This is a genomic window from Undibacterium parvum (assembly GCF_003955735.1).
GTDB lineage: Bacteria > Pseudomonadota > Gammaproteobacteria > Burkholderiales > Burkholderiaceae_D > Undibacterium > Undibacterium parvum.
In genome coordinates this window covers 288223-345893 of record NZ_CP034464.1, presented here as the reverse complement: position 1 = coordinate 345893, position 57671 = coordinate 288223, and the positions used below count along the sequence as shown (strand labels likewise).

Genomic DNA, 57671 nt, shown 5'->3' with positions numbered 1-57671 from the left:
GTGGTGTGGTGCCAGCTCATTTTTATGTTTATTCGCGGCAAAATGCTGACACGTCACACAGGCGCGAATCTCTGGGAAACGCTCGCTTTGCTGAAGTTTTCCTATGTAGGCCAGCAGAGCTTCAAACATGGCTTGCTGGGACGTCTGCGGTAATTCATTCACCGCATCAAAAGCGAAAGACATCGCGCTATTTATTTTTTTTGCCAGCAGCCGCCCCTCAGCCGTCAGGTAGATCGCAATTGCGCGTCCGTCATCCGAGGCCCGGCCTTTTTCGACCAGTTTTTTTGCCACAAGCGAAGCGACTGAATCGCTGGCGCTGGCCGCAGTGACGCCTAGCTGTTGCGCGATCCAGGATAAGCGCACACCCGCATCACGGCTTAATAGTATTTGCAAGATATCGACCTGCGTCGGATTTAAGCCTTCAGCGGTAGCAAACTGCCAGGCACCCGAGCGTAGTACATTGGCGATGCGAGATATCGCGCTGACTATGCGTACGCTGATCGCTGGTGTGGTATCCCACGGGGATGGCGATTGTGATGGTGATGGTGATGGTGATGGTGATGGTGAGTTCATGCCGAATTGTAGCCTTCGTTTAATTATTTGTAAAGGAGTCCTAACTAAAAATCTTTAGCGCCAAATAGTTAGCCGCGTTCGTAAGCGGTATAGGCGTCGCTTACTAGACATGCCGCAAGCTCATGGCATGGCTAGCAAAACCATCCACATTATCGTCGGGATTTTCTCTGAAACTTACGGATACCACGGGGGAGTATCGGCTTGGCTATTTGGCTTGCGCATATGGGATATGCGCAAGCTGGTAGGGGAGGATGATACTCCCCCTTAAACCCTAGTTTTATCGGCTTAGCTGGGGGAGCTTACTTCTTCGGCATTACGCCCGCTGGCTTGACATCGCCACAATCGGCGGCTAGCCATTTGCCCTTGCTTTCCATGTGCTGCGTCATGGGTTTGCCGTGCGATACGCCTTTGAAGTCATAGCTAGAGCGCATGCTGTCGCTGCCGTTGTAACTGCCTTTTACCATGCCTATGCCTTTGAGCTCGGGGCCGTCGCAGACTAGCTCCATAGAATACTCATTGCCGTTTTGTTTCATATTCTGCGGGGTGCATCCGGAATGCTGTTTCTGCGCCAGCGGTGGCTGTTCTTGCTCGGACATTTCTTTGCTGACACAGACTTTTACCGCCATGCCGCCATCTTGCATGGTGGGCATTTTGACGCCCATTTTTTTCATTTGCTCCATTTGCTCGGGCGAGATTTGCGGCATATTTTTCATCTCATCCGATTGCATGTGCATTTCCCACAGGCCAGGCTTCATTTTGCCCGCGGCGTAGGCATTGCCAAAGGCGAGCGATGCAATGAGTGCCGAGAGAAGAGAGAGAGGAATCATTTTGCGATATAGCGACATGGCAAACTCCATAAAAGAAAGGACGATGGCTTACTATAGGATGTAGCGTAGAAAAGTGTAAGGGAATACAACAGTTTTAAAAAAATAAGCTAAGTATTCAGTCGTCTATGAAGAAAATCAAAACCACTCAACACAGAGGCACAGAGGCACAGAGATTCCCAGGGGAAAGCCGGGAAGTTCTCCGTTTTGTCTCCGTGTCTCCGTGTTTCTGTGCCTCCTTTGAGAGGTTTTTGTTTTTAATGGTTTTCGTAGCAGGCTGCATAACTGCAAAATAAGATAACTGCGCTTACTCTAGCTCACCCAGTGTTTAAACAGTGCTTAACAACTGTTGAGTAGATGTTTTGCAGCTGTTTTGCAAGTACTTATTGCGCGACCCAACCGCCATCCATATTCCAGGCCACGCCACGGATTTGATTGCCGGCTTCGCTGCAAAAAAATACTGCCAGCGCACCGAGTTGTTCAGGGGTCACAAACTCACCAGACGGTTGTTTTTCGGCTAGCAAAGACTTTTTAGCGTCTTCATTGCTGAGTCCCTCTGCAAGTGCGCGTGCATCGACTTGTTTTTGCACCAGGGGTGTCAATACCCAACCCGGGCAGATCGCATTGCAAGTGATGCCAGTGTGGGCAGTCTCGAGTGCGGTCGTTTTGGTGAAGCCGACCAGACCGTGTTTGGCCGCCACATAGGCTGATTTCTGCGCCGAGGCGACCAGGCCATGCACCGAGGCTAAATTGATAATGCGGCCCCAGTTTTTGGCCTTCATGGAGGGCAGCGCCAAACGTGTGGTATGGAAGGCGGAAGTGAGATTGATGGCGATGATGGCATCCCATTTTTCAACTGGGAAATCTTCAATATTGGCCACATGTTGTATCCCCGCATTGTTGACTAGCACATCGACGCCGCCGAACTCTTGCATGGCCACTTCCATCATGGCTGCGATTTGCGCAGCCTGGCTCATATCGGCATTGTGGTAAGCGGTTTTGACTCCAAACTCTTTTTCCAGGTCGGCGCGGATCGCATTGATTTGCTCTAGCTCGCCAAAGCCATTGAGCATGATATTGGCGCCGGCAGCGGCCAGACTGCGGGCTATCCCCAATCCTATTCCTGAAGTAGATCCTGTAACTAATGCAGTTTTGTCTTTTAGTGTGAGAGCGGACATCGTGACTCCTGTAGAATTGTTGAATAAATGAAAAATTTACCGCGTGAAAGCTGTTCTGTGATTTTAAGTCTAACGCCTAGTAAAATGTGGTCTTAATTACAGTTCTAGTAAAACTACTAGCTTCTTTTGATCAATGCGCCGAAAGGTTCCTTATGCAAGCCATCCGCAAATCAGTGCAATGTCTGTCGCCCGCAGGTCTGCACCAGATGTCGTATAAAGAATGGGGCGATCCTGCCAATTCCAAGGTCTTAATCTGCGTGCATGGGATTACCCGTGTAGCGGATGACTTTGATGTGCTGGCGCCCGCCATGGCCGACGAGTATCGCGTGATTTGTCCCGATGTTGTCGGGCGCGGGCAATCAGGCGGCTTGCGTAATCCGCTGCACTATCAAATTCCGCAATACGTCAGCGATATGGTGACGCTGTTGGCGCGCGTCAACGCCGAAACCCTAGATTGGTTTGGTACCTCGATGGGCGGTTTGATAGGCATGGGGCTGGCATCTTTGCCGGATACGCCTATCCGAAAATTGGTCTTGAATGATGTCGGACCCTCGCTCAATGTAGAGGCGATCGCGCGCATCGGTGAGTACATAGGCCAGGATGTGCGCTTTGCCAGCTTTGATGAGGCGGCTGCCTATATCCGTTCAATTTCTCTTTCGTTTGGTCCGCATAGCGAGCAGCAATGGAATAAATTAGCGAGCGACGTGTTAAAGCAAAACGCTCAGGGGCAGTGGATACGCCACTACGATTTAGGTCTGGCGATACCGGTCAAGAACACCACGCCAGAGTTGGCAGCGGCAGCGCAAACCATGCTGTGGCAGGCTTACGATGCAATACGCTGCCCGACCTTGCTGGTGCGCGGTAGTGAATCTGATTTATTAACCGCCGAGGCGGCGCAGCAGATGACCCAGCGCGGTCCGCGCCCGCAATTAATTGAGTTGCCAGGGGTGGGCCATGCACCGACCTTTGTGCAGGACGATCAAATCGCCGTGGCCAGAGAATTTTTACTAAATTAATCTAATTTGCATTTTATTTGTATCGGAACAAAAATGAGTATTCAAAGGTTACATGTAGGGCCGCGTTTGTCTGAGACCGCCATCTTTAATCGCACCGTGTATCTGGCCGGGCAGATACCGGATGATGTCAGCCAAGACATCGTTGGCCAGACCGAGCAAGTGCTGGCGCATGTGGATAGATTATTGGCAGAAGCGGGTAGCGATAAAACGCAGATCTTGATGTGCCAGATTTTTTTGACCGACATCAATGACATAGGCGGCATGAATCAGGCGTGGGACGCCTGGGTCGCTGCTGGTCATACGCCGCCACGTGCCACGGTACAGGCCGCCTTGGCGAATGCCGCATGGCGTATCGAGGTGGTGGTGACTGCCGCGCAAAAATAGTCAGCAATATGCGAACAACAGCCCGGCGTTCGCCATCGCTGTAGCGGAAGATTTGCCATAATCCAGAAGTAGGGAGAGTGGCATTAGTGGGCTTAATTAGGCCTAAGAATAGTTTGAAAAAATAATTATGGTATCGATCTCAGCGACATCCTCAGATTCTCCCTTGTTGGAGGGCTTGTCCGAGTCAGAGTCTGAAAGGGTCATGGCGGCCCTGGAATTTGTCACCCCTTACTACGAAAATTGCAGTGTCATTACTGAGCAAAACGCCTTGCAATTTGTGCAGGGCGTAGTCGCCACTCTGGCCATGCTAAAAACCGATGTCGATACCCGTATCGCTGGCCTGCTGTTTGAATTGCCCGAGCTCAATCCGCACGCTGCCGAGCAGATCGAAGCGCGCTTTGGTCACGAGATCGCTAATTTGGTTTCTAGCATACGTCGCCTGATGCGCCTGCGCGATGCCGCGCTGACTCAGCACGATGTAGGCCGCGGCAAAGACGCTGCCGAAAAAATGGCGACCCAAATGGAAACCCTGCGCAAGATGGTATTGGCGATGGCGACCGATATGCGGGTGGTGCTGGTGCGCCTCGCTTCGCGCGTGACCACGCTGCGCTATTTTGCCGATTGCAAGCGCGAGGATGGTCTGGCCCAGCAATTTGCCAGCGAGACCATGGACTTGTATGCGCCATTGGCGAACCGCCTCGGGGTCTGGCAACTGAAATGGGAGCTGGAGGATTTATCTTTCCGCTTTTTAGAGCCGGTTCAGTACAAACGCATCGCCAAAATGCTGGAAGAAAAACGCCTGGAGCGCGAGAGTTTCGTGGTCACGGCGATTGCCAGACTAGAGAGAGAGTTGGCGGCAGTCGGCGTCAAGGCCGAAGTCTCGGGTCGGCCCAAGCACATCTATAGCATCTGGAAAAAAATGCGCGGCAAGGACGTCAACTTCGACGAGTTGTACGATGTGCGCGCGTTTCGTGTCATCGTCGATGACGTCAAGGATTGCTATACCGTGCTGGGCATCGTGCATAACGCCTGGACCCCGATCACTAAAGAATTTGACGACTATATTTCGCGCCCGAAAGCGAACGGCTACAAATCTCTGCACACCGTGGTGGTGGTCGAAGATGGCCGCCCGCTAGAGGTGCAGATCCGTACGCGCGAGATGCATCAATTTGCCGAATATGGAGTGGCGGCACATTGGCGCTATAAAGAAGCGGGCGGCTCCAACTTCTCGGCGCAAGAATACGATAGTAAGATCGCCTGGCTACGCGAACTTTTGGCCTGGAAATCCGAGGTTGCCGATGTGGTGGTCGGGCAAGAAGAATTACAGCGTGAATGGGTAGAAAAAATCAAGGCGGCCTCGCTGGACGACCGCATCTATGTGCTAACCCCGCAGGCGCGTGTGATCGAGCTACCTAGCGGTGCCACGCCGGTCGATTTTGCCTATCATTTGCATACCGATGTCGGCCATCGTTGCCGTGGTGCGCGCGTCGACAATGTCATGGTGCCCCTGAATACCGCTTTGAAAAACGGTCAAACGGTAGAGATCATCACACTCAAAGTCGGCTCGAATCAAACCGGGCCTTCACGCGATTGGATGGGCGCAGATTATTCGGCCAGTAGCCGCACCCGCAGCAAAATCCGCGCATGGTTTAACCTGATTGATCAGCAAGAGACGCTAGGTAACGGCCGTGCCCTGGTCGAAAAAACCTTGCAGCGTGAGGGCAAGACCGCGGTTAATCTCGATGAATTGGCGCGCAAACTGGCCTTTGCCAATGTCGATGATTTGTTTTTGGCGGTAGGCAAAGAAGAGTTTAGCCTGCGCCAGATAGAAAACGTCTTGCGCGATCAGCCAGAGCCGGTAGTGCTGGATGAAATCAGTATCACCAATAAAAGCAAGGCATCGAGCGTCACGCGCGGCGCTAAATCGGGCGTGTTGGTGGTCGGCACCGATGGCTTGATGACGCAATTGGCGCGCTGCTGTAAACCAGCACCGCCGGACGATATCGTCGGTTTTGTGACGCGCGGCAAGGGTGTCTCTATCCATCGTTTAAATTGCAAAAATTTTGCCGAGATGCGCAATAAGGCACCGGAGCGGGTGATCCACACCACCTGGGGCGAGCATGGCAAAGAGACCGTTTATCCGGTAGATATTTTTGTACTGGCGCAAGACCGGCAGGGGCTGCTCAGAGATATTTCTGAGGTCTTTTCACGCGAAAAAATCAATGTCATCGGGGTCAATACGCAAAGCGCCAAGTCGCAAGCCCGCATGTCATTTACCGCCGAAATCGGCGGCACCGCACAACTGCAAAAAGCGCTGGCAGTGATACGCGAAGTGAGTGGGGTGCAAGAGGTGCGGCGTCAGTGATGGCTAGCTTCTTTTTGCTCTGTGAGCGCAATCAGGAGACCGGACCGGTCGCGTAGGTCCGATTAGCGCAGCGTAATCGGGCGGATTTTTCTTTTTGCGCGAAATCTAAAACCACACCCTGCCAACGCGCATATTCCATGCGCTTCTTCAAGCATGCTGGCCTGCGAGGCGCATGGGATATGCGTGTTGGCGGTGTGCTTGGTTTACTTTTGTGGTGGTTGCTGTGTAAGCGTCCAACGTAACCATCTGGGAATTGAGAACGTTATAAGTGACACTCCACTCTTTCAATGATCTGGAGTTAGCATGAATTTCAATCCTCTCAAAGTGGCGTTTTGGACTAAGCATCAGCAGCACTGGGCTGAGAGCGGCTTATCACTGAGCGCGTATTGTCGACGTGAAGCCATCGGCTACTCCACGTTTTATACCTGGCGCAAACGCCTCGCTTCCATCGTTATTGATCAAAGCGTCACACTTGCCACACCCGCTGTAAAATCGTCAGTAGTTTCTCAAGCTAAGCACACCTCCCTCACGACAATCGCATCGACATCGCCGCGGCCAGCCATGAAGCCTTGCAAGTTGGTGCCGGTGTCGATCAGGGCATCACTTCCCGAGATTGTCTTGTGCAGCCCGGCCGGTTGGCAGGTGACTATTTCTAACCATGTTGACTTACCCGTGTTGGCGCAATTGCTGCGGCAACTACCATGAGCCTGCCACTGACTCCGGCACAGGTGTATCTCGCTGTCGAACCGATCGATATGCGCAGCGGTGTTGACGGACTTTCCCTGCATGTACAAGAAAGTTTGGGTAAGCCACCTTGCGATGGCAGTGCCTATGCATTTCGTAACAAGAATAGCACCCGCATCAAGCTATTGATCTGGGATGGCACCGGTGTTTGGTTATGTATGCGACGCTTGCACAAAGCTCGCTTCGTCTGGCCGCAGAGCCATGATGCGGCGTGTGTCTTGTCGAACGAAGAATGGCAATGGCTCACCACGGGCGTTGACTGGCCCCGACTTAATGCGTCGCCACAATCGAATTGGCGCGTATAAAAAGGGATGCCTCCCCCTGTTAACTTTCGGTCGGGCGAGGTATACTTTCGTGCATGGATATCGCCACCAAACTCGCCCAATTCAACGCTGACCCCGCACTGACTCAATGGGTGATGGCGCAGTTGAATGGGGCCGGACTGGCACAGGCGGAGAAGGCTGCTTTGCAGGATCAATTACGTCGCAAGGAGCACGATCTTCACGTCAAAGAATGCAAAATTCAAGCCTTGACTTTAGAACTGGCGTATCACAAACGTCTCAAATTCAGCGCAAAAGCCGAAGCGTTTACGGTACAACAACGCGACCTGTTTTTAGAGTGCGAACAAAGCGACCTGGCTGCGATGCAGGCCGAGCTTGCCCAATTATCTTCAGCGACAACACCACGTAAGCCAAGCCCTACCGGACGTAGGCCACTGCCAGCGGAACTGCCGCGCATTGAACATCGTCATGAGCCAGAAAGCTGCACCTGCGCTCAATGCGGCAAAGACCTGATCAAGATCGGTGAAGACATCAGTGAACAACTCGACGTCGAACCAGCACGCTTCTTTGTGCATCGGCATATTCGCCCTCAATACGCCTGTCGCGCTTGTGAGACAGTCACCGCAGCAGCCATTCCCCCGGCAGTGATCGATCGTAGTCTGGCGGCACCAGGATTATTGGCATGGGTGGTAATTCAAAAATATCTCGATCACTTACCACTGTATCGGATTGAGCAAATCAGCAGTCGACACGGTGTTGGCATTGCCCGCTCCACACTGGCCGAGTGGGTAGGACGGATTGGCGTCGCCCTGCAACCGCTCAGTGACCGGTTGGCAGAAATACTCAAGCAAGGACGAGTGCTGCATGCCGATGAAACCCCGGTGCCGCTGCTCGACCCCGGCAATGGTAAGACCAAGCGTGCCTATCTATGGGCATATCGCAGCAATGCCTTAGAAGACCAGCCTGCCATCATCGTGTTCGATTTCCAAACCGGACGCAGTGGCAGTCATGCGCGCGCGTTTCTGCGGCATTGGCAAGGCCATCTTATGGTGGATGATTATGCCGGCTACAAAGCCCTGTTCGCGCTGGGCATCACCGAACTGGCCTGCCTGGCGCACGCCCGTCGCAAATTCTTCGACCTGCACGCCGCCAATGGGCATCCGATTGCCAATGAGGCACTTACACGCATTGCAAAGCTGTATCACATTGAGGCCGAGGGTAAAGGCGACAGTATCGAACAACGACAACAACGACGTGCTACACAGGCGCTGCCAGAACTCAAAGCGATGCATGCCTGGCTGATTCACACACGCCAACAGAGCGCCGATGGCAGCAGTCTCGCCAAAGCCATCGACTACAGCCTCAAACGCTGGAGCGCGATTGAACGCTACGCCAATAGCGGTCATCTGCCAATCGACAATAATCCGATTGAAAACGCCATTCGCCCTATTGCCATTGGCAAAAAGAACTGGCTCTTCGCCGGTTCTGAACGAGCAGGCCGACAAGCTGCCGCCATTCAAAGCCTGCTCGCCACCGCGAAAGCCAATGGCATAGAACCTTTGGCATGGCTTAAAGGCACACTCGAAAAATTACCGACGCATCCAAACAGCCGGATTGATGAACTGCTACCGCTGCCTTGTTAATGCGCTTTAGGAATAAATGCTAGACGGATCTGTTGGACGCTTACGTTGCTGTGCCATTGCTGGCAACTGGTAGAGCGGCGGCTACTTACTTAGCACGTACCGCTTTTATGTTGAATCGTCGCAAATCATGATGAAGACCTTGCTCTCTGCTGCGTTGTTCAATACTTTTCAATACTATTGTATTTAAATAATAAATTCGTCTCCAGAATTGCTTCTGCCGCTATCATGGCGGGGGCATATGCAATCAACGACAAGACGATTTTTGTCATTTTCATTTTTTACCGGACTTTTATGCATAAAATAATTTGGATCATGGGACTAGTCGGCCTTTTTTTCGCTAGCCTTGCCACTACTTCTGCCTCTGCGGTTGAGCTGCGTTGTGAGATTAAAGTGTCGGGTACTGTCAATACACTGCAAGTGGCCAAGAGTGCTGATCCTTACGTCTACAAGACGCTTGATTTGGATGGCGGTTATCGCTTTTCTATGCAATATCTTGCGAATGAAAATAAATTCAAAACCTATGTGTATCACGAATCAAAAGAGCGTTATGTGTTGATACATTTAAGCGAAAATATTATTCAAGAGAATGTCTGCGCCAGTCATGCACAGGGCTTTGGGCTCCATCGTATTTACTCGGCAAAATTCGAACGAGAGTTACTATTTCAATGCACACCAGTTTGCGCAGACAAGGAGCAAAAATGAATAAGTCTTATTTTGCGTTCATCGCGGCACTTATTTTTGCCGCTTCCGCGCATGCCCAGCAGACCGCTGTCAAGCTGTTATTTGTCGGCGATCTGATGGTCGATGAGTTGCCAGGGCAGCTCATTAAACAAGGCAAAAACCCTTTTGCGGCGTTTGAGGCCCAGTTTTCGCAAGCTGATCTGCGTTTCGGTAATTTGGAATGCAGCGTCGGTAATACCGGCAAACGCGAAACAAAACCGTTTACCTTTCAGGCGCATCCGCGCGTGTTATCGACCATCAAGCAGCATTTTAATGCGGTGTCCTTGGCGAATAATCACACTGGTGATTATGGTCCTGCTGCCTTTGGCAAGATGATGGATTTGTTAGAGAAAAAAGGGATTCCTTATTTTGGCGGAGGGCGCGATGTCCGTGCTGCGCATGCGCCTTATGTGAGCGAAGTTAAGGGCGTGCGCATTGCTATTTTGGCCTATGATGATTTTTTTCCTCGTAGCTTTGAAGCCTTGGAAGACCGGCCAGGCGTGGCGTGGGCCGATGATGATCAGATCGTGTTTGATATTCGTGCCGCCAAGACTACGCATAAGGCCGATATTGTGATTGTCTATCCGCATTGGGGTTGGGAGCATGAAAAAATGGCCTCACCACGTCAGATTCAATTGGCTCATTTGATGATAGAGGCGGGCGCAGACGCGGTTGTTGGCGGTCACCCGCATGTGACGCAAAATATCGAGATCTACCAAAACAAGCCGATATTTTACAGTCTGGGAAATTTCATATTCAATGGCTTTCACACGGAAGATTCACAGACGGGTTGGGCGCTGGAATTGATGGTGGATAAGGATAAAAAAATGGAGTGGAAGATCCACGTCGCCAAGCTCGATAAAAACGGCATTCCCCAATATGCGGGCGTATTGCCAGCAATCGAGGTCGCGAAGCTAATCTCACAATAGGGGCTTAAGATAGGGACGTGAAATAGGGCCGTGACTCAGTATCGCCCTTGCATTCTCGATACCTGTCCCTTGCATTTTTCTGGCGTGCAGGTGTTTTACTTCCGTCGTTGTTTTTCGATTGCCGGCCGGTGGTAGACCGGCGGCTACTTACTTTTCTTGCTTCGCCAAGAAGAGTAAGCAAAAGAAGGCGACGCAAAGTCGCTGTCCCTGCGGGATACCCAATTGTGCAGGTCGTAAAATGGGAAATGAAGCAAACTCGCTGCGCTCAGACAGCTTCACTTCTAATCCATTTTCCGCCCCGCACAATTGGCAGCGCCACATGCGAATTCGAGTCAAAAGCAAAGTCAAAAACTAATTCAAAAACCAGGTCAAAAGCCAGGTCAAAAGCCAGGTCAAAAGCCAGGTCAAAAGCCAGGTCAAAAGCCAAGTCAAAAGCCAAGTCAAAAGCACCGGATTGCCGTAGCGCGACGTGCCTGGGCAATGCGTGTGTAGAGAAACGGCAGTCGCGCTACGGATGTGTTGACCTTCGCCTTTCGCATGTGGCGCTGCCGCTTGTGCATGGCAGAAAATGGATTAGGAATGAAGCTGTCTGAGCGTAGCGAGTTTGCTTCATTCCCCATTTTTTGACCTGCACAGGCGGGTACCCGCAGGGCAGCGACTTTGCGTCGCCTTCTTTTGCTTACTTTTCTTGGCGAAGCAAGAAAAGGAAGTAGCCGCCGGTCTACCACCGGCCAGCAATCGCACAGCTACGACAGAAGTAAAAACAAGACCAAGCCACAGCAAAGCAAAAAAACGCATGCCGCCAGCGCGCATATCCCATGCGGTCTACAGGCTAGTGTGCTTGCAGAAGCACATGGAATATGCGCGGTGGCAGGGATGCTTATGAAATTTCATGCAAAGCTACGATCGCACCTTGCTGCGTTAAAGTGATGTTTTTGTCGATTTTGTTCAACTGTATAAATAGTCAGTATAACCAGATTTAGTCAATATCCACGCGGGTTTCAAGGTACTTGAAACAAATTGTCTTTTTTAACACGCTCGGTTAATATTGCAAAATGAAAATTAAAACACGTTAAGGCTCATGATGTCACTTGCATGTCCCAAGTGCGGGGTACGTATTAATGCGCTGAAGGTTAGCGAAAATTTTGTTTGTAGTTCCTGCTCCGTTGCTTTGAAATGTAAAACAACTGGTCTATTTATTTGTGCGTTTGTGCTCTCAACTTTCGCAGATTTTATTATTTATCCATTTGTGTATGGCGTTGCTGGTACAGATTGGTGGCCTGGTTTTGTTCTACGCATATCCATCAGTGGAGCTGTATTTTTTGCATTATTATTCTTATTGGTGGACACCTATGGAAGCATTCAGGTTAAAGATGAATCCGAGGACTAGCCTTAACAGGTCAATCGACGGAGAATCGCCAATGACTATTTCGCATAAATTTATGACCGTCGTGGCGATCTCGTCATTTCGGCGTTAGGCCTCAGAAAATGGCTGCCTCAAAAAATCCAACGCTTAGTTCCTTTGAAGCCGTGTTCGCACTTGCTTCCGAAGAGCAACGCCCAATAGTCGAGGCGCTTCATCAGAAAATCCTAAGCGTGCACCCAGGTGCCTACATGCTTGCTTGGCCAAAGCAAGGCATCGTCAGCTACGGCTTTGGTCCTCGAAAGATGCTTGATCACTATGCATATATAGGCATCCAAGCGAAGCACACAAATTTGGGCTTCTACCGCGGAACCTCGCTTTCCGATCCCGCAGTACTCCTTGAAGGAACTGGCAAATCCCTTCGTCACGTCAAAATCAGTACCCTCGCGCAGGTCGCCTCACCTTCAGTTTTGGCTCTGCTAAAAAATGCAATTGCCGCGCAAAGTACTCATGCGAAATCTGAGGCCTAACCCTTCAATCGAGAGGACGTCACCCGGCAAGCCGGGCGCCGCCTCTCATCTCAAACGTTAGGTGCAATTTATGAAATTCTCCGAAATGTCAGTTGAAGAATTAAAAAAAACACCTTGGTTTCATAATGTCGAACCTGAGCAATTAAAATCATTTGATGATTTTGCTGCTTGGCTAGAGGCAATTCTTCATAACCCATGCAATGTATGGGAAGAAAATGGAGAAATGTTTCTAATTGAAATTAAGCAGCTTGTAGCTAAAGTAAATGGACTTAAAATAGAAATTTACCCAGATGAACACCCACCACCGCACTTTCATGTAAAGTCGCCAAACATTGATGCCAGTTTTAATATTGAAAATTGCAATTTGTTAAAGGGTGAAATTGAGGGCAGAGATAAAAAGAAAATAGAGTATTGGCACAAACATGCAAAACCTCTTCTAATTGAAATATGGAATTCAACAAGACCAACAAATTGTTCGGTAGGTGCTTATCAGGGCACCTAACCCATCCATCAAGCGGGACGCCTTGCGGCGCCCATCATGTCAAACGTTAACCCACATGAACATCTGGATTTCTGCAATCGCAGCGGTGGCTGCTCAGCCCATGTTGCTTCTCTTGCGCATGTTGCCCGACTATCTCTCGTCTCCCCAGTCGCATTACGGTATTGGCTTCGTGCTGTTCGCGGTGGTGGCTGTCAGTGCGACGCTAGTACTAGTACTTGGTGTTCCTGCATTTTTGGCGCTGCGAAAACTTCGTCGCGATAGTTGGCGTTCACTTGGCATAGTCGGTTTTGTGCTTGGTGCCTTATCCGCTGCGACCTCTTGGCCTAGTCGTCTTGATGGCTACTCGGCCGGGCAGAACTGGCATGGCAAGTACATCGAAACTTATGTTGATGGTGTGCCGACTGCTTATGCGTGGTTCACCTATGCAGAGGGAGTGGCGCTCTTTGCGCTGCATGGCGTAGTGGGTGCACTGGTTTTCTATGGGGTTTGGCGGTGGCGCCAGTACCCTAAGCAGTCATTGCAGAGGCGCAGTTCCGACGGTGGCTAAATTCAAAGCGCCAACGCAAACCGCCGCCCCGCGCGCTAAGCCACTGGCCTGCGCTGCTCAGTTATACTCCTGCCAGTACCAGAGAATTCATGGTGGTTCGCGCATACCGGATGCGGGCTTCTAAAAATACTCCCTCTATTTGCTTAATCTCAAAGGGCTACTCAGCGACGGTGTATCGTCAGGCCACGCTAAAACTTAGCGCTTTGACGGGAGCTGTCGCATCTGATCGCAGCGTGTTTTATCCGCCCCAGCTGGTTCGCACAATCTGCGCATAGCGGTTTTTTGTTGTTGAACTTGATGAGATGATTGTTAAAGCGAGATAAAGGGAGAAACTTATCTCCTAGTCGTTTCTTTGTCGTTTCTTTGTCTTTTTGCATCAAATCTATCGCGTTATAATGTGCTCTTATCTATTTTTCTTTCTTGCGTGTGGTCCGCAGATCAATCAGGAGCTTCATGAATCAGTCGTTTTTCCGAAACATAGTGTTGGTGCAGGCGATAGAGAATGCGGACGCGGAGCGCCAGATTCTAAGCGAGGATGATAGACGCTACGCCAGTCGTAGTGCGCATGAGTTGGCGCAATGGGCGGCGGCCGAGAAGCAGGTGGCGCTTAGCTCTGAGTTGTTTCTGCAAGCGCGGGCCGAGCAAATTTTAAAAAAACTGATTGAACGTCATGCCGGTCTGGCGCGCTTGGTGGCGGGTAAGAGTCGCTTGGCAGGGCTAGGCTGGGGCTTACCTTTGCTGGCTTTTTTGTGCGGTGGCTTACTCGACCGGATGGGCGACACCCATAGAGTCGATTTGTTAGCGGCGCCTTTGCTGCTGATTATTTTGTGGAATTTAGTGGTCTATCTGTTGTTACTAGTGCAGATGGTTTTTCCTCAGTTGGGGCGTACTCCCTGGGATGCGCTTAAGCGTGGCGCGGTTTTTGCACTGGCCGCATCGCCGCAATTGCCGCGTGCTACGCCTGTGGTTCTGGCTAGCGCCCTGACTAAATTTAATGCGGAGTGGTTAGTGCTGAGCGGCCCGCTGCTGAGCGCCCGCGCCAGTCGCATCATCCATCTCAGCGCCGCCAGTTTTTCGCTGGGCGTGATTGCGTCTTTATATCTGCGTGGCATGCTGTCACAGTATGTGGCCGGATGGGAGAGTACTTTCCTCAATGCGGCGCAGCTACATGCGATTTTGTCGATGTTGTTTATGCCGGTGCAGCAGCTCTTTTCTATGCCGGGGTTTTCGCTGGCGCAAGTGCAGGCGCTGCAACTAGCACCACTGCAAATACCACACACCGACACCAGCGGCTACGGTGCTTTGTGGGTGCATTTATATGCCAGTACGCTCTTATTGCTGGTGATTATTCCAAGAACGCTACTCGCTTTGCTGGGGTATGCGCGGGAACGCTGGTTGGGCAAACATTTCAGTTTGAATCTGGCGCAGCCTTACTTTCAAACACTGACTGCAAAAATTGGCCCTGCGCAGGTGCCGCTGCTAAGAATTTTTCCTTATGGCTTTACCCTCGATGAGGGCCGTGAAAAAATTCTAAGGGCGGTGGCGCACAGCTTGCTCGGTGAGCAGGTGAATGTGATGTTGCGGCCCTCAACCGGCTATGGCGTGCAATTGCATGCTGCCTCGAAACTGGACGTGTCAGATAAAGGCAGCGCAGGATTGACGATCGTTTTATTTAATCTTAGCGCGACGCCAGAGCCAGAGAATCATGCTGAATTTTTAAACTCTTTCTTGCAGGCGGGTCCGCGGCCAGCGTCTGATCAGCTCGCCCGTGTGCTAGTGTTAGTGGACCAATCGGCTTATCTGGAACGGCTAGGTGCGCAAGCCGGAGCTGAGCAACGTCTGCATGAACGTATCGCCCTATGGCGGCAATTTTGTGCCACTCAGCAGGCCGCTTGCATGGTGCTCAATCTACGCGAGCTGCAGAAAAGTAGCGATGATATCGGGCGCGGCTGGCCTGGCGCTGCTGGCTTAGCAGCCTGATCGCGGCACTTTGCGCGCCACTTTGACCTCAGAATAATCTCCTTATGCCGACCACCACGAGTACTCCTTTGCAGATACAAATTGCGCTGATTTCGCACACCAATGCCGGTAAAACCACGCTGGCCAGAACTCTGACCGGGCTCGATGTGGGCGAGGTGCGGGATGCTCCGCACGTAACCAGTTTTTCCGAATCGCATATTTTGTTGCAGAACGCTGGCGGAGATCAATTGCTGCTCTGGGATACGCCAGGTTTTGGTGATACGGTGCGTCTATCTAAGCGTTTGGGCATGGCGGATAATCCTATCGGTTGGTTTTTGCGCGAAGTCCTGGATCGCTATCGCGACCGCACTTTTTGGCTGAGCCAGCAGGCGCTGAGAACTGCGCGCGAAACCGCCGATGTGGTGCTGTATCTGGTCAATTCATCGGAGGATCCGCAGGATGCTGGCTATCTGGCGCCTGAGATGGCGATACTCCAATGGTTAGGTAAGCCGGTCATCGTTTTGCTCAATCAAATGGGGCCGCCGCGGCCGCCGCAGGAAGAATTGGCCGAGTTACAACGCTGGCAGAGCTATCTGGCGGCGTATCCGGTGGTTCAGAAAGTGCTGGCGCTGGATGCTTTTGCGCGCTGCTGGGTGCATGAGCGCGTGTTTTACGATGCCTTAGCCGAGTTGCTACCTGACCATAAAAAATTGGCTTATGCCAGCCTGTTTGCGCTCTGGCAGCGCGATAATGAGCAGCGCTTGCAGGCAGCGATGGAATTGATAGCGCTGCAATTGATCAGGGCTGCGCAAGATGTGGAAGCGCTAGCGCCAGAAGAGACGGCGATGTTAAGCACGGTCTTGAAGGTGATAGGCATGGGTAAGCAGCGCGAGCAAAAACGCCATGATCAAGCGCTGCAGCAACTCATGTTACGGCTTAACGAGAATGTGCTCGCCAGCACCGCTGATTTGCTCAAACTGCATAGGCTAGATGCTGGTGCCGCGCATAAAATTAATCAGCGCGTGCATCAGCAGTATGTGGTGCGCGCGCCCTTGGATGCTAAACAGGCGGGCTTACTCGGCGCTATGTTATCCGGTGCTGCCACTGGGGTGTCTGCTGATTTGATGGCGGGCGGCTTAAGTTTTGGTGCTGGGGCCTTAGTTGGTGGTATTCTCGGTGCGCTCAGTTTTGCCGGTGCGGCCTGGGCCTTTAATGCCAGTACCGATAGAAAGCATCCACAGCTGCGCTTTTCAGATGAGTTTTTACATTCGCTGTTAGTCGCAGCGCTACTGCGCTATCTGGCGGTGGCGCATTTCGGCCGTGGGCGTGGTAATTTCGCCGAGGGTGAAGCACCCTCGTTTTGGCAAGCCGAGGTAGAGGCGGTGCTGAACGAAAACAAGCCGGACTTTGTGGCGCTCTGGCAGTCGGCGCGCAGTGCGCCTGAGCAGCTTGAGCGTAGTCAACTGCAACAGCGCTTGGCTGCGCAGCTGCTGAGCAGTATGTCGCAGATCTTGCGCAGGCTTTATCCTTAAGACATATACAAAGCAGCTTCAGTATTGGTGTCTAGACCTCGCCTTAGTCGCCTTAGCTTACAAGTGCAGGGTTTAAACGCTAGAAAATTGACAGAATTTATTAGGTAGAGAGTATGCGTCTTCGTCGTAGTTCGCGATCCTTTGTGGTTTTAATTGCCGTGTTTAGTTTGGCCTGTGTGCTGGGCTATCTGGTGGTGCGCCAGGCAGTTAATCGCACCATAGAACATCAGGCCTTAACTATCGCAAAAATTGTGGCAAGTCAGGCCACCACGGCACGCTCGGTGTATGCCCACGAGATCGTCGGTAAACTTCTTCAGGATGGTTTTGGTCCTAGCGTTGATTCGGCAAATAAGCCTGGTCATGTGCCTATCCCCGCCCAGTTTTTAAAATTGGTGGGGCAGGCTTCCTCGACCAATGCCGATAAGCTCTACGAATACAAACCCGTCAGTAAGTGGAACCTGGAAGTGAGCCAGGGCTTAGCCGATGATTTCTTGCGTTGGGCCTGGCCGCAACTAGAGTCGCAGGATCAGGCGCAACCAAAGGCAGCAATTGATTGGCAAGCGGTGTCGCGCTTTGAGATACAAAATGGACGCCGGGTATTGCGTTACTTGTCGGCCGATCCGGCCTCGCAAATGTCGTGCGCCAGTTGCCATAACGCGTATGAAAAAACTCCGGAAATTTTAAAGTTACGCGGTGCCCAAGGAATACAGATAGGCAAGCAGTGGCAGCAACATCAATTGCTCGGTGCCTTGTCGATCACGATTCCCCTTGATAAAACCGAGCTATTGGCAGGTAGCCAGATTAATCGCACCAGTATTTTTATTTTTGCGATTTTATTTGGCAGTTTTGCAGCCATATTTTGGTTCAACTGGCGCTTCGTTCGGCAAGCTAAATATTTGCAGAATGCCCAAACTCAGCTAGAGAAATCCGAGCTGGAAGCGCTCACCGCCAATACCCTGCTGTTTGCCAAGCAAGGGGTAGAGCAGGCGTTCTCTGAGCTATCGACCTACATGCAGGCAATCGATCAGCATGCCATCGTTTCAGTGGCAGATAGCGCCGGGCGCATACTCAAAGTTAACCCCAAGTTTGTCGCGATCAGTGGCTTTGAAACGAACGAGTTGATCGGTCAGGATCACCGTATTCTTAACTCGGGTCTGCATCCAGCTAGTTTTTTTTCGGACATGTGGAAAACTATCGCGCAGGGTGAAATCTGGCGTGGCGTGATTTGTAATCGCAGTAAGTTGGGGCTATTGTATTGGGTAGACTCTGCCATCGTGCCTATGAAAGATGCGCATGGCGTGGTGGTCAGTTATATCTCGATACGCATCGATATCACGGAGCGTAAAAAAGTTGAGCAAGAGATGCTGCACATGGCGACCCACGATGCTTTGACTGACTTAGCCAATCGCAGTCTATTGCGTGAACGTATGCAGGAGGCTCTGGACCTGGCCCGCGTTAAACAGAACATGACCGCAGTATTGTTTATCGACTTAGATCAGTTTAAGGCAATCAATGATTCTATCGGTCACGACGTCGGCGATCTTTTATTAATCGAAGTGGCGGATCGCCTGCGCTCCTGTGTGCGTGCCGATGATGTGTTGGCGCGCCAGGGCGGCGATGAATTCATCGTCTTTATGCCGAAAATTGAGGACCCTAGTAATGCCGCGACCTTGGCGAGCAAACTGCAATTAATTCTATCTACGCCTTTTAAGATAGGCGAACGTGAGCTCTACATTGGTTCTAGCATCGGTATCGCAGTGTCGCCGCAGGATGGGGGCGAGGTCGATGTTTTACTCAAAAATAGCGATACTGCGATGTACCAGGTGAAGGCGGCTGGGCGCAATCATTTTATGTTCTTCCATGCCGACATGAGTCGCTTAGCGGTTAGCCACTATGCCATGACGGCAGACTTGCGGCATGCCATAGCGCGTGATGAATTTTTCTTGAATTTCCAGCCCATCGTCGGGGTTCAGAGCGGCCAGATAGAATCTATGGAAGTTTTATTGCGCTGGCAGCATCCGGTCTTGGGCTTGGTCAGTCCGGTGGAGTTTATCCCGCTGGCGGAGAGTTCGGGCTTGATCGTGGCGATCGGTGAGTGGGTATTGCGCACTGCCTGTACCCAGCTACAAGAGTGGCGCTCGCTCGGTTACCGCTTGCCGCATTTAGCGATTAATCTCTCGGCGATACAGATACACCATAGCTCGATTTTGCAGACAGTCACGCGCATCCTGGCCGAGACCGGCCTGACTGCCAGCGCGCTAGAGTTGGAGATTACCGAGGGCAGTCTGATGAATAATACCGATGAGGTGGTCGCCACCTTGAGCGCATTGAGCCAACTTGGTGTGCAGATTTCTATCGACGATTTCGGAACCGGCTATTCGAGCTTGAGTTATTTGAAGCGCCTGCCTATCGATACCTTGAAGATAGATCGCTCGTTCGTCATGGATATTGGTGACGCTCAGGATGGTACTGCGATCGTTGCTGCCATCATCGCGATGGCGCGCAGTTTGAATCTGAAAGTGATCGCAGAAGGAGTAGAAAGCGCGCAACAACTGGCGTTCTTGCAAGCACAAGAGTGTGATCAATTTCAGGGCTATTTGTACAGTAAACCCTTGTCGGCCGCCGAGATGAGGCAGCGCTTGCTGAGAGCCTAAATGAGTCTGCGCAAGGACGAATTTAGATTTTAAATTGGCATAGGCTGAGGCGCATATTCCATGCGGCTTGCCAGCCTATCTGCCCGCAAACCCGCATGGGATATGCGCAAGCGGGCAGGTGCTTTAAATTTTTGCTAGTCATGGTGTCTATTTAGCTCGCTATACTAAGCCCTTCCCCCGCTCGCGGGAGAAGGGTTGGGATGAGGGTGGTTCAAATTGAGCACAATGTTTGATACTTCACAGTGCTAAGCGCATCAGTAATTTGAAAGCAAGTGTTGCTCAATCACCCTCACCCCGGCCCTCTCCCGCCAGCGGGCGAGGGAGTTCTCATCGTTGGCGGAACAGTTACCTGGCTTTTAATATAGAAAATAGAAATCAATAGTATGGAAAGTGCAGACACCAAATATTTTGAAATTAGCCCAGGCATTGCGATACACCTCAGTGAAATCGCTTTTAATGCGATACGGGCGCAGGGTCCAGGTGGGCAAAACGTGAATAAGGTCTCATGCGCGATTCATCTGCGTTTCGATATCGCCGCTTCTTCCTTGCCGCTGGAGTATCAACAGCGTTTGCTGGCTTGTTCGGACCAGCGTATTAGCAATGCCGGGGTGTTGGTGATCAAGGCTCAGAGTTCGCGCAGTCTGGAGAAAAACAAGGCCGAAGCTTTGCAGCGTCTGCGCGAGATTATCTTGCAAGCGAGCTTCGTCCCTGTGCTGCGTAAAGCCACTAAGCCGACCCGCGGTTCGCAGTTGCGCCGACTAGAAAGCAAGCTCAAACGTGGCGTCCACAAGGCCATGCGTGGACGAGTCAATGAGCACTAATGCAATCGCACATACGCCCCAGTCTTGTAGTATCCGACTGGAGCTATTGAAGTACGGCCATAGTCTTTAGACCCAGCGACAGCAATTTTTCCTAAGCCCTAATTGAGTAGTTTTGCCTAGAGTTGGAGAGAATATTTAGCGCTGGCTGCGTCATAAATTGATGCATATCAATAGCTAATTGGCTTGATTGTGGATCATGAACGAAACTTAAGCTAACTTAACTTAACTTAACTTAACTTAACACAAGGCAGTTGGCTAAATTACCGGCTATCCAATTCGCAAACGGCAAGGATGATGATGAAAAAAAAGCCCTATGCCCAGTCGCTCAGTGCTGGCGGCATTTACCCTAAGACCCAGCAATTTTTTGCCTGGCTGACGCGCCCCGTCCTGTTGCTTGCGCTGCTGCTGAGTATACCGGCTTTCTATTTACTGCTTGATGGTGAAAAAGACGCTAGCCGTTTGGCCGGGCATGTGTTGTATGCCAGTGCTGCCGTCTTGATCTTGCTAGACACGGTGTGGCAGTGGTTGCAGCATAGGAAGCAGCAGCGCCGCAGCGGTAAGCTGATGCTCGATGTCGCGATTATTCTCGGCTGCGCCCTGAGCGCCTTGCCCTCGCATTTTCAGTGGGGAATTATGGAGTGGATGCTGCGACTAGCTTTGTGCACGCTGATCCTGGTGCGCATTGCTACCCTGGTGTTGCGCCACATGAAACCGAGTTATTTGATTAAGCTGATCTTGCTGGCGCTGCTGATGTTGACTAGTGCCGGGGCTGGCTTCTACTGGTTGGAACCAACTGTCCTTAATTACGCCGACGGTGTCTGGTTAGCTTTCTCTACGGTGGCAACCGTAGGCTATGGCGACTTTGTGCCATCCACGCCAGCCTCAAAAATATTTGCCGTTTTTATTGTCTTGCTGGGCTACGCCATGTTCTCCATCGTGACGGCGAATATTGCCGCGCTGTTTGTCGGTGAAGAGGAAGCCAAGTTTGAGCGTGAATTGCATGGCGATATCCGCGCCCTCCATCAGGAAGTTGCCGCACTGAGGCGCGAACTGCGCGCCCAGGAAGCTCAGATTAAGACCGCAATGCAGACCAAATCCTCAATGGGCGATGACGCTTGAGCACGCATCTCAATTTATCGGGGTGTGTATTTTTGCGCGACAGATAAGGTAAAATTGCGGGATGTCATATCAAGTCCTCGCCCGCAAATACCGTCCCAAGAGCTTTGAAACGCTCGTGGGGCAAGAGCACGTGGTTCGTGCCTTATCCCACGCTCTGGAGCAGCAGCGGCTGCATCACGCCTATCTGTTCACAGGAACACGCGGGGTCGGCAAGACCACGCTGTCGCGCATTCTGGCCAAGGCTTTCAATTGCGAAACCGGCATTACGGCCCACCCTTGCGGTGTGTGCGGCGCCTGTACTGCGATTGATGCCGGGCGCTTCGTCGATTACATAGAGATGGATGCGGCCTCGAATCGCGGTGTCGATGAGATGGCGTCCTTGTTGGAACAAGCGATCTACGCCCCCTCGAATGCACGCTTTAAAGTGTATATGATCGATGAGGTTCATATGCTGACCAACCATGCCTTCAACTCGATGTTGAAGACACTGGAAGAGCCGCCCGAGCATGTGAAATTTATTCTGGCCACCACCGATCCGCAGAAAATCCCGGTCACGGTCTTGTCGCGCTGTTTGCAATTTAATCTCAAGCAGATGCCGCCCGGCCACATCGTTAGCCATCTGGATAATATCCTCGGTCAAGAACACATAGAATTTGAAGTGCCCGCCTTGCGTCTGCTGGCGCAGGGCGCGCATGGCTCTATGCGCGATGCCTTGTCGCTGACCGATCAGGCGATCGCCTACGCGGCCGGCAAGGTCACGCTGGACGCAGTGCAAAGCATGCTGGGCTCACTCGATCAATCGTATTTGCTACGCTTGCTCGATGCCCTGGCGCTGCAAGACGGCAAAGGCTTATTAGCGGTCGCCGACGAAATGGCGGCGCGCAGTCTGTCGTATAAGGCTGCCTTGCAAGATTTGGGTACTTTGCTGCACCAGATCGCGATTGCACAAATGGTGCCAGCGGCGATAGCCGAAGATCTGCCCGAACGTGCCGAGCTGATGCGTCTGGCGCAGCTGTTCGGTAAGGAAGAAATTCAACTGTATTATCAAATTGCGGTGCATGGTCGTAACGAGTTGGGCTTGGCGCCGGATGAATACGCCGGCTTTAGCATGAGCTTGCTGCGTATGCTGGCTTTCCGTCCGGCTGACGGCGCTGGCGATCAAGTGCAATCTGGCAGTGCACCGATGGCGCGTGCTCCGGCCGCCCGGGTTGCCAGTGCGCCGTTGGCGGTGACTCCGGTCAATTCGGTGCGTAGCAGTAGCGCTTTGCCATTGGCTTCGCCTGCGGTACCTGCAACTCCTGCATTTACAGCTCCAATTGCTCCGCACAATGCCGTCAGCGTGATGCCCTTGCCAGTCGCGGTATCAGCGCCAACCTCTACACCCGCATCCACGCCCGCATCCACGCCCGCATCTACAACAGCTCCGGCTGTTGCCGCCGTAGATGCGTCAGTCAAGCCCGCGCTTAGTCCTGCCATGGCAGCATTGGCTGCTGCCCGCGCCGGCAGTAATAAAGCCTTGGGCGGCAGTTCTGGCACACGTGCAGCGGCAGCAGTTGTTGAGCCGGTAGTGCCACCTGTGCTTGCCGTGGCTCCAGTGCCGGCCGCTATTGTGCCGCCAGCCGCCGTAGTCGCCGCACCTGCGGTCGCAGCTATGCCGGTAGTTGCGGCTATCGCTACGCCAGTCGCAGCAGTCTCAGCAGTCCAGGAAATCCAGTTTGAGCCAGCCGGTATGGATGATATGCCTCCGCCTTGGGATGACGATGTGATGTTTTCGTCCTCTCCAGCACCGGCTGCCAGACCATCCGCAAATCCTTCCATCGTGGCGCTGGTTGCGGTTCGTGCCCCTACGCCAGTTCCGGCTAGCACGTCTGTTGCAGCACGCGTAGATACTCCGGTGGTAGCTGTGGTTGTGAATGTGGCTGAGACCGAAGTCCCGCCTGCGATGACTGCCAGAGCGTTGATCGTGGTTCCAGTCACTGAATTGAACTGGGATGGCCATTGGCCGAATTTGGCAGCATCCTTACCGGTGCGCGCCGTTGCTCAGCAACTGGCGCAACAAAGTGAGTTGATTAAGTGCGAGATGAATGGCAATGCCGCGGTATTTCATTTGCGCGTGCCTTTGCCAACCTTATTGTCGTCGGGTAGCGTAGATAAACTAATCGCCGCCTTGTCTGAGCGTTTTGGGCGTGATGTGCGCATAGAGACGCAAATCGGTGCGGTAGAGCAAACCGCCAATGCGCAAGCGGTGGCGGAGCGCGCCGCACGTCAGGTGCAAGCAGAAAAATCGATACGCAGCGATACCTTCGTGCAGACTTTAATGAGAGAATTCGGCGCAACTATTGCCAGCGGCAGCGTTCGACCTATTTAAATTAAATCAGTTAAGTTAGTTAGTTAAATTAGTTTCAGGAGAAAATTATGATGAAGAACCAACTCGCAGGCTTGATGAAGCAAGCGCAAGCAATGCAAGACAATATGAAAAAAGCCCAGGACCAATTGGCTCTGGTTGAAGTTGAAGGACAATCCGGTGCTGGTCTGGTGAAGGTCGTCATGACGTGCAAAAATAACGTCAAACGCGTCACCATCGATCCATCCCTGTTTGGTGACGACAAAGATATGCTGGAAGACTTGGTGGCAGCGGCCTTCAATGATGCGGTACGCAAGGCAGAAGCCACCAGCGCCGAGAAAATGTCGGGACTGACTGCCGGCATGCCTATGCCTCCAGGCTTTAAAATGCCGTTTTAATTCATCTTGGGACTTACGTAAAAACGCCTTGACGTCGTTGTACTCGCCTCACAGTACTAAGGTACTCAAGTAAGTCTTCGGCGGTACGCCTGGCCGGAACAAGTTTGCGTCAGTCCTATATTTTTTGCTGCATGTGGTGCGCTTTCTGTCGATGCACCACAATATCTTTTTTTAAGATCTCCTCGTGAAATCCCTCAGCAGTCTTGAATTACTCAGCGAAGCCTTGCGTCGCTTGCCCGGAGTCGGGCCAAAATCTGCACAGCGTATGGCTTACCATTTGCTGCAGCATGATCGCGAAGGGGCCGCTATGATAGGGCGCGCCATGAACAATGCGGTAGAGAAGATCAAGAACTGCATTTCCTGTAATACCTTCACCGAAAATCAGCAATGCGAGACTTGCCTCGATACTGAGCGCGATGCGAGCAAACTGTGCGTGGTAGAGACGCCTACCGATCAATTGATGATAGAGCAGACCTTGACGTATAAGGGCCTGTACTTTGTTCTGATGGGACGTTTATCACCACTCGATGGGGTAGGGCCTAAAGATATCCATCTGGATAGACTGATTACCCGCGCCACCGATGGCGTGGTGAAAGAAGTCGTGTTGGCGACCAATTTTACCAATGAAGGCGAAGCCACCGCCCACTACATAGGTGAAACTTTAAAAGCGCGCGGCCTGGGCGTAACACGCTTAGCGCGCGGTGTGCCAGTCGGCGGTGAGTTGGAGTATGTCGATGCCGGTACGATCGCACGCGCCATGCTCGATAGGCGCGCAACTTAAATTTTCCAGGCTGCTTCTTTTACCATCTCTAACATCATTAGGAATGCGATTCTGATGACAAATCTGACTGCAAAAAACGCTGGACCCCTAGCCGGGATCAAGGTGCTGGAATTAGGTACCCTGATTGCCGGGCCGTTTTGCTCACGCATGCTGGGCGAATTTGGTGCTGAGGTGATCAAGGTCGAGTCGCCCGATGGCGGTGATCCGCTACGTCAATGGCGGGTCTTGAAAGACGGCACCTCCTTGTGGTGGAGCGTGCAGGCAAGAAATAAAAAATGCATCACTCTGAATATGAAGTCGCCCCAAGGGCAAGCGATCGCGCGCCAACTGGCGCTGGACGCTGACATCATCATCGAGAATTATCGTCCTGGCGTGCTGGAAAAATGGCAGCTAGGCTATGACGATCTGAAGGCGATTAATCCGGCTGCGATCATGGTGCGCTTGTCAGGCTATGGCCAGACTGGGCCTATGAAAGATATGCCTGGCTTTGGTGCGATTGCCGAATCCATGGGCGGCTTGCGTTATGTCTCCGGTCATCCGGATCGGCCGCCGGTGCGCGTCGGTATTTCTATCGGTGATTCGGTGGCTGCCATGCACGGCGTGATCGGTGCCATGATGGCCTTGCGCCACAGAGATGTGACAGGCGGGCGCTGGAATGGCAAGCCTAGCGCAGAGTGTGTTGCCGGGCAGGGCCAGATGGTCGACGTGGCTCTGTACGAGTCGGTGTTTAATTTAATGGAATCCCTGGTGCCTGAGTTTGATCACGCTGGCGTGGTGCGTGAGCGTACTGGTGGTGCTTTACCTGGCATCGTGCCCTCGAATACCTATACCACCGGCGACGGCGAGAATATTGTCATTGCCGGCAATGGTGATGCGATTTTTCACCGATTGATGCTGGCGATAGGGCGTGCGGATATGGCGAATGATCAACAGCTAGCACGGAATGACGGGCGGGTGCCACGCACTGCCGAGATCGATGCCGCAATTCAGACATGGTGTTCGACCCAGAACATCGATACTGCATTGCAAATACTCGCGCTGGCGGATGTGCCGGTCGGTAAAATTTACTCGGTGCGCGACATGATGGATGATCCGCAATTCGTCGCGCGTGACATGTTTGAACAGCATGCCTTTGCCGATGGCACGCCGGTGAAGTTGCCAGCGATTAGCCCCAAGTTGTCGCTCACGCCAGGGCAAACCCTGTGGTTGGGGCCAAAGCTGGGACAGCATAATGCCGAGGTCTTGCAGAGTCTGGGGTATAGTCAGGCCGAGATAGCGCAAATGCAGCTAGAAAAAATCATTTAATTCAATGGGAAGATCTTCATGAACAAGCAATTTTTCAAGCAGTTTGCCATCGCATTGATACTGTTTTTGCTGGGCTATTTTACTTTTAACAGTAAGTTGTTTGCCGCTGAGATGCCTATACAAAGTACATCTCAGCTTACTGTCCTTAGTGCCGCCTTTAGCCCAAGGTTTTCAGATAATCTCTGATACCGGCCAGTAGCATTTCGACTGACATGGCAGTCAGTATCAAACCCATCAAACGTTCAAACGCCGTCATAGCGCGGATACCCAGCACGCGCTGCAGGCGTTCGGCACTCAATAAGACGATTAGCCAGACCACAGCTACTGCGGTCAGTGCCGCTACGTGTATCACTACGTCCATTCGGCTATCGGATGAAAATAGCAATACTGTGGCCAGTGCCGAAGGACCGGCCAGTAAAGGGATGGCCAGCGGCACGATGAAGGGCTCATGGTCGCCTTCGGCATCGCCAAAAATCCCGCCTTCTTGAGGGAAAACCATACGCAAGGCGATCAGAAATAGGATGACGCCACCACCTATGCGCAGCGAGACTTCGGATAATTGCAGCGCCACCAAAAAGTGTTTGCCGAAAAACATAAACAACAATAACAAAGCAAATGCGATCGCGCATTCACGCACTACCACGCGCCAGCGTCGCTCAGGTGCAACGTTCTTGAGCGCGCTGACAAAGATAGGCACACTACCAAATGGGTCGGTGACCAGGATCAATAGGATGAAGGATTGGAAAAAATTTTGAGTCATTTTGTTCTTTTTAGAGTGAAAGATTTATCTGTCGCCAGGCTAGTAATGCGGGGGAGTTTGCCTTGCGCTGCCTATGCTTAAATCAGAATGAGCGGTCTGGAAAATTCAAATTTTTAACAAGACACTAGCCGCTTGCGCAATCCCCATGCGGGTTTCCAGCCTATCGGCTCTGTCAGGCGCATGGGGATTGCGTCTCCAGAGGGGCACTGTTTAAAAACAAAAATGTTTGAAATGTGACGTCGATGCAGCGTAGATGGCAGCTCAGATTGCAGCAATAAAGAGCCTGCGTAGGCCAGATTGTCCTACTGCAGGCACTAAGCTGTCAATCTTCGATGCCGATTTACTATGCTTTCGGTAGACTCAAAATCATGATTTAGTAGGGACTGTGCAAACCCAGTCTCTGCGGTTAACGTTACTATGAGAGTTGATAGATTGAAACTGAACTTGTATGACTGAAAATAAACTGCAAAACTCGATACTGGGCGACAGCGCAGAACGCCCTGATACGCCGTGTGTGGCGGTCTGCTCGACTACCTTTGATGACGTCTGTCGTGGTTGCGGGCGCACAGTCTCAGAGGTAGCCGATTGGGTGTTTATGTCGCAAGAGAGTAAAGAGCTGGTCTGGACCAGAATTCTTGCGCAGGGGTATCCGCGCCGAAATCGTTAAAGCAATGGCCTTAAATTTTTATCTTCAATGTCTGTGTAATTTAAACTTAATTAAAAAATAGGGCTTACACAAAATTGGTCGAGCTAAGTGTGCTGCCTCACATGACGTTAGTACTGTGAGGTGAGTGCAACCACGCTGGGGCGATTTTGTGTAAGTCCCTGAAAACTCGAATAATGGAGACAGCATAATGACAGCAGCAAAAAACAGCTCGCGCCGCCGTTTTATCTTAGGTGGTTTAAGTGTCGCCGGTGCCTTGGTAGTTGGTTGGGGCGTGATGCCGCCACGCCAGCGTTTGCAAGGCGCTAGTCCCTTGCAAATTACTGAGGGCGAGGTGGCCTTGAATGGCTGGATTAAGATCGCTAAGGATGGCACGGTCACGGTCGCCATGCATAGAAGTGAGATGGGGCAGGGCATACATACGGCTTTACAGATGTTGGTGGCCGAGGAGCTTGATGTGTCTATGCTTAAGGTCAAAGCAATGCATGCCCCTATCGATAAAATTTACGGCAATGTCTCCATGATGGCCGATGGCCTGCCGTTTCATAGCGACGATCAAGGTAGTTTGAAAAAGACCGCGCAATGGTTGACTTCAAAATTGGCGCGTGAATTAGGTTTGCAGATCACCGGTGGTTCTTCTAGCGTCAAGGATGCCTGGATACCACTGCGCGAAGCTGGTGCCACCGCGCGCGCCATGTTGGTCAATACCGCCGCCAAAGAATGGGGCGTACCGGCTGCCGAATGTCGTGTCAGCGAAGGCGTGGTCTCGCACCCCTCGGGTAAAAGCGCCAATTATGGCGATCTGGCAGCCAAGGCGGCAGGCAGCGAGCCGCGCGAAATTCGCTTGAAGCAAGCTAAGGATTTTAAGCTGATAGGTACTGCGCAAGCGCGTACCGACATTGCCGGCAAGGTGAATGGCACAGCCCAATTTGGGATCGATGCGCGTGTGCCTGGCATGCTGTATGCGGCCATAAAAATGAGCCCTAGCATAGGCGGGAAAATCAAAAAAATCGATGCCGATGCAATTAAAAATATGCGCGATGTGGTGCAGGTCGTCGATTTTTCGCAAGCGGTAGGCGAGGTTGGTGTGGTCGGAGTCGCCGTGGTCGCCAAATCGTATTGGTCGGCTAAGCAGGCTTTGGCGGCATTGCCCATCACTTGGGATGCCGGTGCTAACGCGACGCTCTCGAGTGAGGCTATTTATAAAGAACTCAGAGAGAAGCTCGATAGCGAATCTGGCTTTACCTATTATCAGCTAGGCGATCCGGCGGCGGCTTTGGCGGCCAATTCTGGCAAACTACTCAAAGCCGAATACCGCGCACCGTTTCTGGCACATGCCGCTATGGAACCTATTAATTGCACTGCGCAATTTAAGGACGGTAAGTTAGATCTCTGGGTGTCGACGCAGGTGCCTAGTGTTGCCGTGGGTGTGGCTGCCAAAGTAGCCAACATCAAGACTGAAGATGTGAATTTGCACATGAGCTATCTAGGCGGTGGTTTTGGACGTAGGCTGGAGGTCGATATGGTGCTGCAAGCGGTGGCTATCGCAATGCAGACTAAAGGCGCGGCTGTTCAAATAATCTGGAGCCGGGAAGAAGACATGTCGCATGATATGTATAGACCCGCCGCTGTGGCGCGTTTTAGCGCAGCGCTGGATGCGAGTGGCAAGGTGACCGGCTATGAGAATAAATCGGCAAGTGGATCGATTACCCACCAAGTGTTGAAACGCACTTTTGGCTTGATGGGGGCGGGGCCGGATAAGACTACGGCCGAGGGCGAGTTCGATATGCCTTATGAGTTTGAGCATCAGAAAATTTCTCATGTGATTGTGCCTACCCCGGTGCCGCTTGGCTTCTGGCGCTCAGTCGGTCATTCACATAATGCTTTTTTCAAAGAGAGTTTCATTGATGAATTGGCGCACGCTGCCGGTAAAGATGCGGTGCTGTTTCGCCGTGAATTATTAACTAAGCACCCGCGTCATCTGGCGGTGCTCGATGCTGCGGTGGCGCGAGCTGGGCAGCCGCCAGTTGGGCGCGCATTAGGTGTGGCCTTACACCAGTCCTTCGGCACGATAGTTGCCGAAGTAGCCGAGGTCTCGATTCAAGATAATCAAATTCGGGTGCATAAAGTGACTTGCGCGGTCGACTGCGGGATTGCCGTTAATCCAAATATCATCGCCCAGCAAATCGAATCTGCCGTTATTTTTGGACTTACCGCCGCTTTATACGGTGAGATCACCATTAAAAACGGGCAAGTGGAACAAAGCAATTACCATGATTACCCAGCCTTGCGCATGAACGAAACACCTGTCATCGAGACTGTCATCATAAAAAGTGCCGAATCGCCAGAAGGGATAGGTGAGCCCGGCGTGCCACCAATTGCACCAGCGGTGGCAAATGCTATCTTTAAGCTAACAGGAAAACGTTTGCGTAGCTTGCCATTGCGCTTGGTTTGAAGCTTAATTTAACACCAGTTGTAAAAAAGTGTAAGTAATTGTTTTTATTTTCACTCTGCAGCAATGCGATTTTTAAAAAAACATCCAATACCAGTTAATAATTGAAGTTAAATATTTATGTATTTTAATAAAAACTGAGTTTACTTTTTTCGGTGTAATAGAATTTTTTCACCAGCTCAATTGTTAATTGGTCTTGTTTTTTTGTCTTTTCGTATTTTCTACAGAATTTTCTATTGTTTAGAAATTTTCCGCTATTTTTCCGCATTGTGGGAAAACAACGCCTGTATTTCCATTTGATTTGATGTCTGCTTTACTAGTCCTTAGCTATTTAGGGAATAGCGATGGCTGTTACAAATTCGATTTGGAATACGTCATGTCCGATACAGCGTTGTTGCTGGGAGTTAGATGATTGCCCTATGCCTACTCCAATCCAGCTGTTTATAAATCGGCTGATGTTCGTGTTACCCACATGAATGGATGCCTTTATCCAAGGGAAACAATTCCCACACAATTAGAATAAAGGAAACAAAATGGAAAAAACTATCAAACTTCATCAGGTGTCACGCCCTTTGTTGTTAGTGACTCTCGTGGCAGCGGCATGCAATGTTATGGCGGCAGATCGCGTCAATCTTGATAATGCTCCCCTGCCAGCAGCGCGATCGGCATTAACTCAGGCTAAGACACATGAGTTGCTAGGTTTAGCCGCAACAGATATTCGTGAATTGCGCAGCGTTAAATACGCTAATGGCAAAGTGGTGACACGTTTTGAGCAATTGCACCAAGGTGTCCCAGTGTGGGGTGAGGGTATCGTTCAGCACGCCGCAGCAAATCAGCCGCAAGCCTCTTTTTCTGGCTCTATGGTGAACAATATCGCCAATGATATTGCCAGCGTCAAGCCACTGTATTCGGCCGCTCAGGCTTTGAGCCGTGCCAAGACACAGGCAGGCGTCACTCGCACTGAAAACGATCAAGCAAAACTATATGTAAAACTTGACGCAAATAACAAGGCGCAGTTGATCTACGTGGTTTCCTTTATCAGCACGGGTAAAGCTAGTCGTCCACATTTCATTCTCGATGCCAACACGGGCGCGGTGATCCAGCATTGGGAGGGTATGACGCATGCCGAGGCCGGTGGCCCTGGCGGTAATGGCAGAATTGGGCAATACACTTATGGATCGGCTGGTAGCGGTTCTACCTATGGTCCTTTGCAAGTGACCAGTACGTGCTCCATGGATAGTACCAATGTCATTACCTATAATTATTTGAATGGCACAACTAAGCCTAGTGCTGCGTATAAATTCGCCTGCCCTACCAATACCTACAAAGTTACCAATGGTGCCTATTCTCCTCTGAATGATGGTCATTTCTTTGGTAACGTGGTTTTTAATATGTACACCGATTGGCTGGGGCAACGTCCTATCACGGGCAAGCTAGAGATGCGGATACATTACGACGTCGCTGGTTGGGAAAACGCCTTCTGGGATGGTGTAGGGATGAGTTATGGTGATGGCGGCTCAACTTTCTATCCTTTGGTTTCTCTGGGTGTGACAGCGCATGAGGTGAGCCATGGTTATACCGAGCAAAATTCTGGTTTGGTGTATTCACAAATGTCGGGTGGTATGAATGAGGCGTTCTCGGATATGGCTGGTGAAGCTGCATCCTGGTATATGCGTGGCACCGGTACTTTTATGGTGGGTGACGACATCAAAAAAGGCTCAGGCGCGATGCGTTACATGGCCAATCCTGAGCAAGATGGTCGTTCCATAGGACACGCTAGCAAGTACACCAGCAGCATGGATGTGCATAACACTAGTGGCGTCTTCAACAAAGCATTTTATTTGTTGGCAACTAAATCCGGCTGGACCGTACGTAAAGCATTCGAAGTCATGGCAGATGCCAATCGCCTGCATTGGACCGCGAATAGCACCTTTAATCAAGGTGCATGCGGTGTAGAAAAGGCTGCAATTAGCCGTGGCTATGCGGTGGCCGATGTAACCGCTGCTTTTGCTAGTGTGGGTGTGACGGGGGGCTGTGGTGGCGGTGGCGGCGGTGATGCGGTGTTGACTAAGGATGTCTCGGTCGGCTTTGCAGGTGCGACTGGAGCTAGTTCCAAGTACACGTTTGCCGTACCTTCAGGCGCCACCAATCTGAGCTTTAAAATGTCAGGCGGTACCGGTGATGGCGATTTGTATGTGCAGTTGACAACAGATCCAACTAAAACTTCTTATCTGGCAAAATCAGATGGCTCGAGTAATGCGGAAAGTATCTTGATCGCAGCACCCGCGGCAGGCACTTACCATTTGTTGGCGAATGCCTACGCAACAGTGAGTGGTGCTTCTATCGTGGCCACTTACTCGACTGGTGGTTCTGGCGGCTGCACGCCGAGCGCCACCGTGTTGTGTAGCGGTACTGCGGTAAGTAATCTGTCATTGGCATTGAATGCAACGAAGACTTACTCTATCGTGGTTCCAGCAGGCAAAACTAGTCTGACTTTCAAATTGTCGGGCGGCACTGGTGATGGTGATATTTATGCGAAACTTGGCTCTGCACCGACCACCTCTACCTATGACGGTAAATCGGATGGCTCTACCAATACCGAAACGATCACGATTAATGCTCCTGCAGCCGGGACTTACTATGTGATGTTGAAGGCCTATGCTGCAGTTAGTGGCACTAGCCTTGTAGCAACTGTTCAGTAATTTCCTGATCCTTAATTGGTAAGCCTCTCTCTGTTTTTGAGGGAGGCTTTTTTCATTTCGAGGTTTCAATTTTATTTTTGCCCACATGTTTGTGCATGTCTGGGCGGGAGATTTTCATGCAAAAGAAATTAATTACTAGCTTGCTCTTAGGTGTCTTTTCTATGGGCGCTACAAATCTATATGCTGCAGATAAAGTCTGGATCACTCTGGGCGATGCCGCTTATGCAGAGTTGCAGAAGTTAGCGCCAAAGACCATCGCGAAACAGAGCAAAGTGCTGCTGTCCGGTGCTCCAGGCATCCTGGCTCAGGAAAAAGTGCATCTGGTGCAGGTCGACGAGTCGCTAATGTTAAGTCTGTCAGGTGCGATACACCATAAATTGAATCGTTGCGGTGGTTTTATGTCGCATACCAGCGAGGCCAGCGGTCGTGCTGCTTTGATGCAGCCTATGCAGATGATGAGCTTACTTGCTCCCTCGTATGTGATCGATAATCAAGCCACCGTCACTCCGTATTTAACGCAGATGCAAGACAGTAATATAGGGCAAACCATCGTCGATATGTCGGCTTTTCCCAATCGCTATTACACCACCACCAATGGTGTGAATGCCTCCAATTGGCTCAAAACCAAGTGGCAGCAAATGAGTGCTGCGCGCAGTGATATCTTGGTTGAACAATTCACGCATACAGGATGGGCGCAAAAATCTGTCATTTTGACGATACAAGGTACAGATAACGCGTCTGAAGTCGTGGTGCTGGGCGGTCACCTTGATTCTATTAATTTGAATGACAGGTCTGAGGCAGCCAAGGCGCCGGGAGCCGATGATGATGCCTCTGGAATTGCCAGTTTGACCGAGGTGATCCGCGTTATGCTGGCGAATAACTATAAACCACGACGCACTTTGAAATTTATCGGATATTCGGCGGAAGAGGTGGGGCTGAAAGGATCGGCAGAAATCGCTGCTAAATTTAAAGCCGATAATGTCAATGTGGTTGGTGTTATGCAGTTGGATATGACCAATTACAAGGGCTCGGCGAAAGATATCTATCTGTACACCGACTATACCAACGCGGCGCAAAACAGCTTCGTAGCAAACTTAATCTCCACTTATTTGCCAAGTTTGACCGTGGGTAACGATGTTTGTGGCTATGCCTGTTCTGATCATGCATCCTGGACTGCACAAGGCTATCCTGCCTCTATGCCGTTTGAGTCTTTGATAAATCAGGATAATCCCTACATCCATACCGCAAACGACACTTACGCCAATTCAGGTAGCCAAGCTTTGGGGGCGCTTAAGTTCGCGCGTATGGCGATGGCGTATGCGGTGGAACTGGGTAGTGATGGCGCGGTTGTTACTCCACCACCAGGTGTTTTGACTAAGGATGTTGCGGTAAGTTTTTCTGGTGCGGCCGGTGATCAAGCGAAATATACCTTCGCCGTACCCGCAGGTGCTAGCAATCTAAGCTTCAAAATGTCCGGTGGTAGTGGCGATGGCGATCTTTACACGCAACTAGCTACTGCGCCTAGTACTAGCTCGTATCTCGCGAAATCTGACGGCTCTAGCAATGCAGAGAGTATCTTGATTGCAGCGCCAACTGCTGGCACCTACCATTTGCTGGCAAACGCCTATGCAGCGGTGAGTGGTGCTTCGATAGTGGCTAGCTACTCAAGCACGACACCACCACCTGGCTGCACACCTTCGGCAACGGTCTTGTGTAGCGGGACTGCTGTTAGTGGAATCTCGCTGGCGCTCAATGCAAGCAAAACCTACACTATCGTGGTGCCCGCTGGTAAGTCTAGTTTGACTTTTAAATTGTCAGGAGGTAGTGGCGACGGCGATTTGTATGTAAAACTTGGTTCAGCAGCTAGCAGCACAGTCTACGACGGTAAGTCAGATGGATCGACTAACGCTGAAACCGTAACGATAAATTCTCCCGCTGCTGGGACCTATTACCTATTATTGAAAGCCTATGCAGCTGTGAATGGGGCAAGTTTGGTCGCGACTATTCAGTAAATTTTGTGTCAGTTTTGTTGAAGTATAAATTAGCCCCACTGTTGTTTTTCAGTGGGGTTTTTCTTCGATTTTTAAGTGGCGAGAACTTGTTGCAATTCGCTTACACCTTTTTAAACTAGTTTAAATATATTTAGTGTAGAGTGCTTTTAGCTCTGCCAACCCAGAAAATTGCCCTGTTAGCCAGCTACTTGTATTGATTGGAGTGAAACTTCATATGAAAGTAATACTTTCATGCTACGATTTCTGATTACGCATTTTTGGCCATGTTTAATTTAATCAATTAGGCTTATTTTCTCTTTTATTTTATGAACAAACAAAGTTTTCATCTCTATCGCCATAGCAAACCGGTTACTAGCTTAGTCTCGCGTGCAGCCCGTGGTTTTACCCTAATAGAAATCATGGTGGTGGTGGTCATCATGGGAATTCTGGCTGCTTTGGTGGTGCCAAAACTCATGGGTCGAACTGATGATGCGCGCATAGTCGCCGCCAAGCAGGACATCTCCACGATGATGAGTGCATTGAAGTTGTATAAATTAGATAATATGCATTTCCCTAGTACCGAGCAAGGTTTGCAAGCCCTCATTGCAAAACCGACAGCCGGGCCTTCTGCCAATGGCTGGAAAACCGGTGGCTATATCGATAAATTGCCGAAAGATCCATGGGGTAATCCTTATCAATACCTATCGCCTGGAATTAAAGGGGAAATAGAAATTTTCTCATTAGGTGCAGATGGACAGCCTGGTGGTACCGGCAACGACACCGATATTGGTTCGTGGGATCTGTAAATATTTCGCGTCTAGCGTTGCTGCTGTGACTCCATCTAACACACGATTCACGCGTCAACGCGGCTTTACTCTGCTTGAGTTGCTGGTGGTCTTAGTCATTATCGGCATTATGCTGGGCGCGGTTTCATTTAGCACAATACAGAGTAGTCGTCAGCGTTTGCAGACGGATGCCCAGCGTATCGCCTTGTTGCTGCAATTGGCGCGCGAGGAAGCCATCGTGCGCAATGCGCCTACCGCATTTGAAGCCACTGAAAATGGTTACCATTTCTTGGTGCGTACCGAAAATCGCTGGGATGTTATTTCTGATCTGGATATGTTACGTGAGCGTGAATTTGCTCTTACTCCGGTGAAGCTGTCTATAAGCCCAGCCGCACGTAGTGATGGTCCCTTGCGTATCATCTTTGGGCGAGAGCCTGTCGATAAGCCCTTTGTTCTTGATCTGAATGTTGGAGATGACCATGTTGTTATTAAAGCCGATGGCGTTGGCCATTTTATCGTTGAATAAATGAGATCTGAGTTTATCTTGCTGCCATCCGCCCGCCGATTGGTTCGCCCATTTTTCTTCTCCGGCTTTACTTTGTTAGAAGTGCTGGTTGCTTTAGTGATTGTCGGCACCGCCTTGGGCGCGAGCTTGCGCGCAGTTGGTAGTCTGACCCAAAATAGTGGCGATCTAAGAGGGGCGATGATGGCTAGTTGGTCGGCAGAAAATCATTTATCTCAAATTCGTTTGGGACATATCTGGCCCGCCTTTGGGGATAGAAGTTTCCCATGCCCTCAGGCTGAGATGAATTTGATTTGCGAAGAACATGTATTGTCGACGCCAAATCCTTCCTTTCGAAGGGTAGAAGTCTTCGTGTTTGAGGCCTCGCATCCCGATCGCAGAATCGTCAAACTGACACAGGTGGTGCCGCGTGATTAAAGCCCGGCCGTCGTCCTCTGGTTTTACCTTGATTGAACTCTTGGTGGCAATTACCATACTCGCGATCATCGCAGTACTTGGTTGGCGCGGCCTCGATAGTATAGTGCGGGCGCGTGTAAGTCTCACTACCGAGCTAGAGCAGACTAGAGGCATACAGATTAGTTTTGCCCAATTGGAAAACGATAGCGCCCATATTGCCGGAGATTTTTTATTGCCAGGTCGAACCAGTTTGTATGCATCTGGACAAAATTTGATCATGATACGCATTGTCAACGAAGATCTCCAGCCTACTCGGTTGCAGGTGGTCGCTTACCGCGTCGTTGAAGGTGTGTTGAGCCGGCGCGAGTCAGAAGCCACGCGGGATATGCGGGTGCTCGATAGTATTTTACAGAGTGCCTTGAGTGGCACGGACAATATGCCCGCGGTGAATCTGCAATCGAATATCATTGCGTTTGAAATGCGTACATGGAATTCTAGCGAGAATAATTGGCGGGTAGCTGGTAGCGATCTGGCATCCGGAAATCAGCAGGGTGCTAAGGCCGTACCGCCGAAAACAGGTCTTGAAGTATCCTTGCAGTTGCAAGGGCGCGAGCATCCCTTGTTAAAAGTGTTTTTGCTGGGTGCTGCATGAGGAAGTTCAGGCAAACCGGTGTTGCTGTGGTGACGGCCTTATTATTAACGACGTTAGCGATCACGATAGTCGCCAGTTTGTTTTGGCAGCAACAAGTGCAGGTGCGCTCCATTGAAAATCAGCGCTTTCAGTTGCAAAAAAAGTGGGTGTTGCGCGGCGCTTTGGATTGGGCTCGTTTAATTTTGCGTGAAGACGTCAGAAATTCCAATAATGTGGATCATTTGGGCGAGCCTTGGGCAGTTACTTTAGGCGACACCCATCTGGATCAATACGTAGAAAACGGTAAGGCGGACACGGAGCAAAGTGAAGCGAGCTTGAATGGCAAAATAACCGACGCGCAATCTCGCTTTAATTTGAATAATCTTGCCGTCAATGGGGTCGCCGATATACAAGAAACTGCGGTGTTGGCGCGCTTGCTGACTAACTTGCGCATCAATCCCTTGTTGGCACAAAGTGTTGCGGGGGCAGTCGCCTCCACTCAGCCTAAACCGGTGCTGGGTGGCGGTGAGACAGGTAAATCCGGCACCACTAATCCTGTCGTGCCGCCCTTGATCTCTACCGATAGTGCAGCCTCATCGAGCGACGCGACGAAAGGCGTCGGTAGATCGGCCAACTCCAGCTTTCCCGATGCGGCGGCGGATGTGCAGTTTTTACGCTTTAGTCAAATTGATGATCTTTTGTCAGTAACCGGATTTAGTCCTGAGATGTTGCGGGCTTTAAAAGATTTTATTGCGGTGTTGCCGCAAAAAACCACGATCAACTTGAATACAACATCGAAAGAAGTGATGTCGGCCTGTCTGAATATTAGCCTTACCGATGCTGCTATTATCGTTGCTGGTCGCGATAGGGCGTATTTTCGTGATCTGGCTGATTTTGAAAATCGTTTTCCAGGAAAAATCACTGCACTTAATTCAAAGAGTGTTTCATTTTCGACCAACTATTTTTTTATCAATGGTAAAGTCAAGTTAAGCCGCTCTGCTTTGGAAGTGAATGCTTTACTGGAACGCACTGCGATCGCCAGCAAAGTGTTGTGGATAAGAGAAAATTAAGATGAAAAAAAATAGGCTCGGTATCCGCCTCAAGAAAGACGCTCAAAGGTATTTATAAAATATGGCAAGCATACTGTATCTATTGTCGCCCTCGAAAAACGTGGCACGTGCCTCCAGCGATTTGGCTGGCTTGGCGCGCCCTTATGCATTGATATCTGAAAATGGCGAAGTGCAACAGCAAGGGCGCGAGACTCTGGCTAAATTGCAAGGCATAGCAGCAAATGCGCGTCAAGTAACGCTACTACTGGCGGCCAGCGATGTCACCTTATTGACGGTCAAAATACCGCCTATGTCTGCCGCAAAATTAAAGGCGGCTTTACCCAATTTAATAGAAGATCAACTGCTCACTGACACCTCTGAGTTGATCTTGCTGGCCAGTACGCCTGTCAACGGTATGTGCAGTATCGCAGCGGTCGATCGATCCTGGATGGAGGCGCTGCATGCTGAGGCGCAGGTTTTACGGCCAAAGAAATTAACCGCCTATGCGCTCTCTATGACGATGCAAGCGCAAGCGGATGCGATGAGTGTTTTGATCGAGCCGCAACAGCAAGTGCTGGAATTGGCGCTTCGCCCGCCAGGTCAGAACGCGGTGGGCTTGACCATCGATTTGCGATCCGAGAATAGCCTTAGCGATACGACTGGCGTTCTTGCACAAGAAGTGTTGCAGACTTTGAATTTGTTTTCTGCCGGTGCGGCTGTGAGCGTAGCACTTCCGGCCGAGCATGTGGCGCAGTATCAGCAACTGGCTGAAGGTGATCAGGAATTAGCCGGACGTTTCCATTTTCAGCCCAGTGATTGGCGTGCGCGCATCGCCGGACTTAATTCGTCGTCTATCGATTTGATGTCGTCGGTGTCGCATGATAATCAAACTTCTTTTGATTGGCATAAATGGCGCTGGCCTTTGGGCTTGGCTTTGGCGACTCTGACGATTAATCTGGCCGGTTTGAATCTGCAATGGCTGTCTATGAAGCGCGAAGCGCAAGCGCTGAACGACTCATTAACGCAAACGTATCGAACAAGCTTCCCAAAAGAGAGTGTTATTCGGGATCCTTTATTGCAAATGCAGCAAAAAATCAATCTTTCCCGCAAATTGGTGGGCGAATCGACTCCTGAGGATTTTTTGGTCTTGTCGGCTCAATTTGCGCAAGTTTGGGATGGCATGGTGGCGGATAAACCGTCTGCACCTGCTATCGTGACGATGGAATATAGAGAGCGTAGTTTGTTCGTTAAAATAAAATCGGCAGGCCTATTGCAAGTGGACCAATTTAAGGCTGGCTTACAAGCACATGCTTTGGTCTTGGTGTCGACTAGCGATGGCGTGTTGCAGATACGGCCCGATCGAGGAGATGGGAAATGAAGCAAAGCATGATGTTAGAGGCCGCGGCTTCATTTTGGCAGCAATGTGATGCGCGTGAGCGCTTATGGTTAAGTGTAGGAATTGCTAGTATCTTTCTCGCGATCGTCTATTTGATCTTCGTAAATCCAGCGTTGAGCAATCGAGCCAATCTGGAAAAGAAGATACCGCAACTGCGCTTGCAGGTCGCAGAGATGGCGGTGATGTCGGGGCAATACGCCAAAATTGCAGGTGAAATGACTGCCGATGTGGCTCCTGTGACGCGGGAAGTGATCGAATCTTCCCTGCAGAGGCGAGGCTTAAAAGCACAAACCTTAACCACTGCTGATGATGTGGTTCGCTTACAGATTACGGCGGCATCGTATAGTAATTTGATGGAGTGGCTGCTGGAAATGCAAAAAGCAGCGCGTCTCACTGTCGAAGAAATCAAGTTGACTACATTGACCGAAGTCGGACAGGTCAGTGTGGTGTTGACGCTCAAGCAGCAGAAGAGTGCATTCTGATATGTCGAAAAGAGTAGGTTTATTGTGGGTGCTTGCCGCTATTGCGAGTGTAATCGCTACCATACTTGTGTTTTTGCCGGCGAGTTGGTTGGCCTTAATATTAGAGAAGCAAACTGCCGGGCGACTCAGTCTGGGCGATGTGCGCGGTAGTTTTTGGAGTGGCTCTGCCTTTGTGGGCGGTGCTTCAGGAATTAGTGGGCCAGTGACGCCTTTATTTCCAGGACGTTTTTCCTGGCAGATATCGCCCATGCTATTGCTGGGGCAGTTGGATGTGGTGCTAGAGAATAGTAAGGTGTTGTCGCAAGCCGTGAAGTTGAATGGTAATTTGAGTCAGTGGCATGTCGCTGCCGCGAGTTTGTCGCTACCTCCAGAGCGATTGGAAGGACTGGGGGCACCGCTTAATACCATAGGCCCAACTGGGCAAGTGCGTTTAAATTGGAGTGGCCTCGATTTTACGCGCTACGAGACTAAGCTCGATGTTATCGGTAAGATGCAATTGGAGTTAAACGATATGGGCTCGCGTTTATCTTCGATTAAACCTTTGGGAAGTTATAGCTTGGCATTTGATTGGCATGGACAAATTGCAGATGTGGTACTGACATCGCAAAAAGGTCCCATGTTGTTGAGCGGCAATGGGAGTTTAAATGCTGGGCGGTTTCAGTTTTCTGGTAAGGCTCAGGCTGAGACCGGACAAGAAGAAAAGTTGGCAAATTTACTAGGTTTGCTTGGGCAGCGTCGTAGAGACGGCGATAAAGATGTGATAGCGTTAGAGTTCAAATGAGAAAAAATCCATTGAAGGTAGTAGCAACCATGACAGTCAATAATGTAGCAGTGCGACCAGCAATCATATGGCGTAAATTGCCAGGCATCGCGGTGTTGAGCCTTAGTTGTCTCGCTTCGACTATGCAGCTTGCCTACGCCCAGGATCCCGCCCAAAATGCCGCGGCATTAAACTTTGTTGGCGCCGATATCGAGTCGGTGGTGAAAGCAATCGGCCACTATACCGGCAACACATTTATCATTGATCCACGCGTCAAAGGCCAGATTAATTTGGTCTCTGAAAAACCGCTGACTAAAGAGCAGGCCTTCAAATTGCTGACCTCGACATTGCGTTTGCAAGGCTATGCGGTGGTTACCGCCGATGGCTACACCAAAGTGGTGCCAGAAGCCGATGCCAAATTGCAGGCGGGCCCAACTCAGGTGAGTGCGGTCAAGGGCGATCAAATTGCGACTCAAATTTTCCGCTTGAATTATGAGTCCGTGAATAATATTGTTACCGTGCTGCGCCCTCTGATTTCACCCAATAACACCATCAATGCCAATCCCGGCAATAACTCCATCGTGATCACCGATTACGCGGATAACTTGAAGCGTTTGGGTAAAATTATTGCAGGCCTCGATGTCCCTGCAAATAATGATATGGACGTGATACTGATTAAACATGCGATTGCCAGCGATATCGCAACTTTAGTGTTAAGACTGACTGAGGGTCAGGCCGGTGGCGATTCAGGTCGTACGGTCTTGTTGGCTGATCCACGCACCAATTCAGTTTTACTCAAAGCACCTTCCGCGGCGCGCGCCAATTTGGTAAAAGCCCTGATCGATAAACTTGATCAACCTACGACAATGCCAGGCAATGTACATGTCGTGTATTTGAAGAATGCAGAGGCGGTAAAGTTGGCGCAAACTTTGCGCTCTATTCTTAGTTCAGATAGTGCTTTGCCGAGCAATAGCTCTTCAAACTCTGGACTTTCTGCGGCCAGCACCACGAGTTCAACAAATTCAGGGCAGTCTAAGGACGGCAACTCCAATGCAGGATCAGCGAGTAGTTTGCCTAGCTCGTCCGGTGGCTCTCAATCGTCGGCCTCGGGCGGTGGTTACATACAGGCCGATGCTGCGACCAATACTCTGATCATTACCGCGAGTGAAGCCGTGTACCGCAATTTGCGCGGCGTGATAGAGCAACTCGATGCACGTCGTGCACAAGTTTATGTTGAAGCTTTGATTGTCGAAGTTTCGCCAGAAAACACGCTCGATTTTGGAGTGCAATGGCTAGCCGCAACCGGGGATAAAAATAGTAATTATCGAGTTGCAGGAGCCACCTCCTTCAGTACTGCTGGCGACAATATATTCAATTTGGCGGCTGGTAATGCGACTAAAGTTGGATCAGTTTTGCCGACGAATGGATTAAGTGTAGGAATATTTAGACAAATTGGCAGTCAGTTAGGTTTAGGCGCGCTGGCACATGCGATCGCCAGCGATAAGAATAACAATGTTTTATCCATACCAACCTTGCTTACTTTGGATAATGAAGAAGCGAAAATCGTGGTTGGTGAGAACGTTCCTTTTGTGACCGGATCGTATGCTCAACAAGGAACAGGAACACCGAGTGCGAGCCCATTCACCACAGTAGAGCGTAAAGACGTAGGTATTAAACTGACGATTAAACCCCAGATCTCGCAAGGCGGAACCGTGAAGCTGGCCATTTATCAGGAAGTGTCAGATGTGGTGCCTGGTAGTGGTGGTGATAAAAACGGACCAACCACCAATCAAAGGTCGATTTCCACCAATGTCCTGGTGGATGATGGTGACATTATTGCGCTGGGCGGTTTGATCGACAATAAGACCACCAGCGGTACCGAAAAAATTCCTTTGCTTGGGGATATTCCTTTTCTTGGGAATTTATTTAAGTATCAAACCAAAGGCGGTAAGAAAAAGAACCTGATGGTATTTATTCGCCCAACCGTGATTCGCACGGCGGAGCAAGCCAATAAAGTTTCGCTGGATCGATATGATTATTTGAAGTCTGAGTACATACGTAGCCTGGAAAACGGTCAGTCGGATTTCAATCTGAATATAGAAAAAGGCAAATTGGTCAATCCTATGCCTGCCAATCAGGTCAAAAATAAAACGCCTGACAGCGCAGGCGAGAAGTAAACAGCATGTTAGAAAATCGCTTATTACCCTACGCCTTTGCGCGTGATTATTCTGTCCTCGCTAGTCGAGACGGAAGTGCCGATGCGATTCAAATTGAATTGACGGTTTCCAAGCAGACCAGTCCTAGCGCAATCGCTGAAGCTGGGCGTCGTTTTGGACGGCTTCGATTAAAAGTCATCCCGCATGCCGATTTGCTGGAGTTGATCGCTAAAGCCTATGCTGGTTCTGGTGGCGACGCCGCCGATGTAGTTGGCGAAGTCGAGTCAGATCTCGATCTCGCCAAGCTGATGCAAGATATGCCTGCGATAGAAGATTTGCTGGAGTCAGCCGACGATGCGCCCGTGATACGTATGATTAATGCGTTGCTGACGCAGTCTTTGCGTGAAGGGGCTTCGGATATTCATATCGAGCCCTTCGAGCAAATCTCGGTGGTGCGTTTTCGGGTCGATGGTGCTTTACGCGATGTGGTCAGACCCAAGAAGGCGATTCATGCTTCATTGATTTCGCGTATCAAAATCATGGCGCAACTCGATATTGCTGAAAAACGCTTGCCGCAAGATGGACGCATTACTTTACGCATCGGTGGCAAACCTGTCGATGTACGGGTTTCGACTCTGCCGACTGGGCATGGCGAGCGCGCAGTGTTGCGTTTGCTCGATAAAGAGGCCGGTAAGCTCGATTTAAGTAATTTAGGAATGAGTGAAAACGTCTTGCAACAATTCGATAAATTGATTGCGCAGCCACATGGTATCGTGCTGGTCACCGGCCCGACCGGTTCTGGTAAAACCACCACTTTATACGCCGCCTTGTCGCGTGTGAATGCCGGCACGACAAATATCTTAACGGTGGAAGACCCTATCGAGTACGAGTTGGCTGGGGTAGGGCAGACCCAGGTGAATGCCAAGATAGACATGACGTTTGCCAAGGCCTTGCGGGCGATCTTGCGCCAAGATCCGGATGTCATCATGATCGGTGAGATTCGCGATCTGGAAACCGCCCAAATTGCGGTGCAAGCTTCCTTGACTGGGCATTTGGTGTTGGCGACCTTGCATACCAATGACTCTGCCGCAGCGGTGACGCGTTTGCTTGATATGGGAATTGAACCGTTTTTGTTGTCTTCCTCTTTGTTGGGTGTGGTCGCGCAGCGGCTGGTCAGAAAACTTTGTGGCCACTGCAAACGTTTTGATGGCGAGCGCTGGCATGCCGAAGGCTGTGAGCATTGCGGTCAGACTGGCTACCAAGGCAGGGTTGGTGTCTATGAATTACTGCAGACTACCGATGCGATACGCTCGCAGATCCATCATCAAGCGCCCGAGTCCGAGATCCGTCTGGCCGCGCAACGTGATGGTATGCGCACCATGCGTGAAGATGGTGAGCGCTGGCTGGCTGCTGGAGTGACGACGCAAGAAGAAATCTTGCGCGTAACAAAAGAGTAATCATACGAATAATCAGTCGAGTAATCAGACGAATATCAGACTAATGCAAGTAGAAAAGAGCCGAACCAGTGCCAGCATTTAGATATGAAGCCGTAGATAGCAATGGCGCAAGCAAAAAAGGCGTACTGACCGCCGACAGCGCACGTGCCGCGCGTGCAGATCTGCGCGCTCAGGGGCATGTGCCAGTGATGGTTGAGCTGATTGCGAATCAAATGGATGCCGAAGGTAAGAAGCGCCGCAGCCTGTTTGGCGAGCACTTATCGACGGTTGAATTAGCGTTGTTTACACGCCAGTTGGCCAGTCTTTTGGAAGCCGGTTTGCCGCTAGAGCAATCCCTGTCGGCTTTGCTGGATCAATCAGAGCGCGTGTATATCCGCGATCTGATCGCCTCAATCCGCTCTGAAGTGATGGCGGGTGCCGCCATGTCGGCCGCGCTTAAACAACACCCGAATGACTTTGCCGATATTTATTGCGCCCTGGTCGCTTCGGGCGAGCAGATTGGGCATCTGGCGCGGGTTTTGTCGCGCTTAGCCGACTACATAGAAAGGCGCAATGCGCTGGTGCAGAAGGTCAAGCTGGCGTTTACCTATCCGGCCATCGTCACTATCGTGGCTTTTGCGATTGTGATTTTTTTGCTGACTTATGTGGTGCCGCAAATCGTTTCGGTTTTTGCTAATACCAAACAAAAACTGCCTATGTTGACCGTGATCATGTTGTGGCTGTCTGATTTCGTCAGAGCCTGGGGTTGGTTGATGGCCATGATCGGAGTCGCTGCGTTTATGGCATGGCGTAGCGCTTTGAAAAATCCACAAATTAAAATGAGTTGGCATACCTGGTTACTCACCGCACCTTTGTACGGAAAATTTGAACGCAGTTTAAACACCTCGCGTTTTGCCAGTACCTTAGCGATTACCACCGGTTCAGGCGTGCCTATCTTGCAGGCACTGCAAACCAGTAAAGAAACCTTGTCCAACGTAGCGATGCGTGCCCAGGTTGAAGAGGCCACTGCCAGTGTGCGCGAAGGCGTTGGTCTGGCGCGTGCTTTGTCAGCGCATAAGCACTTTCCACCGATGTTGATCCACATGATACGGGCCGGCGAAGTGACTGGCGAATTACCGGCCATGTTAGAGCGTGCCTCTAACGCGCAAGAGCAAGATTTGGAGCGGCGCGCCCTCACCATCGCTGGCCTGTTAGAGCCAGCCCTGATTCTGGCAATGGGGGTGGTGGTTTTACTGATCGTGTTGGCAGTATTAATGCCGATTATTGAAATTAATCAGTTGGTTCGCTAAGTGCGAATCAGGCTGTGGTTTAAGGAATGAGATGAAGCGTCTGCCTTTGATTATGAGTTTTTTTATTTTTATAGCCTTGTGCATGTCCCTCAGTTATTGGGGCATACAGATGTTTAAGCCTAAGGCGAGAGCAGTCGCTGCGCCACAAACTGCTGCCAGTTTCGAGCAGCTATTAGGACAATGGGGCTCGGTATTCGGGCGCAGTCCTACTGCCCAAATGGCCGCCAGCAATTACCAATTGAAAGGCGTTGTGGTGGCGCCGCAAGCGCAAGACAGCGCGGCGATCGTCAGTACCGATGGCCGGCCCGAGCAAGCTCTGGCGATCGGCAAAGAATTGGCGCCAGGGGTCAAGCTGATTGAGGTGCATCCCAGCTACATCGTGGTGACTGAAGCCGGCGTGAATAAAAAAATTGATTTGCCACAAGCGGTGCCGAGTTCGGGAATTTCATTTAACCCTAGTCCGCCTAGTGCAGGCATGGTGGGGGCGACTAATCCGCCGCCGGCCAATCCAAATCAAGAATTACCAACAGCGAGTTTGCCCGCACCGCCACCAGCGCCATTGCCACCGCCAGAAAATTCGCGCTAATCGCTGGGCTAGTTTTTTGTAAAATTAAATGAAGTCTATGAGCACTGCCAAAGCTGCTAAACAATTTCCTGCCTTGATCCAGCACGCCCTAACACGAGTACATCCATCCTGGTTGCCGGCTTTAGTCCAGGGCTTAAATGCGATGCAAGAGACTAGCCCCGGGTATCTCGATAGCTTGCAAGAGGGCGCTTTTTTGCCCGACTCGGGGCGCCTGTTTGCCGCCTTCGCTTTGCCTCTCACGAGCGTCAATTATGTCTTGGTCGGCGAGGGGCCGTATCCACGCGCTGAGAGTGCTACTGGCGTTTGTTTTATGGACGGTGCCGTGCGCGAACTCTGGTCTCAGGATGCGCAAGCGGGCCTCTCAAAAAAAGTCAATCGCGCTACTTCCTTGAGAAATTTCATCAAAATGTTATTGGTCGCCGATGCCCGTCTCGATGCCGGCAATACCACCGTAGTCGCGATGGCAGCGGTGGCTGCTGCGGCGCGCTTGCCGGGCTCCGATCTCATCCAAGACCTGACAGAGTTGCAGGATAATTTAGGCAAGCAAGGATTTTTATTACTCAATGCCAGTTTAGTCTTTAGACCTGAGGTGGCACCAGCCAAAGATGCACTGGCCTGGCGGGTATTTTTGCAAGCCGTGTTTGCTGCTTTAGATCAGCGGCAAAAAAATGAGCAAGGCAAAAAAATACTGCTGGTGTTGTGGGGGAAGATTGCCGAGCAGATTAAGCACATTCCAGCCAGTGCCGAATTGGCCAGTATCTGTTCCGAGCATCCGTATAATTTAAGCTTCATCAGCAACCAAGTCATGCAGGATTTTTTTGCGCCCATGCATTTGCTGATACGCCAGCCATCCATAGACAACAACTGACGTCTAACCATAGTCATACTCGCTGCCTCAGGCAGTTGGCTAGAGCGCGCATGCGAAGACGCAAACAACTTGCGCCTGTGTACCGAGGGCGGCTACAAATCGCACAGCGAGCCAGGTCGGCCGCAATCGCGTTGTAATTAATTTCAAGCCCCCGCCAACGCGCATATTCCATGCGGGTCTCCAGCCTATGTTGTTGGAGAGGCGCATGGAATATGCGCGGTGGCAGGGATGCTTATAAATTTCATGCAAAGCTACGATCGCACCTTGCGGCTTTAAAGTGATGTTTTTGTCGATTCTGTTCAACTGTATAAATAGTCAGTATAACCAAACTAGTCAATATCCACGCGGGTTTCAAGGCACCTGAAACAAATTGTCTTTTTTAACACGCTCGGTTAATATTGCAAAATGAAAATTAACCTTGTCTTATGAATTCTCCGCTGTCATCGAGTCCGAGCATTAGCCCAGTCATGTTGCCATTCACACTTGCAGCCGTGGTTCAGGTGCTTGAGTGGGGCGCTCAACCTGAACAGTCTCCGCACTCTCATAAACAAATTGCGATGTGGTGCGATCGATTCTGGTGTCAGTACATTGATGTTGACGCATCGCCCGAGATTGAGCGTTTACTCCCGATCCTTACTGACGTTGAAACCCAATGGGATTTATATCTCGCAAACACTTATCAAATAGAAGAATTGCGCGCTCGTTCATTTGAGGATGAGTGTCTTCCTGTTGAGTGGTTTCAAGACTGGTTATCAAAAGTAAAGGCATAACATGACAGTCGATTGTGACGCCGTGAAATTGTTCGTTCTTCGTGTTAGCTGCGACTCGCGGCGCACATCACTTTTGCGTTAGGTTTTTCTAATACGCACACTGTTGTACATACAAAAGAGAGAGTTTCGTGATCGAGAAATATCGAAATAAAGCTAAATTTGTCGCCGGGTTGTGGCTCTTGTCGTTACCACTCCTGGCTGTCGTAGTGGCATTTGCAAAGCACGGACAAAGAAGAAGCATTGTATGGGCTATCTTGTGTAGTACTTTGATGCTCTTGTCTGCATGCGCTCTTTACCTACGGTCGAAAGGGCGGTCAACTTTGTGGCTGCTTCTGCTTTTGCTGCTGCCGTTTTCTGTCTTCGTGCCAATCGTCTACTGGCGCCTTGAAGACCGAAGTATTTCAGGCAACGAAATCAAAGCAAATGCAGATTTTGCCAAAGGTCTGGAAGCAACCAAGATAGGCGACTTCGCCACAGCAATACAGGAGTGGCAAGCACTTGCAAATCGAGGTTATGTGGATGCGCAGACCGGCCTTGCTGTGATATATGCCAATGGGCATGGCGTACCTCAGGACTACAAAGAAGCAGTTCGGCTTTACCGCCTGGCCGCAAATCAAGGCAATGCCTTCGCGCAGACCAGCCTAGGTGCAATGTACGAAAATGGCCATGGAGTTATAGAAGACTATAAGGAGGCCGCTCGATTCTTCAGTCTCGCCGCCAACCAAGGCCATGCTGAAGCCCACAAAAACCTCGGTGTAATGTACGCAAGTGGCAGAGGTATATCTATGGATGCCAACGAAGCTGCCCGCCAATTCAGCTTGGCCGTAGCTCAAGGCAATAGCGACGCCCAAGCCTACCTCGGTGCCATGTATGAGCGAGGCTTAGGTGTAGCGCAGGATCACGGGGAAGCAGCTCGTCTTTACCGTCAGGCAGCAGACAAGGGCAATGCGCTAGCTCAGGATAGTCTTGGGCGGTTGTATGAAAGTGGCGAAGGCGTAGTACAAGACTACAAAGAGGCTGCTGCACTGTTCCGTCTTGCCGCCGATCAAGGTGATGACAATGCCCTGACTAACCTTGCAAGGATGCACTTCATCGGCCAAGGCGTAGACCAAAGCAATGAGGAAGCACTTCGCCTAAACCGATTGGCAGCTGAACTAGGCAATTCATTCGCCCTTTACCACCTTGGATTGCAATACTCCATGGGACGAGGAGTAGTACATAGCGATATTGTTGCCTACGCTCTATGGGGTATGTCAATTGCCGGGGATCCGTCCGAGGATAGCAAAGCCAAAGACCTTCGCGCCCTTATTGGGAAGTCCATGCCGACGCAAGACATAGAGGCCGCCGAGAACCTTGCTCTCGAACTGAACAAACCGAATAATTTGCAAGTAGCGCTGGATCAGTTCGAAAAAATTAGGTGAGAAAACTAATGCACACTCCGGGTTCAAACTGCAAGTGCAATTTATTGTCTTCTCGCCCCAGCCTAACTTAAGGTTCGGGGGTGGGGTCGTGATACTGTTTATTCTTCGCGTGAGCGGTGTTATGCGGCTCACCTCATCGTTGCGTTAAATCCCCAACCCAAACCCCTCAGCACCGCGACCTCCTTTTGCTAGATTCTGGCTTGCGCTGGTCAACCATACTCCTGCCAGTACCAGCAAATTCATGGTGATTCGCGCATACCGTATGCGGGTTCTTAAAAATACTCCCTGTATTTTCTTAATTGTGTCGACCTAGGCTAAGAGTGGGTGTCGCCAGTCCAGACGGTATCGACACGGCCACTTTGCGCTACTCGTGCTACTCGTGCGCGCGGACTTTTGTTGGTGCTGGGGGCTGGCAGTTGTGTCGAATAAATTCAAAAGCTAGCCCTGCCAACGCGCATATTCCATGCGCTTCTTCAAGCACATAGGCCTGCAGCCCGCATGGGATATACGCCTTGGCGGCATACTAGGTTTGTTTTTTTTGACTATATTTTGCGGGCTGACGCGGGTACGGGCGGTGGGTTTTTAAACCCGCCGTTTTACGCTTGCAATTGCTGATGCAATTGGCTGGCGGCTTGCTGGCCGCTGCGTACTGCGGCTTCTAAGGTGGCGGGGTAGTCGCCGGCGGTGTAGTCGCCCGCGATGAATAAGCTGCTGATACTGGTTTTATTCTCTGGTCTGACGAGTCCAGGGGTGCAGGAGTAGGTGGCGCGCTTTTCGGAGATGACTTTATGCCAGAGCGGGGTCGCCAAATCGGGGCGTTGAAAATTGGCTGCCAGTTGCTTGGCAATGGCGGTGGCCAGCTCAGCGTGGCTGTGTTCTATCGCGGCGCCCGAGGCACTGACTACCACTGCTAATAGGCCTTGCTGGCTTGCGTGTAGCTGGCCGCGGTCGAATACAAATTGGCCCCAGTGCTGGCGTTCTGGCTGGTCTTCCAAGGCATAAAAGGCGCGTGGCAATTGCAGGCTGCTCTGGTATTGCAGATAGCAGGTGGTAATCGGCTCGTAGCTGAAGGTGGTGCTGATGCTGGGTGCTGCTAACTCTTTATTGTCGATAGTGGCGAGCAAGCGTTTTGCATGCTCGGCATCGGTGGCGACGATGATGCCATCCCAGTTCTGTGCCAATGCAGGATCGCTGTGGCTGTCCTCACATTGCCAGCGCTGATCGGTGTTTAGCGTCAAACTTTTGACGGCATTGCCTAGCAAGACTTTACCGCCGTTTTGCTGTATCTGTCTGGCTGCAGCCTCTGGCAGCAAGCGCGATAAATCCAGGCGTGGAATCAGCATGTCGGAAGTGGCGCGTTTTGCGCCCAGGCTATCACGTAAAACGTTTAAAAATATTTGCGCCGAAGCCCGTTCTGGCGGGGTATTTAAGGCCGCGATGCACAGTGGTATCCACATCAGGCGGCAGAGTTTTTCAGTTTGATCGAAGCGTTGCAATAGTTCGCTGACGCTGCAGTCTTGATGGAGTTGCCAGTCCATCCAGCGCGCCGTGGTCGAGAATCTGGCCAGCGATAATTTATCTGCCCGGCTCAGTCCCTTGGCTTTGAGTAAGGCAATCAGCAAATGCAGCGGTGCTGGTAGTTTGGGTGCGACAAAATGCATGCCGCTCTCTGTGCCTGGGTAGCACATTTGCAAAGGCAGTGTTAGTAAGGCGCTGGTGCGGTCTATGCCCAGCGTCTTCATCAGCGCAAGCGTCGCGCTGTAGGCGCCGAGTAAGATGTGCTGGCCGTTATCCAGCGCGTGATCGTGCAGCTCTACGCGCCTGGCGCGCCCGCCCAGAGTGCGTGCCGCTTCTATCAGGGTCACCTGATGACCGAGTTCGCTGAGGCGCGTGGCGGCGCTGCAACCGGCCCAACCGGCACCGATCACGGCGATCTTTTTGCCTTGCGTCTGCTTAGCCACGAACGTAGGTCTTCCAGGCCAGCCATAGCTTGCGCAGGGGTGTCAGTGAAATGCGTTGATTTAGTACGTGAAAACCATCGTGCTCAATTTCGACCAATAGGGCGCGGTAGATGGCTGCCATGATCAGACCGGTGCGCTGGGCTTTGCGGTCTTCTGGCGGCAAGGCGAGTAGCGCCTCGTCGTACAGGCTTTGGGCGCGCGCATACTGAAACTGCATCAGTGCTTCAAATTCTTTGCTGTGGCGCTGGTTCAGGATGTCATTGGCCGGTACATTAAATTGCTGCAGCTCATTGACCGGCAGATAGATGCGGCCTTTACGTGCATCCTCGCCGACATCGCGAATGATATTGGTCATCTGCAATGCCAGACCTAGTTTCTCGGCAAATTCTTTAGTGCGCGCATTTTTGATGCCGAAAATACTCGCAGAAAGTATCCCGACCACGCCCGCCACATGCCAGCAATATTTCTGCAGGGCGATGAAGTCGAGATAGCGGTTTTGATTCAGATCCATTTCCATACCGTCGATGATTGCCAGCAGGTGCGCACCATCGAGCGCGTAGGCGCTCATGTGCGGCAACAGCGCCTTGGTTACCGGATGGGTGGGCTGATCGGCTAGCATGGCTTTGATTTCTTTGCGCCACCAGCTAAGCTTGCTACGCGCCACCGCATCGTCGATGCTATCGTCGACGACATCATCGACTTCTCTGCAGAAGGCATACAGGGCAGTGATGGCGCGCCGTCTTTCAACAGGCAAGAATAAAAAACTGTAATAAAAACTGGAGCCGCTCTGGGCAGCTTTTTGTTGGCAATATTCGTCTGGTGACATGCTGGCTAAAATGGCGAAGGCGGTTGACTACCTGAACTCGGTAGCGATAATCCAGTATGTTAACCGAAGTCGCGCATGCGCAGTGCGTCTGTACGCAAAGTAGAGTCGATCTTCACAAGATGTTGGCACTAGGGATAGGCTAAGTGCTTGCTGTACAATACCGACACCTCAGTATTTGATGTGACTATTTAAGCTTGGTGGCATTTGCGTGTTGATGAATATTCCTCTGAATATCCCGCATGATGTTGGCAGCTATTAGTTTTTAAGGCGATCTATCACTTTCGGTTGGTCTAGTGATAGTTGCCACAGTCTATTTTAAAGGCAGAATTTATCTTGGTTACAGTAAAAAATCTCACAAAAAATAAGGCCCTGCTGATCGGCATGGGCGCAGTCTTGAGTCTGGCCGCTTGCGGTGGTTTTGTGTACACCACGGTAGGTGGTAACGTGAAAGGCCTCACTAGCGGTAGCCTGCTAGTGCTCAAAAATGAAGGGAATTACACCTCAAGACTGCTTGCGGATGGTCCATTCAGTTTTAAAGTTGCCAGCAATGCCGCCTATGCGATTACCGTAGGATCGCAACCAAATACCGATAATTGCACCGTTTCCAATGGCACTGGTCAAATGACGGGTGATACACCGGTCACGAATATTGTGGTCAATTGCGTGCCCAATGTACCCATTTCCGGCACGATCACTGGCTTGGTGGCGACTACCCGCTTAAGCTTGGCAAGCAAGAACGCTGCTGTGATCGATGGGAATACCACGGCAGTCTCGCAAGGTAGTTATTTAGCCGATGCGACCACGTTTGCATTGCCAATTTACATGGTGAGTGGATTGAAGTATTCCATCTCGGTGGCAGCTCAGCCGGCGGCGCAAGTGTGTACCGTGCAAAATGGTGAGGGCACGGCCGATAATACGAATATCGCAGGTATGCCTAAATTTGCGGTCAACTGTGTGGCTGCGGTGACGGTCGGAGGCACAGTGACTGGTTTAAAAGCGGGCTTATTCTTGACCCTGACCAATAGCGCGACTCTCAATGGTGTTGCGAGCACTTACAATCAAAGTATGTTTGCCGCCACTACCGCTGCCACGCCCTATGTGTTTAACGATAGCGTGCTCAGCGGCACTTCCTATGATGTGAAGGTTAGCACCCAACCGGTGGGGCAGGTTTGTACCGTCACTAACGGTAGTGGAACTGCTAATGCTCCAAATTCGGCGACTAATCCTGCCTCGACTATTGCAGTGAATTGCATTTAAAGCAAAATCTAAAGCAAAATTAGTTAGGATAAAAAAAGAGGCTAAGCACACGCTGCTTAGCCTCTTTTTTCGTCTGGAATTTTAGATTTCCTATGGTTTAGAGCATTTCCAGCATTCCAGCTTGATTGAAGAAAAACACATCTTCATGCTTAAAACCCCAGTTGCCGCCTTTGAGTCTGACAAAGGGCTCGAAGCTGAAGAAGGGGATATCGCCTAATTTAACCTGGTTGTTTGCCTCGATAAACTGGCGATCCTCTTTACGCACTGCTATGCTGTGTCCGACATTACTTCTGTAGTCGAGATTAACGAAGCCACTTTCACGTATGCAGACATTGCTCCATTCAAACAGTTGCCCAAAACTAGTCTCTGGATGAACTAGGCGCAACATCTTTTGATGGAGTTGCTCTAAGAAGCGCATACCGTTTTTAAATTCTATATTTTCGGGGCGCACCGCAACTCTGCCATGTTCAACCGGAAACGAGCGGGCGCAATCTCCCCAATATTGTTCATGTGTAGGGCTAAGATCGATGGTGATTAAGTTCGATAAGCCGACTGCTTCGTCGCTGGCTTGATAGGCTTTGCCTGATACCGAAAGGCAACTGCGCGAACCGAGTAGTACCAGCGCTGGACAATGGTAATACCAGGTATCGGGGTAGCCCAACTCTCTGAGCATCTCGTGCGCCTTGGTCGCTATGCTTTGCTCGGTATCGCGCGCAGTAATCAGCTCCGGCAGTCTGTCGAGTACAGACTTGGCGGCATTCTGGGCTTTGCGATGTTCGGCAATTTGCTGGACGGTCGGCATAGGGTGTCTGAGTTTGTTGGTATAAATCTCGTATTTATTTACTGCTGCTGGTGACTGCACCCACCCCAGCCTTGGTAACGTCGTACGCAGTGCCGACCACCGCCGTACCTAGCGAAACCGTGGTCGATGCAGCGACGCCAGCAATCGCGATCACCGTGCAGCCGTTTAGCGACAAGCTGCATATTAGTAGTGCAATATAGAATATACAAGTTCGCACGAAATTTACCTTTAAGTTTGTAGATGTTATCTATCAAGAATAGTAAGTCTTGCGAGCCGGATAAAGCAATGTGATTTTTAATCTAAACTAAATCGTATAAATGATTGCCCATGCGGTGACTGACTAGAACGCTAGTTTTATTTGGGATTTGATTAGACGCAGTCCCAATAATTAATAATAAGCAATGAGTGGCTAATGATACTAATTACTCACATTTTGAGCGCTCGTACGAACAGCAATAGCCAATCTATTTTCCCTAATCGCGGCCGTTTTTTGAAAATATCACCGTCGACTTGATCGAGCCGCTCTAGGATGCGTAATCCCCCTTGCACCACTAAACGCAATTCCCAGCCTATGCGGCCTGGCAGGCGCTTGCAGAGTGGGCTACCTGTGATGAGCATGTTGCGTGCTCGCTCTGTTTGAAAGCGCATTAAGCTAGTCCAGGCATGATCGAGTTTGGCGTCGGCGATTTGTTGCTCGCTTATGCCAAAACGCAACAAGTCTTCTCGTGGCACATACACCCGCTGTTTTTCCCAATCGATGGCTATGTCTTGCCAAAAATTAATTAGCTGTAAGGCTGCACAGATGGCGTCTGAATCGCGCAAACTTTCTGGGTCGGTAGTGCCATACAGGGCGAGCATGATGCGCCCCACGGGGTTGGCGGAGCGACTGCAATAATCGAGTAGCTCGTCAAAATTTTGATAGCGGGTTTTCACCACATCTTGCTTGAATGCCGAAATTAGGTCGTGAAATGGCGCTAATGGCAAATGATGTTGCTCAATGATGGCAGCTAAATTTTTAAATAACGGGAGGTCGTTATATGCTCCGCACCCTATGTTTCTCAGGGAATTGTCATATTGTTCAAGTGCTAATAAACGTTGTGGGGCGCTGGCGTCCCCTTCATCGGCAATGTCGTCTGCAGTTCTGGCGAAGGCGTAAATTCCAGCAACTGCCGGTCTTAAATGAGCAGGCATTAAAAGTGATGCTACGGGGAAATTTTCGTAATGTTCTACGGACATGTTTGGAATAAATAAGTAAATGACTCAAAAGTCATTGAGGAAAAAAGAACTCGCCCTTATAATTACTAACCACTGAGTCAGTAATTTGATTCTAGAAAAAATTTAGCCGGCTGGTGGAAGTACAGCTCATCCCATCAATAATTAGTCTCGGTTTTATCGCAATGTTTATTTAACCACTGATTGTCGCAGATTAAGTGTTTAATAAGATGCGTTAAATCCGGAATAGTAAAGGAAAACTCTCGTGCTCACATCACTAACAGTCTGGTCTCATAAGCGCAAGCCAGAGCCGCTCTATCTTCAGGGCTTACTACGCGGCTCAGCCACTTTAAGTCTGGCTAGCTTGTTATTGCTGGTTGCTTGTTCCAAGCCAGTCGAAAAAACTGAGGATATTCGTCCAGTGAGAGCGATGAAGGTCGCCGCAGATAATGCCGAGATTGCAGCCGAGTTCTCCGGCGAGGTGCGCCCGCGCATAGAATCAAAACTTGGTTTTCGGGTAGGTGGGAAGATTATTGCGCGCAAAGTTGATCTGGGTAGTGAAGTGAAACGTGGCCAGGTGCTGATGCAGTTAGACCCTCAGGATCTCGGTTTGGCACAGGCGCAAGCCAAGGCTGGCTTGAGTGCGGCAGAAAGTAGTCGTGACTTGGCAAGAACGGAATTGAAGCGCTATCAAGATTTAAGAGAGAAAAATTTTGTCGGCGCAGCTGTGCTCGATGCGAAGGACGGTACTTATAAAGCGGCACAGGCAAATTACGAGCAGGCTTTAGCTGCTTTTAAGAATCAGTCTAATCAAGCCGGCTATGCCACTTTAGTGGCTGATGTGGATGGCGTCGTGACTGCGGTGGATGCCGAGGCTGGACAAGTCGTGGCGGCAGGTGTGCCCGTATTGCGCATCGCGCAGGCGGGTGAAATGGATGTCGTCATTGGCATCCCAGAAGATAAAGTGAACACGATTAGGCAAATTAAAGACATCCGGGTTCGGCTTTGGGCCAATCCAAATGAAGTGATTTTAGCGAAAATGCGTGAGCTGTCACCGATCGCAGATCCTGTGACGCGTACTTATACCGCCAAATTGGCTTTGCCTGCGGATGCTAAGGATGTCAAGTTGGGTATGACTGCAGCGGTGACGTTTGCAACTAAAAACCCCCGCGCAATGATTAAGTTACCAATGACAGCCTTGTTTCAGGATAAAAACATGACGTCGGTTTGGATCGTGGAAGGTGGTGCTGTGAAATTGGTGCCGGTTCAGTTGGCGGATTCCTCTGGCGCTGATATTTTATTGGCATCGGGCGTGGCGATAGGGCAAACCGTGGTTACCGCCGGTGTTAATTTGCTCAAGCCAGGGCAAAAGGTAAGCGTGTTGGGAGTTGAGGCTGTGCAAACAGCCGCGACACCTAGCGCATCAAATAAGCTTGCCAGTGGCGGTGCTGGCGCTGAGGTGGCTAAATGAGCGACTCATCTCGTGGGTTTAATCTGTCGCGCTGGGCACTTGAACATATTCCGCTGACGCGTTACTTGATTGTCGCTTTATTGCTTGGTGGGATTTTTAGTTATGCGAAATTGGGGCAGGATGAAGATCCTCCATTTACTTTTCGGGCGATGGTGGTGCGAGCAGTTTGGCCGGGCGCAACTGCTTTACAAATGGCCGAGCAAGTTACTGATAAGCTAGAAAAAAAGTTACAAGAAGTACCGAATATAGACAAGATTCGCAGCTATTCTAAGCCGGGTGAAACCTTGATTATTCTGCAGGTGCGTGAATCTACCTCGCCAAAAGATACGACGCAATCCTGGTATCAGACTCGCAAAAAAATTGGTGACATCCGTCCTACTTTGCCGCCTGGCGTGCAGGGGCCATTTTTCAATGATGAGTTCGGTGATACTTATGGTTCGATATTCGCCTTGTCTGGCGATGGTTTTAGTTATGAGCAAGTTAAGGAGTATG

54 protein-coding genes (2 of these 54 only partly in view) are annotated in these 57671 nt (G+C 50.7%); 45 read left to right on the top strand and 9 right to left on the bottom strand.

Features of this window, described 5'->3' with window-relative positions; translation table 11 throughout:
* From EJN92_RS01540 to EJN92_RS01530, 3 genes are all read right to left on the bottom strand, one after another.
* Positions 1–573 carry the 5' portion of a MarR family winged helix-turn-helix transcriptional regulator gene (locus tag EJN92_RS01540; protein WP_126126223.1) on the bottom strand. 123 nt of this gene lie to the left of the window's left edge, so 573 of the gene's 696 nt are visible here — the first part of the coding sequence; its start codon is at positions 571–573; its stop codon lies beyond the left edge, outside the window.
* 299 nt (positions 574–872) lie between these two features.
* Positions 873–1418: a DUF3617 domain-containing protein gene (locus EJN92_RS01535; RefSeq protein WP_157984287.1), complete on the bottom strand. Its 546-nt coding sequence runs from the start codon at positions 1416–1418 to the stop codon at positions 873–875.
* 362 nt (positions 1419–1780) lie between these two features.
* Positions 1781–2575: a 3-hydroxybutyrate dehydrogenase gene (locus tag EJN92_RS01530; RefSeq protein ID WP_126126221.1), complete on the bottom strand. Its 795-nt coding sequence runs from the start codon at positions 2573–2575 to the stop codon at positions 1781–1783.
* 152 nt (positions 2576–2727) lie between these two features.
* Here EJN92_RS01530 and EJN92_RS01525 point away from each other — a divergent pair, with 152 nt between their 5' ends.
* The 8 genes from EJN92_RS01525 to EJN92_RS01490 all read left to right on the top strand — a co-directional run bounded on the left by EJN92_RS01525 (position 2728) and on the right by EJN92_RS01490 (position 10657).
* Complete coding sequence (locus tag EJN92_RS01525; protein ID WP_227869653.1) at positions 2728–3591, top strand: alpha/beta fold hydrolase; 864 nt, start codon at positions 2728–2730, stop codon at positions 3589–3591.
* A gap of 33 nt (positions 3592–3624) precedes the next feature.
* Positions 3625–3975 (top strand): RidA family protein, encoded by a 351-nt coding sequence (locus EJN92_RS01520; protein ID WP_126126220.1) that lies wholly within the window; start codon positions 3625–3627, stop codon positions 3973–3975.
* A gap of 127 nt (positions 3976–4102) precedes the next feature.
* A complete protein-coding gene (locus EJN92_RS01515; protein WP_126126219.1) occupies positions 4103–6340 on the top strand; it encodes a RelA/SpoT family protein in 2238 nt (745 codons plus the stop codon).
* A 303-nt stretch (positions 6341–6643) separates the two neighbouring features.
* Entirely contained in the window at positions 6644–7045 is a 402-nt protein-coding gene (gene tnpA, locus EJN92_RS01510) for an IS66 family insertion sequence element accessory protein TnpA (RefSeq protein ID WP_126126218.1), read from the top strand.
* Positions 7042–7389, top strand: a complete 348-nt coding sequence (gene tnpB, locus EJN92_RS01505; protein ID WP_126126217.1) for an IS66 family insertion sequence element accessory protein TnpB — start codon at positions 7042–7044, stop codon at positions 7387–7389. The genes tnpA and tnpB overlap by 4 nt, the downstream gene beginning before the upstream one ends.
* 53 nt (positions 7390–7442) lie before the next feature.
* Positions 7443–9008, top strand: coding sequence for an IS66 family transposase (tnpC, locus tag EJN92_RS01500; RefSeq protein ID WP_126126216.1), 1566 nt, complete (start codon positions 7443–7445; stop codon positions 9006–9008).
* A 291-nt stretch (positions 9009–9299) separates the two neighbouring features.
* Positions 9300–9710, top strand: a complete 411-nt coding sequence (locus EJN92_RS01495) for a hypothetical protein (RefSeq protein ID WP_126126215.1) — start codon at positions 9300–9302, stop codon at positions 9708–9710.
* Positions 9707–10657, top strand: coding sequence for a CapA family protein (locus EJN92_RS01490; protein ID WP_126126214.1), 951 nt, complete (start codon positions 9707–9709; stop codon positions 10655–10657). Before EJN92_RS01495 ends, EJN92_RS01490 begins: the two co-directional genes overlap by 4 nt.
* A gap of 265 nt (positions 10658–10922) precedes the next feature.
* On the opposite strand, the gene EJN92_RS01485 is transcribed toward EJN92_RS01490, so the two are convergent.
* Positions 10923–11084, bottom strand: coding sequence for a hypothetical protein (locus EJN92_RS01485; protein ID WP_170174846.1), 162 nt, complete (start codon positions 11082–11084; stop codon positions 10923–10925).
* Between the two features lie 657 nt (positions 11085–11741).
* Here EJN92_RS01485 and EJN92_RS01480 point away from each other — a divergent pair.
* The 14 genes from EJN92_RS01480 (at position 11742) to EJN92_RS21520 (ending at position 26698) form a co-directional block, all read left to right on the top strand.
* Complete coding sequence (locus EJN92_RS01480; RefSeq protein WP_227869652.1) at positions 11742–12047, top strand: hypothetical protein; 306 nt, start codon at positions 11742–11744, stop codon at positions 12045–12047.
* Positions 12048–12145: 98 nt separating this feature from the next.
* The gene (locus tag EJN92_RS01475) at positions 12146–12550 is read left to right on the top strand and encodes a DUF1801 domain-containing protein (protein ID WP_126126211.1); all 405 of its coding nucleotides are present in this window, start codon (positions 12146–12148) and stop codon (positions 12548–12550) included.
* Positions 12551–12620: 70 nt separating this feature from the next.
* A complete protein-coding gene (locus tag EJN92_RS01470; protein ID WP_126126210.1) occupies positions 12621–13052 on the top strand; it encodes a DUF4160 domain-containing protein in 432 nt (143 codons plus the stop codon).
* Between the two features lie 55 nt (positions 13053–13107).
* Positions 13108–13599: a hypothetical protein gene (locus tag EJN92_RS01465; protein ID WP_126126209.1), complete on the top strand. Its 492-nt coding sequence runs from the start codon at positions 13108–13110 to the stop codon at positions 13597–13599.
* Positions 13600–14052: 453 nt separating this feature from the next.
* Positions 14053–15579 carry a DUF2868 domain-containing protein gene (locus EJN92_RS01460; RefSeq protein ID WP_126126208.1) on the top strand — a complete coding sequence of 509 codons (1527 nt, stop codon included), beginning with the start codon at positions 14053–14055 and terminating at the stop codon, positions 15577–15579.
* A gap of 44 nt (positions 15580–15623) precedes the next feature.
* Positions 15624–17090, top strand: a complete 1467-nt coding sequence (locus tag EJN92_RS01455) for a DUF3482 domain-containing protein (protein WP_126126207.1) — start codon at positions 15624–15626, stop codon at positions 17088–17090.
* A gap of 113 nt (positions 17091–17203) precedes the next feature.
* Positions 17204–19744, top strand: coding sequence for an EAL domain-containing protein (locus EJN92_RS01450; RefSeq protein WP_126126206.1), 2541 nt, complete (start codon positions 17204–17206; stop codon positions 19742–19744).
* 383 nt (positions 19745–20127) lie between these two features.
* Positions 20128–20565 carry an alternative ribosome rescue aminoacyl-tRNA hydrolase ArfB gene (arfB, locus tag EJN92_RS01445; protein WP_126126205.1) on the top strand — a complete coding sequence of 146 codons (438 nt, stop codon included), beginning with the start codon at positions 20128–20130 and terminating at the stop codon, positions 20563–20565.
* A 297-nt stretch (positions 20566–20862) separates the two neighbouring features.
* Positions 20863–21684 carry a potassium channel family protein gene (locus EJN92_RS21730; RefSeq protein ID WP_227869651.1) on the top strand — a complete coding sequence of 274 codons (822 nt, stop codon included), beginning with the start codon at positions 20863–20865 and terminating at the stop codon, positions 21682–21684.
* Positions 21685–21745: 61 nt separating this feature from the next.
* On the top strand, positions 21746–24052 hold the full coding sequence (locus tag EJN92_RS01435; RefSeq protein WP_126126204.1) for a DNA polymerase III subunit gamma/tau: 2307 nt from the start codon (positions 21746–21748) through the stop codon (positions 24050–24052).
* 47 nt (positions 24053–24099) lie between these two features.
* Complete coding sequence (locus tag EJN92_RS01430; RefSeq protein ID WP_126126203.1) at positions 24100–24426, top strand: YbaB/EbfC family nucleoid-associated protein; 327 nt, start codon at positions 24100–24102, stop codon at positions 24424–24426.
* Positions 24427–24610: 184 nt separating this feature from the next.
* Complete coding sequence (gene recR / locus EJN92_RS01425; RefSeq protein ID WP_126126202.1) at positions 24611–25207, top strand: recombination mediator RecR; 597 nt, start codon at positions 24611–24613, stop codon at positions 25205–25207.
* Positions 25208–25261: 54 nt separating this feature from the next.
* On the top strand, positions 25262–26512 hold the full coding sequence (locus EJN92_RS01420; protein ID WP_126126201.1) for a CaiB/BaiF CoA transferase family protein: 1251 nt from the start codon (positions 25262–25264) through the stop codon (positions 26510–26512).
* 18 nt (positions 26513–26530) lie between these two features.
* Positions 26531–26698: a hypothetical protein gene (locus EJN92_RS21520; RefSeq protein WP_170174838.1), complete on the top strand. Its 168-nt coding sequence runs from the start codon at positions 26531–26533 to the stop codon at positions 26696–26698.
* On the opposite strand, the gene EJN92_RS01415 is transcribed toward EJN92_RS21520, so the two are convergent.
* A complete protein-coding gene (locus EJN92_RS01415; RefSeq protein ID WP_126126200.1) occupies positions 26670–27272 on the bottom strand; it encodes a MarC family protein in 603 nt (200 codons plus the stop codon). The two genes, EJN92_RS21520 and EJN92_RS01415, sit on opposite strands and share 29 nt — an antisense overlap.
* A gap of 448 nt (positions 27273–27720) precedes the next feature.
* On the opposite strand from EJN92_RS01415, the gene EJN92_RS01410 reads away from it, so the two are divergent.
* The 19 genes from EJN92_RS01410 to EJN92_RS01320 all read left to right on the top strand — a co-directional run bounded on the left by EJN92_RS01410 (position 27721) and on the right by EJN92_RS01320 (position 49650).
* Positions 27721–27939, top strand: a complete 219-nt coding sequence (locus EJN92_RS01410; protein WP_126126199.1) for a DUF1289 domain-containing protein — start codon at positions 27721–27723, stop codon at positions 27937–27939.
* 187 nt (positions 27940–28126) lie between these two features.
* Complete coding sequence (locus tag EJN92_RS01405) at positions 28127–30391, top strand: xanthine dehydrogenase family protein molybdopterin-binding subunit (protein ID WP_126126198.1); 2265 nt, start codon at positions 28127–28129, stop codon at positions 30389–30391.
* Between the two features lie 530 nt (positions 30392–30921).
* Complete coding sequence (locus EJN92_RS01400; RefSeq protein WP_126126197.1) at positions 30922–33090, top strand: M4 family metallopeptidase; 2169 nt, start codon at positions 30922–30924, stop codon at positions 33088–33090.
* A 116-nt stretch (positions 33091–33206) separates the two neighbouring features.
* Complete coding sequence (locus EJN92_RS01395) at positions 33207–35102, top strand: M20/M25/M40 family metallo-hydrolase (protein ID WP_126126196.1); 1896 nt, start codon at positions 33207–33209, stop codon at positions 35100–35102.
* A 305-nt stretch (positions 35103–35407) separates the two neighbouring features.
* Positions 35408–35887, top strand: coding sequence for a type II secretion system major pseudopilin GspG (gspG, locus tag EJN92_RS01390; protein WP_126126195.1), 480 nt, complete (start codon positions 35408–35410; stop codon positions 35885–35887).
* Positions 35888–35912: 25 nt separating this feature from the next.
* Positions 35913–36392 carry a GspH/FimT family pseudopilin gene (locus tag EJN92_RS01385; protein ID WP_227869650.1) on the top strand — a complete coding sequence of 160 codons (480 nt, stop codon included), beginning with the start codon at positions 35913–35915 and terminating at the stop codon, positions 36390–36392.
* Positions 36393–36806: a type II secretion system minor pseudopilin GspI gene (gspI, locus tag EJN92_RS01380; protein WP_126126193.1), complete on the top strand. Its 414-nt coding sequence runs from the start codon at positions 36393–36395 to the stop codon at positions 36804–36806.
* Positions 36799–37437 carry a PulJ/GspJ family protein gene (locus EJN92_RS01375; protein WP_126126192.1) on the top strand — a complete coding sequence of 213 codons (639 nt, stop codon included), beginning with the start codon at positions 36799–36801 and terminating at the stop codon, positions 37435–37437. The genes gspI and EJN92_RS01375 overlap by 8 nt, the downstream gene beginning before the upstream one ends.
* Entirely contained in the window at positions 37434–38486 is a 1053-nt protein-coding gene (gene gspK, locus EJN92_RS01370) for a type II secretion system minor pseudopilin GspK (RefSeq protein WP_126126191.1), read from the top strand. Before EJN92_RS01375 ends, gspK begins: the two co-directional genes overlap by 4 nt.
* Positions 38487–38547: 61 nt before the next feature.
* Positions 38548–39843 carry a type II secretion system protein GspL gene (gene gspL / locus EJN92_RS01365; RefSeq protein ID WP_126126190.1) on the top strand — a complete coding sequence of 432 codons (1296 nt, stop codon included), beginning with the start codon at positions 38548–38550 and terminating at the stop codon, positions 39841–39843.
* Entirely contained in the window at positions 39840–40343 is a 504-nt protein-coding gene (gspM, locus tag EJN92_RS01360; protein ID WP_126126189.1) for a type II secretion system protein GspM, read from the top strand. The genes gspL and gspM overlap by 4 nt, the downstream gene beginning before the upstream one ends.
* Before the next feature lies 1 nt (position 40344).
* Positions 40345–41124 (top strand): type II secretion system protein N, encoded by a 780-nt coding sequence (locus tag EJN92_RS01355; protein ID WP_126126188.1) that lies wholly within the window; start codon positions 40345–40347, stop codon positions 41122–41124.
* Between the two features lie 29 nt (positions 41125–41153).
* On the top strand, positions 41154–43280 hold the full coding sequence (gspD, locus tag EJN92_RS01350) for a type II secretion system secretin GspD (RefSeq protein ID WP_126126187.1): 2127 nt from the start codon (positions 41154–41156) through the stop codon (positions 43278–43280).
* A 5-nt stretch (positions 43281–43285) separates the two neighbouring features.
* Positions 43286–44716: a type II secretion system ATPase GspE gene (gene gspE / locus EJN92_RS01345; RefSeq protein WP_126126186.1), complete on the top strand. Its 1431-nt coding sequence runs from the start codon at positions 43286–43288 to the stop codon at positions 44714–44716.
* A 68-nt stretch (positions 44717–44784) separates the two neighbouring features.
* Positions 44785–46005, top strand: coding sequence for a type II secretion system inner membrane protein GspF (gene gspF, locus EJN92_RS01340; protein ID WP_126126185.1), 1221 nt, complete (start codon positions 44785–44787; stop codon positions 46003–46005).
* 31 nt (positions 46006–46036) lie between these two features.
* Positions 46037–46591 carry a type II secretion system protein N gene (locus tag EJN92_RS01335; RefSeq protein WP_126126184.1) on the top strand — a complete coding sequence of 185 codons (555 nt, stop codon included), beginning with the start codon at positions 46037–46039 and terminating at the stop codon, positions 46589–46591.
* 37 nt (positions 46592–46628) lie between these two features.
* Positions 46629–47459, top strand: a complete 831-nt coding sequence (locus tag EJN92_RS01330) for a uracil-DNA glycosylase family protein (RefSeq protein ID WP_126126183.1) — start codon at positions 46629–46631, stop codon at positions 47457–47459.
* Between the two features lie 467 nt (positions 47460–47926).
* The gene (locus EJN92_RS01325; RefSeq protein WP_227869649.1) at positions 47927–48229 is read left to right on the top strand and encodes a hypothetical protein; all 303 of its coding nucleotides are present in this window, start codon (positions 47927–47929) and stop codon (positions 48227–48229) included.
* 128 nt (positions 48230–48357) lie between these two features.
* On the top strand, positions 48358–49650 hold the full coding sequence (locus EJN92_RS01320; protein ID WP_126126182.1) for an SEL1-like repeat protein: 1293 nt from the start codon (positions 48358–48360) through the stop codon (positions 49648–49650).
* Between the two features lie 596 nt (positions 49651–50246).
* Here EJN92_RS01320 and hpnE read toward each other — a convergent pair.
* Both hpnE and hpnD read right to left on the bottom strand, forming a co-directional pair.
* The gene (gene hpnE, locus EJN92_RS01315; RefSeq protein ID WP_227869648.1) at positions 50247–51611 is read right to left on the bottom strand and encodes a hydroxysqualene dehydroxylase HpnE; all 1365 of its coding nucleotides are present in this window, start codon (positions 51609–51611) and stop codon (positions 50247–50249) included.
* Positions 51604–52437 carry a presqualene diphosphate synthase HpnD gene (gene hpnD, locus EJN92_RS01310; protein WP_126126181.1) on the bottom strand — a complete coding sequence of 278 codons (834 nt, stop codon included), beginning with the start codon at positions 52435–52437 and terminating at the stop codon, positions 51604–51606. The genes hpnE and hpnD overlap by 8 nt, the downstream gene beginning before the upstream one ends.
* A 333-nt stretch (positions 52438–52770) precedes the next feature.
* On the opposite strand from hpnD, the gene EJN92_RS01305 reads away from it, so the two are divergent.
* Positions 52771–53694 carry a hypothetical protein gene (locus EJN92_RS01305; protein ID WP_126126180.1) on the top strand — a complete coding sequence of 308 codons (924 nt, stop codon included), beginning with the start codon at positions 52771–52773 and terminating at the stop codon, positions 53692–53694.
* A 97-nt stretch (positions 53695–53791) separates the two neighbouring features.
* On the opposite strand, the gene EJN92_RS01300 is transcribed toward EJN92_RS01305, so the two are convergent.
* Positions 53792–54496, bottom strand: a complete 705-nt coding sequence (locus EJN92_RS01300; RefSeq protein ID WP_227869647.1) for a M24 family metallopeptidase — start codon at positions 54494–54496, stop codon at positions 53792–53794.
* A 50-nt stretch (positions 54497–54546) separates the two neighbouring features.
* Here EJN92_RS01300 and EJN92_RS21515 point away from each other — a divergent pair, with 50 nt between their 5' ends.
* On the top strand, positions 54547–54696 hold the full coding sequence (locus tag EJN92_RS21515; RefSeq protein WP_170174845.1) for a hypothetical protein: 150 nt from the start codon (positions 54547–54549) through the stop codon (positions 54694–54696).
* Positions 54697–54922: 226 nt separating this feature from the next.
* On the opposite strand, the gene hpnC is transcribed toward EJN92_RS21515, so the two are convergent.
* Complete coding sequence (gene hpnC / locus EJN92_RS01290) at positions 54923–55732, bottom strand: squalene synthase HpnC (RefSeq protein ID WP_126126178.1); 810 nt, start codon at positions 55730–55732, stop codon at positions 54923–54925.
* A 241-nt stretch (positions 55733–55973) separates the two neighbouring features.
* Here hpnC and EJN92_RS01285 point away from each other — a divergent pair, with 241 nt between their 5' ends.
* Together EJN92_RS01285 and EJN92_RS01280 are read left to right on the top strand one after the other, a co-directional pair.
* A complete protein-coding gene (locus tag EJN92_RS01285) occupies positions 55974–57179 on the top strand; it encodes an efflux RND transporter periplasmic adaptor subunit (RefSeq protein WP_227869646.1) in 1206 nt (401 codons plus the stop codon).
* On the top strand, positions 57176–57671 hold the start of the coding sequence (locus tag EJN92_RS01280; protein ID WP_126126177.1) for an efflux RND transporter permease subunit. It continues 2597 nt past the right edge of the window; only the first 496 of its 3093 coding nucleotides appear in the window; its start codon is at positions 57176–57178; its stop codon lies beyond the right edge, outside the window. Before EJN92_RS01285 ends, EJN92_RS01280 begins: the two co-directional genes overlap by 4 nt.

Excerpts from the sequence above, each read along its gene's own strand:
- EJN92_RS21520 (WP_170174838.1), top strand. The coding sequence starts at position 26,531 with ATGAACAAGCAATTTTTCAAGCAGTTTGCCATCGCATTGATACTGTTT.
- EJN92_RS01415 (WP_126126200.1), bottom strand. The coding sequence starts at position 27,272 with ATGACTCAAAATTTTTTCCAATCCTTCATCCTATTGATCCTGGTCACC.
- EJN92_RS01490 (WP_126126214.1), top strand. The coding sequence starts at position 9,707 with ATGAATAAGTCTTATTTTGCGTTCATCGCGGCACTTATTTTTGCCGCT.
- EJN92_RS01300 (WP_227869647.1), bottom strand. The coding sequence starts at position 54,496 with ATGCCGACCGTCCAGCAAATTGCCGAACATCGCAAAGCCCAGAATGCC.
- arfB (WP_126126205.1), top strand. The coding sequence starts at position 20,128 with ATGGAAAGTGCAGACACCAAATATTTTGAAATTAGCCCAGGCATTGCG.
- EJN92_RS01430 (WP_126126203.1), top strand. The coding sequence starts at position 24,100 with ATGATGAAGAACCAACTCGCAGGCTTGATGAAGCAAGCGCAAGCAATG.
- EJN92_RS01470 (WP_126126210.1), top strand. The coding sequence starts at position 12,621 with ATGAAATTCTCCGAAATGTCAGTTGAAGAATTAAAAAAAACACCTTGG.
- EJN92_RS01515 (WP_126126219.1), top strand. The coding sequence starts at position 4,103 with ATGGTATCGATCTCAGCGACATCCTCAGATTCTCCCTTGTTGGAGGGC.
- EJN92_RS01465 (WP_126126209.1), top strand. The coding sequence starts at position 13,108 with ATGAACATCTGGATTTCTGCAATCGCAGCGGTGGCTGCTCAGCCCATG.
- gspL (WP_126126190.1), top strand. The coding sequence starts at position 38,548 with ATGGCAAGCATACTGTATCTATTGTCGCCCTCGAAAAACGTGGCACGT.
- EJN92_RS01455 (WP_126126207.1), top strand. The coding sequence starts at position 15,624 with ATGCCGACCACCACGAGTACTCCTTTGCAGATACAAATTGCGCTGATT.
- EJN92_RS01330 (WP_126126183.1), top strand. The coding sequence starts at position 46,629 with ATGAGCACTGCCAAAGCTGCTAAACAATTTCCTGCCTTGATCCAGCAC.
- EJN92_RS01420 (WP_126126201.1), top strand. The coding sequence starts at position 25,262 with ATGACAAATCTGACTGCAAAAAACGCTGGACCCCTAGCCGGGATCAAG.
- EJN92_RS01405 (WP_126126198.1), top strand. The coding sequence starts at position 28,127 with ATGACAGCAGCAAAAAACAGCTCGCGCCGCCGTTTTATCTTAGGTGGT.
- EJN92_RS01475 (WP_126126211.1), top strand. The coding sequence starts at position 12,146 with ATGGCTGCCTCAAAAAATCCAACGCTTAGTTCCTTTGAAGCCGTGTTC.
- gspK (WP_126126191.1), top strand. The coding sequence starts at position 37,434 with ATGAGGAAGTTCAGGCAAACCGGTGTTGCTGTGGTGACGGCCTTATTA.
- EJN92_RS01525 (WP_227869653.1), top strand. The coding sequence starts at position 2,728 with ATGCAAGCCATCCGCAAATCAGTGCAATGTCTGTCGCCCGCAGGTCTG.
- EJN92_RS01450 (WP_126126206.1), top strand. The coding sequence starts at position 17,204 with ATGCGTCTTCGTCGTAGTTCGCGATCCTTTGTGGTTTTAATTGCCGTG.
- gspD (WP_126126187.1), top strand. The coding sequence starts at position 41,154 with ATGACAGTCAATAATGTAGCAGTGCGACCAGCAATCATATGGCGTAAA.
- EJN92_RS21730 (WP_227869651.1), top strand. The coding sequence starts at position 20,863 with ATGAAAAAAAAGCCCTATGCCCAGTCGCTCAGTGCTGGCGGCATTTAC.
- EJN92_RS01355 (WP_126126188.1), top strand. The coding sequence starts at position 40,345 with ATGTCGAAAAGAGTAGGTTTATTGTGGGTGCTTGCCGCTATTGCGAGT.
- EJN92_RS01460 (WP_126126208.1), top strand. The coding sequence starts at position 14,053 with ATGAATCAGTCGTTTTTCCGAAACATAGTGTTGGTGCAGGCGATAGAG.
- EJN92_RS01335 (WP_126126184.1), top strand. The coding sequence starts at position 46,037 with ATGAAGCGTCTGCCTTTGATTATGAGTTTTTTTATTTTTATAGCCTTG.
- EJN92_RS01410 (WP_126126199.1), top strand. The coding sequence starts at position 27,721 with ATGACTGAAAATAAACTGCAAAACTCGATACTGGGCGACAGCGCAGAA.
- gspM (WP_126126189.1), top strand. The coding sequence starts at position 39,840 with ATGAAGCAAAGCATGATGTTAGAGGCCGCGGCTTCATTTTGGCAGCAA.
- gspI (WP_126126193.1), top strand. The coding sequence starts at position 36,393 with ATGAGATCTGAGTTTATCTTGCTGCCATCCGCCCGCCGATTGGTTCGC.
- EJN92_RS01495 (WP_126126215.1), top strand. The coding sequence starts at position 9,300 with ATGCATAAAATAATTTGGATCATGGGACTAGTCGGCCTTTTTTTCGCT.
- EJN92_RS01535 (WP_157984287.1), bottom strand. The coding sequence starts at position 1,418 with ATGTCGCTATATCGCAAAATGATTCCTCTCTCTCTTCTCTCGGCACTC.
- EJN92_RS01520 (WP_126126220.1), top strand. The coding sequence starts at position 3,625 with ATGAGTATTCAAAGGTTACATGTAGGGCCGCGTTTGTCTGAGACCGCC.
- EJN92_RS01530 (WP_126126221.1), bottom strand. The coding sequence starts at position 2,575 with ATGTCCGCTCTCACACTAAAAGACAAAACTGCATTAGTTACAGGATCT.
- tnpC (WP_126126216.1), top strand. The coding sequence starts at position 7,443 with ATGGATATCGCCACCAAACTCGCCCAATTCAACGCTGACCCCGCACTG.
- EJN92_RS01400 (WP_126126197.1), top strand. The coding sequence starts at position 30,922 with ATGGAAAAAACTATCAAACTTCATCAGGTGTCACGCCCTTTGTTGTTA.
- tnpA (WP_126126218.1), top strand. The coding sequence starts at position 6,644 with ATGAATTTCAATCCTCTCAAAGTGGCGTTTTGGACTAAGCATCAGCAG.
- hpnC (WP_126126178.1), bottom strand. The coding sequence starts at position 55,732 with ATGTCCGTAGAACATTACGAAAATTTCCCCGTAGCATCACTTTTAATG.
- EJN92_RS01435 (WP_126126204.1), top strand. The coding sequence starts at position 21,746 with ATGTCATATCAAGTCCTCGCCCGCAAATACCGTCCCAAGAGCTTTGAA.
- gspE (WP_126126186.1), top strand. The coding sequence starts at position 43,286 with ATGTTAGAAAATCGCTTATTACCCTACGCCTTTGCGCGTGATTATTCT.
- hpnD (WP_126126181.1), bottom strand. The coding sequence starts at position 52,437 with ATGTCACCAGACGAATATTGCCAACAAAAAGCTGCCCAGAGCGGCTCC.
- gspG (WP_126126195.1), top strand. The coding sequence starts at position 35,408 with ATGAACAAACAAAGTTTTCATCTCTATCGCCATAGCAAACCGGTTACT.
- EJN92_RS01480 (WP_227869652.1), top strand. The coding sequence starts at position 11,742 with ATGTCACTTGCATGTCCCAAGTGCGGGGTACGTATTAATGCGCTGAAG.
- tnpB (WP_126126217.1), top strand. The coding sequence starts at position 7,042 with ATGAGCCTGCCACTGACTCCGGCACAGGTGTATCTCGCTGTCGAACCG.
- EJN92_RS01325 (WP_227869649.1), top strand. The coding sequence starts at position 47,927 with ATGTTGCCATTCACACTTGCAGCCGTGGTTCAGGTGCTTGAGTGGGGC.
- EJN92_RS01395 (WP_126126196.1), top strand. The coding sequence starts at position 33,207 with ATGCAAAAGAAATTAATTACTAGCTTGCTCTTAGGTGTCTTTTCTATG.